Genomic DNA, 47,760 nt, shown 5'->3' with positions numbered 1-47,760 from the left:
GATTCTGAAACTTTGATTGAGTCAAGCTTTGAGCCTTTATTTTCTAACAGTAACTAAAATTTATAGCCAAAACTTAGAAATTAAAGCCTCGAAAGGCTTTCAGCGATTGGGTTCTCCCAAAGTGATAAAAGAGGGTTATATCAAGTTCGGCAAATAACTTACGATATGTCATTGCGAATGCAACGAAGTGAAATGAAGCAATCGCAAGGCTTTGGGATTGCAGCGCTTCTCCTAAGGGAGACGCTGCGCGAACGCTCGCAATGACATAAGTATTAAGTCGGACATGATATTAAATAAAAAAGATGATTTCGTTCCAATTTGTCAAAGCTAGTTTTGTTTGGAATTCAGGTAGCTATAGCACTAGCTTTCGAGCAAATAATACGAACAAATGCAACTTGGTATTAGGTCTATAGCAACATTAACTGACGATGTTATTGGCAAAAAATTGGAAAGATTTACAGACAGATGGAAATACAGTTTTTTTCAGGTAATAACCTGGATGGTACATGCAAAACTGCTAACGGCAAAACAATTGAAAAATATGCAATAACGTGTGTAGAAACACAACATTCAACAACCAAATACAAACTTTCGCTTCAGTAAATTACGAAAAAGATGGAAACTGTCAATACGGCACTTTGTTCTTATGGATTATCCGGTAAAGTCTTTCATGCACCATTTATAAATCTGCATCCCGGATTTCAATTAATAGGTTCTTGGGAAAGAAGCAAAAAGCTGATACAGGAAGATTATCCTGATGTCAAAAGCTATCTTTCTTTAGAAGCTTTATTGGCAGATGATAAAGTAGAATTAGTGGTGGTAAATACACCCACCGATACGCATTATGAATATACTAAACAGGCTTTGCTTGCCGACAAGCATATAGTAGTAGAAAAAGCATTTACTACAACAGTGGCAGAAGCAAAAGAACTGAATGAATTAGCTCAGAAAAAGGGAAAGAAATTATCTATTTATCAAAATCGCCGATGGGATAGTGATTTTCAAACAGTAAAAAAAATCATCCAAGAAGGCTTACTCGGAGATATTGTTGAAGCAGAACTTCATTTTGTCCGATATAAACCAACACTCAGCCATAGACAACACACAAAAGTTCCAGAGTCGGGGACAGGAATCATCAAAGATTTAGGGCCGCATATAATAGACCAAGCTTTGCATTTATTTGGAATGCCTGACGCTGTTTTTGCAGACATGCGAATTACAAGGCAAGCATCGCAGATAGATGATTATTTTGAGTCGATACTATACTACGACAAACTGCGCGTAAAATTAAAAGCGGGTTTCCTGGTGCGTGAGCCTGTGCCGTCATACATTATACATGGTACAAAAGGTTCTTTTCTCAAAAGTAGGGCCGACGCACAGGAAGACAAGTTACGGACTGGTATGAAGCCTAACACGTCTGACTGGTACACAGAGCCTGAAAATGAATATGGGTTGCTGCACACAGAAAAAGACGGAAAAGTAATCCGAGAAAAAGTAAAAAGTTCGCAGGGCAGTTATTTGGGTTACTACGATGCCATGTATAAATCAATTGTTGATAATCAACCAATTGCTGTTACTGCTGAAGACGGAATTAATGTGATGCGGATTATAGAAGCGGCTATTAAAAGCAGTAATGAGCAAAAAGTAATTGCACTTTAACTCGACTTTTCTAACATTAAAAATAGGATGTATTCATCTCTAAAAGTAGACTTTTTGAAATATTTTGCTTGTCATAAGTATTGAGTATCTTCGTAGGGTAGCGCCTATTGATAAAGATACAAACGAAGCCAATTCTTTTGACAGCAAATAAAGGACGAGGATTCAGTAGTAGTCCTGAGAAAACAGGTATTTAAATCTTTAATGCATAGATATAGCTAAAGATTTCTGACCTAAAATCCAGATTTTTCATGTATTTAATACGGAAATAAATCCGATGCTTAAAAATTTTTTATACAGTTTTTCACTTTTATTGTTGATATGTCCAACAGTCTTAGCAACACCTTTAGATGATAATTCTGGTGCAGCAGATGGCGATCGCACCTTGCAGGGACAAGTCACTCCAGTTTCTCAGTTTGAAAATAATTCTAGTGCAGCAGATGGCGATCGCGCCTTACAGGGACAAGTTACTTCAGTTTCCCAGTTTTCTGATGTGCAACCAACCGATTGGGCATTCGGTGCATTGCAATCGCTGGTCGAACGCTACGGCTGTATTGCAGGTTATCCGAATTCCACCTATCGCGGCAACCGCGCCTTAACCCGTTATGAATTTGCCGCAGGTTTAAATGCTTGCTTAGATCGGATTAATGAGTTAATTGCCACAGCTACTGGCGATCTAGTCAATAAAGAAGACCTAGCAGTGCTGCAAAAGTTGCAGGAAGACTTTGCCGCAGAACTAGCAACTCTGCGCGGGCGAGTGGATACCTTGGAGGCACGCACAGCAACATTGGAGACACAGCAGTTTTCCACCACTACTAGGTTATATGCTCAAATTATTACCGCCGTTAGCGACACCTTTGGCAATAGAGTAGGAGGCGATCGCGATGAATCTCAGACCTACTTTGCAGATCGGGGTCGTCTGAATTTGGAGAGCAGTTTCACAGGCAAAGATTTGTTGCGAGTTAGATTAGAGTTTGGGAACTTTACGAATCCCGATGGTTCAAGCAAAATTGCAGCAGCAACAGGCACAGGGATGACGCGCCTGAACTTCGATAATGACAACAACAATGCACTCCTTATTCCCCACATCCGTTACTACTTCCCCGTTAGTGATTCCCTTAACTTTGTCGTCGGCCCCGTAGGTATTGGCTATAACGACATTACAGACAACGTTACTCCTGCCACTATTGCCGATGATGGCAACGGGATTCCCTCACTATTTGGCAAGAACAGTCTTCTGTTCGAGCGAGGTGGAGGCGGTGCAGCCGCTAACTGGAGAATTAGCAAAGACTTGGTTCTAACCCTAGGCTATTTAGCAAACAGTCCCAATAGCCCAACGGTAAAAAATGGCTTATTTGATGGTGGCTACAACGCTCTAGCCCATCTAGTGTATTACGGCAAGCAAGGCGCTATTGGTGTCGCCTACTCTCATGGATATAACCCTGGTGGCTCTTCTGTTAGTGTTACAGCCGGCAGGGGCAGCGCCCTGTCAAACGCTCCCTTTGGGAACAGTATTGCTACTTCCAACAGCATTGTCGGTGTACAGGGCTACTATCGCTTTTCCCCAAATTTCCAGATCCATGCTTGGGGTGGATATATCTGGGCAACTGCTAAGAACTCTGGTTTCAGTAATATTTCCAATGGTAGGGGCGGAACGGATTCTCTATTCGTGAACAGTGGTGATAATGCTAATGCCTGGTTTGGTGCGATCGGCATGTCGTTTCCAGATGTGGGGGGTAAGGGCAACCTGCCGGGAATTCTCTTTGGTTTGCCGCCGCGTGTCTCTAATAGTGATGTCCGTGAAGAAGGGGACAACTCTTACCACCTCGAAGCATTCTACCGCTGGCGAATGAACGACCACATTTCAGTGACTCCTGGTTTTTGGATGATTATCAACCCGGAAAACAACAGCAACAACGATACGCAGTATGTAGGGGTACTTCGCACAACGTTTGATTTCTAAATCCACTTGAGCTACATAACCGCCAAATACTGGATGCACTTTGGCGAGCAGAAAGAAAAGGGGGAAAGAATAGACTTCTTGCAGAAGTCGGGAAAAGGGTAAAAGGATAGAATTTTCCTTTACCCCTTTCCCTTTAGTCGTTGCGAAGCCTCACAGAATATTCTCTACTGTAGAGGAAGTTTTGCGCGATCGCTTGGATGATTTAGGTATCCCTTTGGATATTAGCCAATAGATGAATCAGCTAGAAAACCAAGAATATTCAATTCAACTTTATTTACGGTAGCAACGAGCTGTTATCTTAATTTAAGTATTGGATAAACGTTTATTACTTTCTATGCAACAAAATCATCAAACCTCAACCGCTGATATCTTTTCGGGAATATATGCCAATAACATCTGGGGTGGAAATTTAGGAGACTTTTACTCTGGAAAAGGTTCAGACAATAATTTCTCTCGTTCTTATTGTGAATTTATTACTGAGTTTGCGGTGAAAAATAGTCTAGAAAATCTCAAAATTGTAGATTTAGGATGTGGTGATTTTCGAGTTGGTCAACAGCTTTTACAAAATTTAGTCAACTCTCAAATTCAATATCAATATACAGGTGTGGATATAGTACCAAAATTAATAGAATACCATAGCATAAGATATGCTAACAAAGATATAAAATTCGTATGTATTAATATTATTGAAGAAGATTTACCACAGGGAGATATATGCTTAATACGTCAAGTTTTGCAACATTTATCTAATCAAGATATCAAAAAAATTTTAGCAAAACTTTCACAATATAAATATGTATTTATTACGGAAAGCCATCCAGCTGATGAATTAAATTGTATACCAAATTTAGATATACCAACAGGTGCTGAAATTAGATTGTTACATAACTCAGGAGTTTTTTTAGATAAAAATCCTTTTAACTTAAGTGGTGTGGAACTAGTTTTAAATATTCCTTACAAAGAGGATATTTGTTTGTATGGTAAGCAGAGTAAACTTTGTACATTTAAAATTGAAAATACTAGAACTTATCAAAAAAGTTCAATCAGTTGAAGTCTACTCGACCTAACAATATATTGACTGCCTAAACCAAAATATTTGCAAGTTTATGTGCGCGACAGCTTAACTGACCCTCTCAAACTAGAGATTTGCTACGATTTATTACTATCAGTAAATCTGATAATTAACTATTTTGCATGAACTTTACCCTTTTCCAATTCCAAATTCAGAATTTTTATCGCAAGTTGATCGATTCTACTTGGCGGCTTTCACTTCTGGGATTTGTTCTCAGTATATGTCTAATATTCTTATCTGGTTGTGGAGGGACAGCCCAAAAAAAAGACAGCGTAATTCATCTAACACTATGGCAATCCATCAATCCTCCTGCTAATAGAGATGTGTTTGAAAAATTAGTAGATAAATTTAATCAAAATCATACTGATGTCCAAGTAGAATCTATCTTTATAGGTCAACCTCAATTGCCGAAAATCTTAACAGCAGTTGTAGGCAATGCACCTCCAGATATTCTGTTATACGACCCACAAACTACAGGCCAATTTGCAGAATTAGGGGCAATTCGACCTTTAGAAGATTGGCTGGACAAATTACCGTTGAAATCGGAAATCATTTCTAATCTATTTGAGGAATTACAGTTAAACGGTCATATTTGGTCAGTCCCCCTGTACACCGCCAATCTCGGTATTTTTTACCGACCGAAGCTTTTTCAAGCGGCGGGAATTACACAAACGCCTAAAACTTGGAAAGAATTAAGGCAAGCTGCCAAAAAGTTGACTATTGACCGCAATGGCGATAATCGACCCGAACAGTACGGAATATTACTGCCTTTAGGAAAGCAAGAATGGACTGTCTTTAGTTGGTTCCCTTTTTTATTAAGTGCTGGGGGTGAGGTGTTGACAGATAATACACCGAATTTGATGACTAAGGCGGCTATAAATGCTTTGCAGTTCTGGCAAGACCTAATAAGAGATGGTTCAGCCACCCTTTCTCCTCCAGAACGTGGTTATGAAGAGGACGCTTTTATTTCAGGTCGAGTTGCTATGCAAATCACAGGGCCTTGGACTTATATCATGAAGTCTAATGTTGATTATGGGGTGTTTCCTATACCTGTAAATATTGAGCCGACAACGGTAACTGCTACCGGAGTTGTGCATGTAATGAAAACCACGCCAGCAAGAGAGCAAGCCGCACTCAAGTTTTTAGAGTATGTTGTGAGTGTAGAATTCCAAAAAGAATGGAGTATGGAGACAGGTTTTTTACCAGTAAACATCAAAGCAGGTCAAAGTGAAGCTTTTGAGCAATTCATCAGCAAAAAACCTGTGTTAAAAATGTTTATGGAGCAAATGTCTGTAGCACGCACTCGACCGATTATTCCGGGATACAGTCGCCTTTCTGACAGTCTTGGTCGAGCCATTGAAGCTGCATTACTGGGTGAGTCTCCTCAAAAAGCTCTTAAGGCAGCACAAGAGCATTTAGAACTTATTTGGGATAACAAATAAAAGCAAATTCCAAGGCTGCGACTTCCTCACCGTGTCCCCACGTGATTATCTATAGCCGTCTTTTGCAGAACTATTATTAACGCGGCTTGTTCAAAGAATCTTTCAGATGAGTACCTGTATAGTTGGGTACCCACCCATCAGCGGTCGAGAAATAACGCACAGCTTTACAATGTAACGATGCTGTAGGACTACACCAATGCTCTACTCCTGCTGGGATATAGATATAGTCTTGGGGCTGAACTAAAAGTTGTACCTGACTACCATCGGGTCTGATGAAGCCAAAGATCATTTCTCCTGCCAATATGTAGAGGGGTTCAGCAGCAGTATGAGTATGGTAACGATTGTATCCAGCTATTAGCGTTTCAAGATTAAATGAACCTGGATGCAGATTCAGTAAATCACACCAGACATAGCCATTTTCCTGTTGCAGAAACTCGAAGACACCGTTATGTAGTTCTACAATAAAGCGTTTCTCGGAATCAGTTAAAACGTCTTGTTCTATCAGATTGGGGAATAGCAGCGATGTTCCTGGGTCATAGTGTTTTAGATAGATGCCTAGAGGGGAGAGTTCGCGAGATATCTCACCTAAATCGCTCTCAACTGTACCGTCGTCTAATAGTAGGATAGCCATGACAGGAAGACTAAATTAACTGTTAAGAAGAGTATACTCAAATTTGACGAAACAAGCCACTATATCCGATAGAGATACCGTGGATTTGTGACAAGGATAGCAGGGACGGGAGGACGCGAGGAAAAGGAAGACAAGGGGGACAATTTCACTTCTGTCTTCTGGCTTAAAAGTGGGTGTAGGGGTGTGGGGAAAAACCACTTTCATGCTTGGCTGTGTACGAAGTCCATCGGGACTGCCTCTAACACCTGACAATTAACTAATTGAAATTTGTCGGCAGAATGATGCTCCAGGTATCACTAGGGTCTAATCTAGTACAAGCGAACTATGATTGGTATAGAATGTCTGACTTAATTTTGTTTTGGCATCGCCGCGATTTACGTATTTCTGACAATACAGGACTGGCTGCTGCAAGACGACAAAGTTCAAAAGTGGTAGGTGTGTTTTGTCTCGATCGCAATATTCTGGAACGAGATGATGTTGCCCCTGTAAGAGTAACTTACATGATTGGCTGCTTACAGGCACTACAACAGCGATATGCTGAAGCAGGAAGCCAACTTTTAATACTCCATGGCAATCCCATGGAAGCAATACCAGCTTTGGCAGCGGCATTGAAAGCTAAAGCTGTATTTTGGAATTGGGATGTAGAACCTTATTCCCAAATACGCGATCGCACCATCATTGATGCCCTCAAAGAAAAAGGAATTGAGTTTCTTGCCCAAAATTGGGATCAAATCCTCAACTCACCAGAAGAAATACGCTCAGGTAGCGGTCAAGCTTACACAGTTTATACACCCTTCTGGAAAAATTGGAGTAGCAAACCGAAGGCTCAACCAGTAGAAACTCTGCAAAATATCGAAGGTTTAACAGCAACCGAACAGGAAATTGCCAAAAAAGCAGGAGCTATTCCACTACCCTCAGCCAAAGATTTAGGATTTATTTGGGATGGAGGATTAATTATTCCACCAGGAGAAACGGGGGCGCAAACAAGACTAGAGGAATTTACAGCTAAAGCAATTACTGAATACCAAGAACAACGCAATTTTCCCGCAGTGGACGGCACATCGCAACTGAGTGCGGCTTTGAAATTCGGTGTAATTGGCATTCGTAACGTTTGGCAAGCCACAATGGAGGCACTAGAAAATAGCCGCAGTGACGAAGCAGCAGCCGGAATCCGTACATGGCAACAGGAACTAGCTTGGCGGGAATTTTATCAACATGCAATGTATCACTTTCCGGAATTAGCAGAGGGTGCTTACCGCACAACCTTCAAAAATTTCCCTTGGGAAAGCAACGAAGAACATTTTCAGGCTTGGTGTGAGGGAAAAACTGGCTATCCCATCGTAGATGCAGCAATGCGGCAAATGAATGAAATTGGTTGGATGCACAACCGTTGTCGAATGATTGTCGCCAGTTTCCTAACCAAAGACTTGTTAATTAATCCCCAATTGGGCGAAAAATACTTTATGCAGAAGCTAATTGACGGTGATTTATCTGCTAACAATGGCGGTTGGCAATGGAGTGCTTCTAGTGGTATGGATCCCAAACCCGTGCGGATTTTTAACCCAGCTAGTCAAGCACAAAAATTCGATGCCGAAGGTGAGTATATTCGGCAATGGGTTCCCGAACTGCGTTCTGTGGATACAGAATATTTAGTTACTGGTAAAATTTCACCATTGGAGCGTCACGGTCTTGACTACCCTGAGCCAATTGTGGATCATAAACAACAACAACAGCAGTTTAAACAGCGTTATCAACAACAAAAAACTTTTACGAGTGCTGAATGAGGAGTTAGTTGTCAGTTGTCAGGAGTTATTCTCCGCGTCTCCCTCATCTCCCTATGCCCTTTCAAGTAGAGAATGCAAGCCATCAACGCTACTAAACCTATAGCATAGCCAGCTATGACATCAGTAGGCCAGTGTACGCCTAGATAAAGCCGAGTAAAACCGATTGCAACAATCAAAAGAATGGTCGAGATGAAAATCTGTTTTTGCCATTGAGGAAATTGCTTTGCCAAAATATAGCCAATGAAACCGTAAAGCACCATTGACACCATTGCATGACCACTGGGAAAGCTGTGGTGTCCCACATTAATAATACGGTTCCACAGTGCTGGACGTACTCTACCAAAAAGCACTTTCAGTAAATAATTTAAGCCTACTGCACTGACTGCTGCTATGCCCAAAGTATTTGCTTCCCGGCGACGGTTATCATGCAGTAGGTTAATTTCCAATCCCAAACAAATTAACAGTAAAACTAGTGGATCGCCAAGAAAAGTTATGCCAACCATAATACGATCCAAAAGTGGTGTGTGCAGCTTTTGAATTGCTAATAAAATGCCTGTGTCTAGATTGTATCTGTGCAGTAATCCAGTGGCTAAGACAAGGCTAAATACCGTTCCAGATACAAAAATCAGCTGATTGCTAACTTTGTTTAATTGTTTGTGTATGAGTGTTTGAGGAAAATTTTTGACTGGTTCTGTGCCTGTTACGATCTGAGCTTTTCCTACAGGTAGTTGTCTGACTTTTTGTTTGAAGTCTAAGACAACATCTTGCAGGAGTAAAGCGATCGCATTTGGACTGACATTTGAAGGGAAAATAACAAGAACATTTCCTGTGAGATCGTTAGCACGAACTTGCGTAATTATTTGCTTCTGTGACAATCGCAATTCTAGGTATCTTTTGAGAGATTCCGAATGATGAAGTCCATTTACCTTATATCTAGCTCTTCCTTTAACAGCAGTATGTATTGCCAAAATTAAAGGATTTTCTTGAGATATATTACTGTAAGGATTCATTGTTTTGAAGTATGTCTCAATTACAAATTACGAATTACGGGCGTTGCACAGTTGCGGGATGATTTAGCAACTTCTAAAATTCTCCCCCTGCTTCCCCTGCATCCCCTGCATCCCCTGCCTCCCCTGCTTACCCCAATTCATCCCACTGTTATGCAACGCCGAATTACGAATTACTATAGCTGTCCCAATTTAGCTACAATATCGCGGTTGACTTTGATGTAGCCTGAATCGACATGGGCAAAGTGTGAACTCAGCCGCTGATGCGCTTTAGGCAGTGCGTGGAACGGAATTGATGGGTACAAATGGTGTACTGCATGAAATGGCATATTCCACATAAGAAATCGTACAGGCCAGAGCGTCAATGTTACGCGCGTATTTGTCAGCAAATTAGCGTCAAGAGAGCAACCTGTATGTTCCCCAAAGAGAATAAAACGCAGAATCGGCTGACCTACAAATAACGGTAGCAACCAATAGAGTATAAACCAAGGTTGACCCACTGTAATTGAGAGAGCGATCGCAGCTGCATAAACAGTTAATTGCCAGCGAGTAGAGCGAGTAACTTCGGCTCTTGCGGCTTCTGGTATAAATGGACAATCATCAAGTTGCCCGAGGATAGCGCGAAAATGCCCGCGTATCTTGTCCACCCACCAAGGTAAACCACTAAGTACCAACAAGTATTCACTCAGGTTACTTGGTGTGAGGTCAGTTAGTTCCGGATCTTTGCCGGGAACGCGAGTGTAGAGATGATGCCACTTGTGATAGTGACGGTAGAACGTGCTGTTATAAAACGAGAGCAAGCCTGCACACCAAGCAACAATATCATTCAAGCGATTGTTTGCAAAAGGAGTTCTGTGAATACCTTCGTGCATAGGTGCAAACATGGTAGCTAAACTAAAGCCGTAAATCACCAGTGCCGGTATTGCCAGCGACCAATTGCTAAAGTTCGTTGCCCATAAGTAACCACTGCATCCAATGATAGTTAGATGTCCAGTTAAATGAACCAGCCCTTTACGGTTGCAGCGATCGTTCAAAACACTTAATTCTTGTATAGGAAGAATCTGGCGGGCCTTTTGCTGGTTATAAGTTTTGTTATTTAATAATTCAGGTTGAATAATTGCATCACTAAACATAATTAAAACTTAACATTACTTGGATCGTGTAATTAAAGGTACAACACTATAAATTTTTGTCAAGCGGTTGTGTGGTTAAAACGAGAAAGAGTCTTGCAAAAAGTGCCTTTAGTAACGTTATGACTTTCATTACTAATACAAATTTGAAAAATGATTACGCCAGATCGAACACCCAAAAGCTTATATGGTAGCTCTTTGACAATCTAAAATCCCAAATGGTGTGACATGACGCTGTTTTAGTTATGAGATACAAAATGTAGTTAAACTAACACAGTGGCTCCCCTCCTGTATTCCTAGTTCACCGTATCAGCCTTAACGATTAGTATTCACTTGAACTTGATATTATGCCTCTGCTGCATGGAGTAGACGTACATAAGTTCCGCCTTGCTGCCATAATTCTTCATGGGTGCCACGCTGCACGATTTTACCTTGCTCTAGCACAATAATTTCATGGCAATCGCGAATTGTACTGAGACGGTGGGCTACTACGATACACGAACAACCACGCCGTTGTAAGTTATGGTTAATAATCTGCTCGGTTTGTGCATCTAGGGCGCTGGTTGCTTCATCCAGTACTAATATTGTAGGATTTCTCACTAAAGCGCGGGCAATTTCTAAACGCTGACGTTGCCCACCACTAATATTCATACCGCCTTCAATCAACTCGGTGTCATATTTCTTAGGCATAGACACAATTGCTTCGTGAATAGCTGCATCTTGGCAAGCATGCACTAAATCAGCTTCTGACACAGTTGAATCCCAGAGAGTGAGGTTTTCCCGCACAGTCCCAGCAAATAAAAAGATATCTTGTTCAACCATGGTTAAACAGTTAGCTAGAACAGAGCGCTGAATTTGCGATCGCGGTATACCATCAAAATATATTTCTCCCTCCCAAGGCTGATAAAGACCGCAAATTAATTTAGCAATTGTAGATTTACCAGAACCACTTCCTCCTACAAGCGCTACCCTTTGACCCGGCCTGACACTCAAACTCAGGTTCTCAACTAAAGGCGATTCCACCCGGCTGTAGCCAAATGTGACATTTCGTAATTCAACGTGACCCTGTAAATTGAGCAGAGGAATAGAGGGGTATGAGGGAGACAAGGGAGACAAGGAAGAATTTACTTCCTCAGCCTCCCCTGCTTCCCCTCTCCTATCCACTTCCACATCAACCGGATTTTGCAAGACATCATCAAGGCGGTTTAAGTCAGCTTCTAAATCTTGGAGTGTACTGGCAAAATTGACGAGGCTATTGACTGGTTGTAAAAAGCTCTGGGTTAAACTTTGGTAGGCAACTAGCATCCCAATACTGAGATTTCCGCTCATTACTTGGAAACCACCAACCAGCAGGATAGAAGCTGTCGTTAGGGCTGTTAAAGTTGTGGGTAAAGTGGTGAGAATTTGAGTTTGTAAGTCTAATTCTTGTTGAGCGTTGATGGCTTTAGCATAATATCCAGCAAACCGAGCAAATAAATCTGACTCTAGTCCAGAAGCTTTGATGGTTTCTATGCTTTGGATACCACTAACCGTCACCCCACCAACCTTGCCATATTCTTGAGCCAGCCGCATATTGGCATCGACACGAGTTTGCGATAAAAATAGGAGGGCGAGAATATTAATTAGAGCAAAACCAACTGCGATCGCACTTAGTACTAAGTTGTATTGGATCATAATTAGCAAGTAAAAGACCATCATCACTGCGTCAATTACTGTGGTTGCCAAACGCCCTGAAAGTACTTCCGCTACTTTGTCATTGAGTTGCACTCGGCTACTAATTTCCCCAGCAAAGCGCTGGGCATAGAATCCTACTGGCAATCGCAGAATGTGCCAGAGAAACTGTCCTGACGTGCTGACTGACAACTTAACCATCAATCGCCGCAGGTAAGTAAGTCGCAATCTAGCAAGTAATGCTTGCAATACCGCAGTCATTATCATTCCTAACAGCAAAGGTCGCAACCAGTCTTGACGATCTTGGACTAAAATCTCATCGATAAACACCTGCGAAAAAGCTGGTATCGCTAACCGAGGTAGAGTCAGCAACAACCCTGCCAGCAGACAAAACACAATAGTACCCCATGAGTTTTGCAAGCGACTACTTAAGGCTGAGATGATGTGACTTTTTTTGCCTCCTTTGTGAAAGTTTGCTCCTGGTTCCATTCTCAGAACAACACCAGTGTAAGCGCGATCGAATTCTTCCCAGCTAACAGTTCTGCGACCACTGGCAGGATCGTTGAGGTAGACGCGCTTTTTCCCACATCCTTCTACCACAAGAAAATGGTTGAAATTCCAAAAGACAATGTACGGTGGGCGAAGGGTTGTCACCATTTCCAAAGGTAGTTTTAAACCTTTGGCATTGAGTCCATAGTTTTTGGCAGCTTTGAGAATATTAAAAGCTTTGCTGCCCTCCCGCGAAACACCACAGTCTTCCCGCAGTTTAGCTAGGGGAATAAACCGACCGTAATAGTTCAGAATAATTCCCAAAGCCGCCGCACCACATTCGACCGCCTCCATTTGTAAAAGTGTGGAAGTACGAACTCGATTTGGTTTCAATTGCGGAAATAAATGGGAAGCAAACATTTGATTGATGACTAGAGATTAAGGACAAGATGAGTTTGAAGTTCCATGAATGAAGCTTTAAACTTGATTAATGAGGCTTTGAGCTTAATATTTCAAGTTCTATCTTTCCCTTGCCCCCTGCCCCTCTGCCCCTCATCTCCCTCATCCCCAGTCTCCAATTTAATAAATTCCAGTCCAAGAACGGAGGATAGGAATAATATAAGAAATTGGTGCTTTTTCTCCAACTTTGACTTGAACTGAGGTAGTTGTACCAGAGGATAATTTAAGAGAGGATCCCTCAGAAGATGACCATTTGTAACCGCTGGCTGTGGTTGCGTCTTCTTGGAGTTGGACAAAAGCTTGCACCTGACCTTCACCTTTACCCGCAAGACTGGCGGCAATTTCTTTGTTACCGACGATCGCTGTAATATCTTGTGTAGTTACAGGAAAGGAAGAAATATTTGCGATCGCCCCGACAATACCACCTTCGCGTTCGCGCTTGGCAAAACTGGGAGTGACTTGTACAGCCATCCCTGACTTGATTTGCTTGCCATCTTTATTGGCAAAGTAAACAAGGCTAACAAGTTGGGAATTTGGTTTTTCAGCTTCGATTGACCCCAAGCGATTACCTGGATTGATGATTTGACCGGGAACAGCGCTGACTTCTAGAATGTGACCATTGTATTTGCTGATGATTCTACTTTCTTGAGATAGTTGCAATTCTAATTGGGCAAGCCGCTGCTTTACTTCTCGAATCTGATTTGCTTTGTCAATTGATTGCTTCAGGTCTTGTTCGCGTAATTTAGTATTTTGAGTATTCAGGTCTTTAATTTTTGTTTTGATTTCGTCAATCTTATTGAGATTTTCTAGGTATTCTCGTTGCGTGGTAGTTTCTTGGATTTCTAAATCCTTGAGTTGCACGTCAATATCCGATAGTTCGCTGTGAGTGTTAAAGTATTCTTGCTCGGCTTGCACCACCATATCTTGACTGATGACATGCTCTCCAAAGAGGCGACGACGGTTATCAACCCGTGCTTTGAGGGTTTGCAGTAAGTAGTTGATTTGTTGCTTGCGGGAATTGATGCTTTGACGTTTTTGCGCGATCGCACTCAGCGTTTGAGCGCGTAGCTTCGGCGCACTTTGCTCTCGACGTAGGTTATTTTCCAGATCCATTTTCTGCTGCCCAAGGGTGATGATTTGTTGGTCAATCAACAGCTTTTGCAGCCTATCTGTTTCTTGATTCTGGGTTTGCAATTGTTGCAATTTCACTTGCTCTTGCTGTAGCTGCTGCTTCAGTGCCGATTGGTCGATAATGCCCAGCACATCACCTTGTTTGACTATATCTCCTGGCTTGACATTCAAAGTTAGCAATGGGCCGGAACTGGGTGCTTGAAATTCTACAACATGGTGCGGTTTAATTAGAATGCCTTGTCCTGTGACTGTAAGAGGAATTCTGCCAAACACACTCCAGACACCAGCCACAGCAACCACAAAACTCAAGGCCGATAAAGTCAACCACCCTTGAGGTTTCACCACATGTATTGCTTGCTCAAGTTGTTCTGGTGAAGACAAGCGCTCAAGGGCTGTTTGACGGAAGATGCGGCTATGTTTGATTTGCATTGTTCTCCTCCTTATTTACAGCACCCAGAGCTTCTGTAAGAATGCTTCGATGACTTCTAGAAGATTAGGATGAAATCGGGGAGAACTAGGGGAGGGATCTAAATACCTTGTAATATTAAGTCCGGCTAATTAGTTATAATTCCCGAATCTATGCAGAAGAGCCACAAAACCCTGCCCGTCTGCGGTCTTAACGATCGGTCTTTAACTGGACACGATATATATGATGCTGCGGCTGATGCAATAAGGTGTTGCAGCAAAAAAATGGTAGGCGGTGAAGCCCACCACATGAAATCATGCTACTTAAACTGTCAACTATCTTCTACGCTGGGTATACTAATGGAACCCGTTGATATACTGAAAAAATCCAATTTTTCTTATGTAAAAATTCAGGCGATCGCCCAGTCAACAAAGTAGTAGAAATTTCCAGCTGAGGCTGAGGAATTGTTAAAAGCAAAGAGAAAAGGGCGGGACTAATGCCCACCTCAAATCAAGGAGCAAGCACTAAAGTATTAGTTTATCGGAATAGAACAACGTAGCTCATTGAATAAAACAATGGAAGCTATAGAAATACTATAAGAATTAAACTTGTGCTATGGCGGTTCTAAATCGAATGCAATATGGCTTTGATTAATATTGAATTTGTTGCAATCAAGCTTAAGCTGTGATGACTAACATTCAAGCTGCCGTTTTTTAGCTCGCAATTTTTAATACTGCGGACATTTCCGTAATTGCGATGACGAGCAGTGAATCCATTGAGTATTAATGGATCAAATACCACTCCTTTGTCAAGGAGACTTTATGTCATTGCAATCTGGATTAGATGCCTTTCAACAAGGACGTTATCAAGAAGCAGTTGAATTATTAGAACAATTCTGCCGCAATTGTAGCGACCGCAATTCCTCAGAATACCTTTCAGCACAGATGTGGCTGATGAAAGCCTATCAAGGTATAGGGGAAATCGAAAAAGCTATGAGTCTGTGGCAAAAGTTAATCGTTAGCGAAAACCCACAGGTTCGCAGTTGGGCAGAACAAGCCCGTCAATCCTTTCCTCAAGCGCCAACCACCCAATCTAGTGCTATCCAAAAAGCGGGACGTGCTGCGACTGCTGGTGTGAAATTAGCGATGGGAGGTGTGGGTGGCAGTTTGGTGCTAGCCTCTGGAGTCACCATGACCTTGCTATTTGGCATGGTATTGGTTTTAGGTTTGAGCTTAGTATTGATTTTGGGTAGCAACGATCCACTCCAGGGACTAGCGATCGCTATTGGTATTACATTAATTTTCAATATCGCTGCCTTTTTCCTCTCTCCGTTCCTGATGGACTTAACCCAAAGCTGGCTTTACCAAACTCGCTGGGTAGAGTTGGCAGAAGTTGAAAGCCTCAGTCCAGAGACAGCTAAAGTTATTCGTCAAGTCTGCCAGCAGAAAAATCTCAAAACACCTCGTCTAGGAATCATTAACGACCAAAACCCTACTGCTTTTACTTACGGTTCATTGCCTAACAGTGCCCGGTTAGTCGTCAGTCAAGGACTCTTCACTTACCTAGATGATGATGAAGTTGCTACCGTTTACGCCCACGAATTAGGGCACATTGTCCATTGGGACTTTGCAGTTATGACGATAGCATCTACCTTAGTGCAGATTTGCTATTTGATTTACAGTACAGCTAGAAGATTGGGTCGTGGCGGCGGCGATAACAAAATTAAAGATGCCATCCAAACAGCTGGTTTAATCGCCTATATCTTTTACATCATTGGTACTTACCTACTGCTGTACCTTTCTCGCACGCGGGAATACTTTGCTGACCACTTTGCCGCAGAAAGTACAGGCAACCCCAACGGACTATCCCGCGCTTTAGTGAAAATTGCTTACGGGATTCTCGAAGAAGGTTCCAGGTCGCAAGAACCCAGCCGTTTAATTGAAGGAACTCGCGCCTTGGGTATTTATGACCCGAAAGCTGCTGCTTCCACAGGAACTGCCTACCGTATTGCATCCGACCCCGAAAAAATTGGTCGCGTCTTTTTATGGGATATGTTTAACCCCTGGGGTTGGTGGATGGAGTTAAATTCGACTCACCCCCTAACTGGTAAGCGAGTCCGTGCCCTTAGCACCTATGCCGAACAGCTGGGTTTGCCAACTGAGTTTGACATGGGACGAGTTGTAGGAGAAGGCAAAAACCTCAACAAGAGTAAGCTTTACGGTAACTTCTTGTTAGATATTGTATTGTACGGTGCTGAAACTATTGGTTTCTTAGCTGGCTTGGTAATTGGCGTTATCCTGGGGTCAAGTTCTGCAAACCCAGGTTTAACACTAGGTATGCCACTCATCGGTTTAGGCATAGGAATTTTGATCAAAGCCCTTGTGATGTTTCCCAGCTACAAGCAAGCACCAGAAACTGACATTCTCACCCTCATGTCAGACCCTTACGCCAGTCCGTTGCGCGGACAACCAGCAAAACTGGAAGGTCAATTAATCGGTCGTGGTGACGCTGGCTATAAATTTGGTTCCGATTTAAAAATTCAAGACCGTAGCGGTATGCTTTATCTGCATTACGCCTCACGCTTTGGCCCCATTGGTAATTTCCTGTTTGGGATGAAGCGAGTACAAAGCTTGATTGGCGAACAAGTTGGGGCTGTAGGTTGGTTCCGTCGAGGCGTTGCACCTTGGATGGATTTGATCCAACTCCAAAGTGAAAATGGCACCATTGTCAACAGTTACCATCGCTTCTGGTCATTCATCCTCGGTGGCGGATCGATTATCCTAGGAGTGGTCTTGATTATGTTTTTGAACAGCAGGTAGTCGAATTTTTAACCTGTTGTCAGAGCATTTCTCAATACATCCAAGCTTTAATCTCTAAGGAGGCGGTTAGCAACTGCCTCCATTTCTTTAGTTATAGCTGTAGCCAGCATTCAGAAAGTGCTGAGTTTGGAATCATTAGTTTTATCTCCCCCTGCCTCCCTCTCATCCCATCGAGAACTTAACCTAATACCTACAGGGTCTCCTTCAAGGGAGGATGACATTCTTAGTTGCGACTGTACCAAGTAAACTACCAACCAAATAATTACTATGGCTCCCATCGCTGTCAAGACAACAGCGAATCCCTTGAATAATCTATTTATAGGCATCATTTTTCTGTTCTTGTAATTGATTAAATTTTGTTGACCCATCAATTGATATGTTAATTTTTGTTATAAAATTCCAAAGAATAAACAAAGAAAATCCCAAAATTTGCTGTATTTGAGAAAACATAATTAATAGATTTAAGCAAATTTTTTTAGAGCTTAAGGAGGCCTGATGGTTACAGCAACAGTACCAGGACAACAGGTCAAAATCGGTCCAACCCAACTGCTGATTAATAATGAGTGGGTAGAAAGCGTCAGCAGTCGCCGATTTGAAACGATTAATCCAGCTACAGGTGAGGTAATCTGTGAAGTAGCAGAAGCAGATGCCCCGGATGTAGATAAAGCAGTACAAGCAGCCCGCACTGCTTTCAATAGTGGAGAATGGCCGAAGATATCTGCCACCCGTCGCGGCGAATTACTTCACAAGCTAGCCGACTTAATCGAACAGAATATCGATGAGTTGGCGCGACTAGAAACTCTAGATAACGGCAAGCCGCTACACAACTCGTTAGGTGACTTGAAGCTAGTCATCGCCTGCTACCGCTACTATGCAGGCTGGGCTGATAAAGTACAAGGTAAAACTATCCCAATTAACGGGCCGTACTTCTGCTACACTCGCCATGAGCCTGTGGGCGTGGTAGGTCAGATTATCCCTTGGAATTTCCCACTGTTAATGCAGGCGTGGAAGCTGGCACCAGCTTTGGCAACTGGCAACACTGTAGTGATGAAAACAGCAGAACAAACACCTTTATCAGCACTACGAGTAGGTGAATTGATTGTTGAAGCTGGTTTCCCCCCTGGTGTAGTGAATATTTTATCAGGATACGGGCCAACCGCCGGAGCAGCGATTGCTCGCCACATGGATGTTGATAAAGTGGCATTCACTGGTTCCACTGAGGTAGGGCATCTGATTATGGAAGCCGCTGCTAAAAGCAACCTCAAGCGCGTCACTCTCGAACTTGGTGGCAAGAGTCCTAACATTGTCTTTGCGGATGCTGACATGGATGCAGCGATCGCTGGTTCCCACGATGCCCTATTCTTCAATCAAGGTCAATGCTGCTGCGCTGGTTCGCGGCTGTTCGTCGAAGAAAAATGCTATGACGAGTTCGTTGCTAAGAGTGTCGAACAAGCCAAACAGCGCATTGTCGGCAACCCCTTTGATGCCAACACAGCACAAGGACCCCAGGTAGATAAAGACCAATTCGACAAAGTGATGAGTTACATCGAGTCGGGAATGCGCGAAGGTGCCCAGATGCTATGTGGTGGAAATCAAGTAGGCGAAGAGGGTTTCTTCATTGCACCTACAGTCTTTGCCGATGTCCGTGACGATATGAAGATTGCCCAAGAGGAAATCTTCGGCCCAGTGATGAGTATTATTAAGTTCAAAGACATCGACGAAGTAATTCAACGGGCAAATAGCACAATGTACGGACTCGCCGCCGCCGTGTGGACAAAGGATATCACTAAAGCCCATGCGATCGCTAACAGCGTACGTGCTGGTACAGTTTGGGTAAATTGCTACGATGTATTCGATGCTGCTGCACCCTTCGGTGGATTCAAGCAATCTGGTATTGGCCGAGAATTAGGCGAATATGGCTTGCAGCAATATACCGAAGTTAAAACTGTCACCATCAAATTGTAAAGTAGATATATTACTGCTCTTTGGCCAATTGTGCTTTTGCCTGCTGCCAGAGAGTCTCCAACTCATCCAAACTGTAATCAGAAAGGGGGCGGTCAACAACTGCCTCCATTTTTTCTAATCGCTGCACGAATCGCTGATTTGTACCCTGTAACGCTTCACTAGGATCGAGATTATGCCAACGAGCTAGCTGAATAACTGCAAACAGTAAATCACCTAATTCTGCTTGTTGGCGTTCAGGTGTTTCCTCAGCCAAAGCTTGTTGAAACTCGGCTAATTCCTCATGAAACTTTTCCCAGACTCCATCAATATTTTCCCACTCAAACCCTACAGCAGCAGCCTTTTGGGAAATTTTCATTGCTGCCATCAGTGGGGGTAGAGTACGTCCATAGCGACTGAGTTTAGCGCTGAGTTTTTGATTGTCCGAAGATGTTTCGCCTTTTTCCGCAGCTTTGATTTGTTCCCAGTTTTGCCGTACTTCATCCACACTTTGCACCGATACGTCACCAAAGACATGGGGGTGGCGGCGAATTAACTTTTGAGAAATTCCCTGAGCAACTTCTTGCAGAGAAAATTGTCCGAATTCGCTAGCGATTTGGGCTTGAAGTACTACCTGTAAAAGTAAATCTCCTAACTCTTCTGCGATCGCTTCCTTTTCCCTACTTTTTATCGCATCTACCACTTCATAAGCTTCTTCGATTACATAGGGTATCAGCGTTTCGGGAGTTTGCGCCAAATCCCACGGACAGCCACCATCAGGCGATCGCAATTTTGCCACCACCTCAATTAATTCTTGCAACGCTGCCAAATGTGTTTTGTTATTTGTCATTTGTCATTTGTCCTTAGTCAATTGTTAGTTGTAATTTTTATTCTCCTACTCCCCCTGCTTCCCCTGCTTCCCCTGCCTCACTGCCCTACGACTACCGCGATTTGTCGGTTTACGCTTCTTACTTTTGCTACTTGAAAGTAAGGCGCGAATCCCCTGCTTCTGCACACGCTTATATGCCGAACCACTCCAATCACTTAGAGAATGGCTCATTGCTCCGAGTTCTAAACCCAAAAATAGGGCGAGAAATTCTGTACTGTAAATAGTGAGCGATCGCCCAATAGTTGCACCCAAATCTTGCCAAGTAAAAGTTAGATTCCACAGCTTTGTGGCGATAGGTAAAATGAAAATTGCCAAGATAGCTAGCAAACAGCCAAGATAGATTACCCGCAGTATTGTGCCAATAATTGGCCCATGAGATAAGAAAGACCGATGGCGGAGACTTTTTTGATAAGGTAGCCAAATCCAACGCAAGAAACCCCAGCGCTGGTATTGAACAGAATAAATATCCAAATCAGGGCCAAACATTAGCCCCCCAAACAGAAACCCGCCTGCAACCAACAAAGTCACATTACCACTGCGAGTCTGCCAGAAAGTGACACCCGCCACAAAAGGCAGAGCATATAAAGTAATGCGATCGTGCGTCCGACCAGAGGGCATCCTAAGTCCTGAGTATTGAGTATTGAGTGAGTATAATTCATAATCTCACCGTAAAAATAGGGAGTGGAGGACGCGGGGACACGGTGAGACAGTCGCAGTCCTGAATGCCACTTCCTCTACTTGGGGAGACCCCAAGACCGGAGTGGCTCCGTTTTCCGTCGGTTGCGTTAGCGCTAGCGATAGCGACGTTCGCGTAAGCGGACGCACCAGAAGGAGCGTCACCATCGAACCCGAAGGGGGACAAAAAGAATAACTCTTGTACAGACGCGATTAATCGCGTCTCTACTCCTGCCTTCTGCCTTCAAAAAATAAATCTTAAAAGTATCTAAATTAACCGTGTAACAATTTAGCCTGCTTAAAGGTAGCCTAGTATTGACCGAGAAAAGCTTGAGGCGTGAGTGTATGACAAGTGTCGTTCAATCCCCCTACAGTAGGGAACAAATTGCCGCTTGGTTACGTGGACTGCTCACTATTGCTTGGGCAGATGGTAACTTTGACGAACAAGAACAACAGTCAATTGCCAGTATCACCAAGGAAGAATTAGCTCCTAGCTTAAAATGGGAATCCCTAGAAGTAATTACACCAGAGGAATTAGCCGCAGTGTTGGGTAAAGGCACACCAGCAGCGGAAAATTTCTTACGTACAGGGGTGATGATTGCGATCGCAGATGGTACATATTCTCTTAGTGAAGACGAAATCCTGCACCAGTTTTGCCAATCTTTGGAACTGCAAGAGGATGTACTGAAAACCCTGCGACATACGTTTGAACAAAAAGAACAGCAGGTAGTCCCCGCCCCAGCCTTACCCAAAACATATCCATGCGATCCACTCGACCCCATGCGCGACTGGCTGGACGGACTAGACATCGAAGATCCCAGAGTTGCTCGTTTTTTGTGCAAAATGATTCCCTCCCAATGTCCCTTTGAACGAGATGTCACCTTGTTTGGACGCAAGATCGTTCATATCCCAGCGATGTGTAAAATCAACCCGCTGTACGAACAACTTGTAGGTTTACGTTTTCGCGCCCTCTCCTATCTGGCAGATGAATGTGGTGAAGATGTTTCACCATATATTTAGGTGAGTAGTCAGTCGTCAATTGTTAGTGGTAATTGACAACTGACAACTGACAACTGACAACTAACAACTGACTAACTATGCAATTTATCGATCAAGCAGAAATTGAAGTTGAAGCTGGTAAGGGTGGAGATGGCATTGTTGCCTTCCGTCGGGAAAAGTATGTACCAGCTGGCGGTCCCTCTGGTGGTAATGGCGGACGAGGCGGTTCGGTAATTTTTGTTGCCGAGGAAAACCTGCAAACCTTACTAGATTTCAGATACAACCATCTTTTTAAAGCAGACAATGGTGGCCGCGGCGGGCCAAATAACCGCACTGGGGCAAATGGCAAGGATTTGATTATCGAAGTTCCTTGCGGTACAGCTATTTATGATGCCGAAACAGGTGCTTTACTTGGCGATCTAATCAAAGCTGGAGAAAAATTGCGGATTGCCGAAGGTGGTAAAGGCGGACTGGGAAATCAGCATTTCTTAAGTAACCGCAACCGCGCCCCGGAATATGCCCTTCCTGGATTAGAGGGAGAAAGAAAGCAGCTACGCTTGGAGTTAAAACTTTTGGCGGAAGTGGGGATTATTGGCTTACCAAATGCGGGGAAATCCACTTTAATTTCATCTTTGTCAGCTGCACGTCCGAAAATCGCAGATTACCCCTTCACTACCCTCATCCCAAATTTGGGTGTAGTGCGGAAACCGACTGGTGATGGTACAGTTTTCGCCGATATTCCCGGATTGATTGAGGGTGCAGCTCAAGGTGCAGGGTTGGGACATGATTTTTTACGCCATATCGAACGCACGCGGGTACTGTTGCATCTGATTGATGCTACAAGTGAAGATGTTATCAGAGATTACAATACAATTCAGCAAGAATTGCAAGCATACGGACGGGGTTTAGCAAAGCGATCGCAAATTCTCGCACTCAACAAAATTGATGCAGTCGATCGCGAAACAGTGGATTTAGAGGCGCTGGCTACCCAACTCAATCACCTCTCTTACGCCCCTATTTTTATAATTTCCGCAGTGACTCGCACTGGGATAGAGCCAATGTTACAAGAAATTTGGCGCATTCTCGATGAACTTAATGCAAACGAACAAGTGGAGGTGTTGGGGTAACTAATGCAGTCATTGTGTTGACTACAGTAAAAAAATCAGTTAACTGGCTCAAAATGTCAAGCTTGGTTCTATACTAATTCAGCTATCTACCTTGAGAATTTAGTATTTCTATAATTTCTTGGTATTTAGCTAATTGAAATAGAATCAAAAGCCTAATAAACATCGCCGCTATTTTCACAGACTCTAAGTTACAAGCTATCTCAATTCACGCCCCAAGAATTTGGCAACTTAGGAGAAAATCTATCATTATCAAGCAAACCTAAAATAAGGTCAACAGTATGGCTGCAAAAGAACGATTAATTTGTTTTATCAATCTTTTTTAGATTTTATTAATGAGATTACACTCCAAATTTCGTTAGCAGAATGGGCAAAACTTCCAACTGATATGTCAAAAAATTTGAATCGCTATTTATATGGTTCGCCCAAAAGTGAAGAATGATTATGCAATTACAAGAACAACGCTGCTATTCACTCGAAGAATATCTAGAACTCGAACTTAATTCAGAAGAACGTCATGAATATATTGATGGTCAAATTATCCAAATGACAGGCGGAACACCGAATCACAACCAAATCGCTCTTAACTTAAGTGGTACGCTAAATTTTCTTCTCAAGCGTCAACCTTATCAAGTCTTTGTGACTGACCAACGTCTTTGGATTCCTAACAGGCGAATTCACACTTATCCTGATGTGATGGTAGTGAGAATTCCTTTAGAGTATCAAGAAGGAAGACAAGACACTCTGATTAATCCAATATTTATTGCTGAGGTGTTATCAAAATCTACTAAAAGTTATGACAGAGATGAAAAGTTTGCTGCTTATCGGTCGATTCTTAGTTTTCACGAATATATTCTCATTGACCAGTACAAAATGCATGTTGAGCAGTACTTTAAAACGGAGAATAATAAATGGATATTTTCGGAATATGAAGATGGGGAAGAAAGTTTAAACTTGGCTTCTGTTCCTTGCCAAGTTTTGTTGGCGGATATTTACGATAAGGTGGATTTTAATGTGGAAGAGTAGGGGTAATTAATTCACGCAAAGGCGCAGAGGTTAGACTTTGAGAAACCAGCGTTGACGATACATTAATATACCGACTGCTAACCACAATAAAACGGTGACTAGGGCAAATAAGAGTGAACCGTTTAGCGCACCCGCCCAAGATGCGAAGACATTCTGGTAAATCCAATTGTAGGTGCTAGGAGCGTTTTCACCAGAGCCAATAGTGGTTTTGACTAAGATTTTAATTAATAACACGGATGCAACGAAAAGGGCGATCGCATTTAAGCCCATAATTTCAAAAGGTCTACTCCAGCGACGTATCAGCCGCACTTCGATGAGTTCGTAGCAAGCCGCTAGCAACAGTAACGCCCAACCGCTAGTAAAGACAACATAAGAACTTGTCCACAGCTTTTTGTTGATGGGGAATGTCCACCCCCACGCCCAACCAATAATCAAGCAGCCGATGCCAAATAATGCTAAACCTACACTCGTGCGCGATTTTACTGGTTGGCTGCGTATCCATTGCCCTGTAAAGTAGCCAGCCAAGACACTAACAATCGCAGGGATAGTGCTGAATAGTCCCTCTGGATCTCCCAGGTTTTTGTAACCATCGCCTGCATACAGATGTGCTTGGGGTATAATCAATCGGTCAATATAAGCGCCGAAGTTGCCATCCCGTGTCAGTATTCCCGCGCCATAACCAGGAACTGATACATACATTAACGCTAGCCAGTAGCCGATGAGTAACACTGCTGCTAGTATCCATTGACCTTTACGTGGCAGGTTCAGAACTGCCAAGGAAGCCAGCAGATATGTAAGACTGATGCGCTGCAACACCCCCATAACTCGGATACTACTTAAGTCAAAAGTCCAAATACCCTTATTCCAAAATCCATTCAACAGTAACCCTATAGCAAAAAGAATGGCGGCGCGGCGTAAAATTCGCCAATAAACAGCCTTGGTGGGTTTGTTAGCTTCGGTGTACTTTGACAGCGAGAAAGTCATTGCTACACCAACAATGAACAGAAAGAAGGGAAATACTAAATCAGTTGGCGTGCAGCCATGCCAATCAGCATGAGCGAAGGGTGGATATACATCATCTGCGACTCCCATCATGTTGACGAGAATCATCCCAGCGATGGTAATGCCACGAAATACATCCAGTGAAGTCAGGCGCATAAGCGGAATTTTATCTTTGATGAGTATCTAAGCTACCCCGCCTGATGCAAGTAATCAAGCAAAATTTATATACTCTGATACAAGGTAAAATTTTATTAAGAAAGAATTCAGGAATCAGGAGCCAGAATTCAGAATTGAATTCTGGGATTTGCTGCAAAACAATTTGTGGGGATTTTGAATCTCCCACGAAAGCCATTCTGACTAGTGAATTCTTCTTCAATGTAAGTAGACAAAAAATTTCTGGAATAACGTATTGACGTTGACCAATTCAATTTCTATCAAATCTTGAATTTTATTAGTAGCCATGTCAATTAAAGTTGGAGATACTGCTCCTGATTTCACTTTACCTGCTCAAAACGGCTCAACAGTAAGCCTTAAGGATTTTCGAGGTAAACAAGCGGTTGTCCTGTACTTTTATCCCAAGGACGACACACCCGGATGTACGGCAGAATCCTGCGCTTTTCGCGACCAATACGAAGTTTTTAAAAGTGCTGGCGCTGAAGTGATTGGTGTCAGTGGTGACTCCAGCGAATCGCACCAAAAATTTGCTGCAAAGCACAATCTACCTTTTACTCTATTGAGTGACAAGGGCGACCAAGTACGAAAGCTATATGGTGCAACCGCAGCTTTTGGTTTATTTCCCGGTCGCGTTACCTACGTAATTGACCAACAGGGAGTTGTGCAATATGTGTTTGATTCAATGTTTAACTTTAAAGGTCACGTTGAAGAAGCGCTGAAAACGTTGCAACAGCTTGCAGTTAAGTAGGGGATTGGGGATTGGGCAGATCCTTTAGAGAATTAAAAATTAAAAATTTTTAATTTTACATTTTTAATTTTTAATTGATTTGTCCCCAGTCCCTAGTCACTATTTATTCGAGTGCAACTTTTCCGGGACAACATTAGTATGGGCTGACTTGCCATTCTTGCCGTTGGTATGACCGTTACCATTACGAGGTTGAATTACACCGTAACCGCCGTGGTTGCGTTCGTAAATTACGTTAATCTCTCCAGTTTCAGAATTGCGGAACATATAAAAGTCGTGTCCCACTAGTTGCAGTTGTTCTAAAGCTTCTGCAACAGTCATAGGAGGCATGGAAAAATATTTAGTGCGGACGACTTCGCTAGGCAGTTCGGGAGTGCGATCGCCTATTAAATCTACTGCTACTGGTTGCGGAACTAATACTTCGTTAGTTGGTTGGGCATGAGTTTTCTGATCTTGCCGCCTTTCTTTATATTTACGCAGTTGACGGGCTATTTTATCTGCTACTAAATCAATGCTGGCGTATAAGTTTTCGCTGCTTTCCTCGGCACGGATGACGCTACCATTAGCATAAATAGTTACTTCAGCCGCTTGCTTGGGATTAATTCGGGGATTGCGGGCTACGCTTAGATGCACATCCACTTCATTTGTGATGTTCTGAAAGTGACTAACTGCTTTTTCAATCTTTTGATGTACGTAATCCCTAATTGCTTCAGTAATTTCAATATTTTTGCCGTGGATAACAAGCTTCATGTAAACTCTCCCGCTCAATATTTGATGTGAATTTGTTTTGTATGAAAAGAAGTTCCGGTAAGGTCTATCACTACCGCCAAAACACATCGTGAACTGTTTTGATATACTGGTGCGCTTTCTCTAAGTTGGTTGCATCTAATTTGTAATGAGACATAGCGCTGATTGACTTTGCATTTATCTCTGCGCTGGTTTCCTACTGGTTGCAACACAGTGGCATACCTACACAGAACTCTCAAGTAAGGCAGTCTCAGCAATAGCTTATTTGACTGCTTTTTTCATTAAAGCCACGTTTACAAAAATGTTAGTGGTTACTCCTTCTGTATTCCTGGAGATTTGTTTGTTGTTAATAGATAACACAAGTCTTCTGAGAAGTTTTATCCTGTTTGAGACACAAACAATTTATTAGAATCATCAGCCAGTGCATTCGTTATTCTTGTCTTGGTCTGATGCTGATTGCAGAGAATTCCTCCCAACACCTATTAAGGTTATATATTCAAACTAGCATTTTGTATTTTCTAAAGTGGATTCCCTTGATGTTCCTTTAAAATCCTTTGCATAGCTTGACATTTGTTGATTCGGTTCTTGTAAGTTGAAATATATTTGGTCAATAACTCAGTTGATTTTTGGCATGATCCGTAGTAATAACCTATCTCATAACCGTTGTTTGTTATATAATGCAGGATTATTGCCATACTTGGATGCTCATCAATGGCAGCGATCGCTTCTGACTGAGCGCATCCATAACTCCAGTCTGGATGATGTGTTAATCTTGCTAGAGCATCCACCTGTCTACACTTTGGGACAAGGAAGCAATCCAGAATTTCTCAAATTTGCCCTTGACAACGGTCAATTTGAGGTACACAAAATCGAACGTGGCGGCGAAGTCACTTACCATTGTCCCGGACAACTGGTAGGGTATCCGATTTTAAATCTGCAACGTTACCGTAAAGACTTGCATTGGTACTTGCGGCAACTTGAAGAAGTATTAATTCGAGTACTGGCAGTTTACGGATTGCAAGGCGATCGCATTCCGTCTTTGACTGGTGTTTGGTTAGAAGGGCGTAAAGTTGCTGCTATTGGGATTAAAGTCAGCCGTTGGATTACTATGCACGGTTTTGCATTAAATGTTTGTCCCGATATGACAGGCTTTGAACGCATTGTCCCCTGCGGCATCGCTGATAAACCTGTAGGCAGTTTAGCCGAATGGATTCCGAGTATTACCTGTCAAGAGGTACGTTCTAGTGTTGCCAAGTGTTTTGCTGAGGTGTTTGGTGTCGATATAATTGAGTCTACACAGCCATAGCGATCGGGAGTATAAAGATATTTACCTGATAAATCCTGGTATAAGACTCCCATGTAAGACTAATATTTTGGGCGTTGCATAACAGTGAGATGAATTGGGGTAAGCAGGGGAGGCAGGGGATGCAGGGGAAGCAGGGGGAGAATTTTAGAAGTTGCTAAATCATCCCGCAACTATGCAACGCCATATTTTGTAGCAGTCAACCCAAGCCTAGCGTGTGAATTATCCAACAAATCTACAGGTGTACGCTCCATCGTTTACGTCCTTGGAAGAACGCGACTGGAAAGTTATGATAGAACTGTTTGACAGGGAAGACGGTGATGAAATTGAATCTGATATCAAGAGCAATTTGCTGTTGATAACACCTGAACCGTGTTTGGAACACGATCCCTTTGATTTCTTACGTGAATATCTTTAAATAGTGCTGAGTTGAATTTTAGTCAAAAATTTAGCAGTTTTAAGAGAAATATTAAATTCATAACTCTTAACTCTCTAGGGTTGAGGCGATTGAGGAAAATACGCAAGCGATCGCTTTGATGATTGGTCAGCATTTCGTAAGCAGGGCCTTGTTCTGTCACAATACCTTTATCTAAAAAAATCACTCGATGCGCTATGGCTGGATTTGTTGTTCGTTGGCTGCGCTGTTTTTTAGTCGTAGGGTTGAGTTGTTTTTTATTGGCTGGCTGTAATGTAAATTCTAGTGCGGGTAAGACTTTGCGGGTTGCAACGGAACCGGCTTTTCCACCTTTTGAGTTTCAAGGCAAAGGCGGTGAGTTGCAGGGTTTTTCTTACGATTTGATGAATGCGATCGCCACTGCTGCTAACTTTAAAGCAGATTTTCAAAGTATACCTTTTGATGGCATTATCCCGGCGGTGCAAGCCAAAACTGTAGATGCGGCGATTAGTTCGATTACGATTACGGCAGAACGCGCAAAAACAGTTTCTTTTTCGCGTCCTTATTTTAAGGCAGGGTTGGCGATCGCTATCCGTGCAGATAATCAAGAGATTACTGGCTTTGATAGTCTTAAAAATAAAAAAATTGCGGTACAAATTGGTACAACTGGTGCGGCAAAGGCTAAGAGTGTCCCAGGAGTGCAAATTCGCAGCTTTGATTCTGCACCTTTAGCCCTGCAAGAATTAGTCAATGGTAATGTGGATGCGGTAATCAATGATGCGCCTGTAACTTTATATGCAATTAATACAGGCAATCTCAAGGGCATTAAAGTTGTACAGCAGCTACTAACAGAGGAGTTTTATGGCATCGCTACAGCTAAAAACTCTCCCAATCTGGCATTAATCAATAATGGTTTGGATAAAGTGCTGAAAAATGGCACTTACTCCCAAATTTACCAAAAATGGTTTAAAACTAATCCACCACAATTACCAGATAAATCACCATTTGAGAACCAGACTGGCGCTGGTGTGTCAGGAATATTTACATCAATTGGTGTGATTTTGCAGTCTTTACCAACTCTCTTACAGGGTGCATTCGTAACGTTACAATTGACAATTCTTTCTGTAGTGCTGGGTTTGATTGGAGGTTCCTTAATTGGAATTGTCCGCCTTTCTCGGATTAGAGTTGTGCGTTGGGTGGCGAGGGCGTATGTGGATTTTTTTCGGGGAACACCTTTGCTAGTACAAATTTTTATGATTTACTTTGGATTACCTGCGATCGCTCAACAACTTGGTTTCAGTTTTAACTTAGATCGCTTAGTAGCTGCGGTAGTTGCTTTAAGTTTGAATAGCGCTGCATATATTGCCGAAGTCGTCCGCGCTGGAATTCAATCTATTGAAGTGGGACAAACGGAAGCTGCACAGTCACTAGGTTTAAGTTCCGTGCAAACTATGCGCTTCGTGATTTTTCCCCAAGCTATGCGGCGAATGATCCCGCCTTTAGGAAATGAGTTTATTAGTTTGTTGAAAGATACTAGCTTAGTTGCAGTGATTGGGTTTGAAGAATTGTTTCGCAAAGGACAGTTGATTGTCGCTGAAAATTATCGCGCTTTTGAAATTTATGCAGCTGTGGCGTTAGTTTATTTATGTTTGACGCTGCTTTCTTCACAGGCATTTAGCAAGTTAGAAATATGGATGAATCCAGTTAAACGACAGAAGTAACTTTGTGATTAAGGTAAGAAGAAGGAAGAAGAGCGATCGCTGGACTTTTAAGATAGTCGCGGAAAACTTCTTAACCCTGGTTAGAAATTATCAGCCTTTTTCCCCATCGCCGGAAAATCGACTAGCTAGTATTACCACAATTAAAAACCGCAATAATCTGATAACTGTTAACTGTTAAACCACTCACTCAGCTTTGTCACAACTCTCCGCGCCAGACCGTCTAAGAGTGATATGTTATTATCCTTGCTATCTTTCATGCGGGAGCGAAGAATTTCCAGATTTTCACGACAGGTAACTGTATGAGGATGATTGACACCTAATTTTTGCTCCAAAATTGCCAAAGCTTGCTGTAACAAGGGTTCGGCTGCGGTGTAATTTCCTTGGGAATAGTAGAGTAATGCCAAGTTGTTGAGGCTAATGGCAACGAAGGGATGTTCTTCTCCCAGCAGGCGTTTTCTCATTGCCAAAGCTTGCTGATACAAGGGTTCGGCTGCGGTGTAATTTCCTTGGGATTTGTAGAGATTAGCCAAGTTGTTGAGGCTGGTGGCGACATCAGGATGTTCTTCTCCCAGCAGGCGTTTTCTCATTGCCAAAGCTTGCTGAAACAAGGGTTCGGCTGCGGTGTAATTTCCTTGGGATTCGTAGAGTCCAGCCAAGTTGTTGAGGCTGGTGGCGACATTGGGATGTTCTTCTCCCAAACGGGCATTTACAGTTGATAAACACTGCACATACCAAGGTTCTGCTAACCTATACAAACCCTGTCCTTGATAAAATCTACCCAAGCCAACAAACACCCAAATTAAATCTTCATCTTTGACGACATCAATTAAATTTTGGGCTACTTCTTGGAGATGGGGAATAGTATCCTGCACAGACTCAATAATTTCACGGGTGGGAGTTTCAGGAATTTCTTTTGCCTTTACTACTATCGCCTCTGCAAAAGCTTGTTTAAACTCCACCCCTAACTCTTCACCACCAGCGAGGAAGGTAATTTGTCCAAATTTTCCTTGGAGAAATTGCCGAATTAATGGATGAATTTGATAGCAAGCGTTTTTATCTTCTAATCTTTGAATGAGATGGCGTTTGTAGAGTTGCTTTCTAGCTTCTGTTACATCTGCCTTTACCCAATTCAGCAACTCACTGGTAGATTCTACCAATTGCCAAGGTATGACATCAGGCGCAAATAAACTCAACAACTCACCCACAAGCTGGGTTTTTTCATCCAGTTCTCGCCAGCTTAATTCAAAGGCGGCTTTCACTCCTAGCTGTTTCCCTTCCAGTGCTTCATCCTCTAGCTGTTGTGCCTTCAGCCGTTCCAAAATTTCTGCTAAGGATAAATCTGGATCTTCTGCTAAATACTGTCCTACTAATTCCAACCCCAAGGGTAAATATCCCAGCCATTGACACAATTCTTTAGCCGTTGTTTCTTCTCGTTGTATTCGCTTTTCATCTACAAAAGCTGTCAGCAGTTCTAAAGCTTTGGTTTGTGGGAGGACATCTAAGGAAATTTCCTGGACAAAATTGGGGATGAGGTTGCGTAAGCGGGTGGTGATGAGTACACAGAAGCGGTTCCCTGGCGGCTGTACCTTTTGCAGATTCTCTAAATTAGTGACATCATCTAATACTACCAACACCAAACCCTCAGACGGTTGCCAATGCTGCCAACACCAGCGTACTTGTTCTTGGAGGTTCAGCAGTTTTCCGCCTAATTCTTTTGGTATTTCTTGACCGATGTACAACCGATAAAATTGCACAATGCTGGCTGCTAAATCCGATTCTCTCGCATTCAGCCAGCATATACCGCCAGGATAATCAGCTTCATGTCTTAAGGCATACTGGTTTGCTAGTTCTGTTTTACCGACACCACCCATCCCAGCCACCGCAGAAATTGCGACTCTACCCGACTGCTGCAATTTGTGATGTATGTTGGTAAGTTCATTGTCTCGCCCAACAAACTTGACCGCACCTTTGTAAATTAAATTGTTGGGGATATTTCGTGGAGAAGTTTGTTGTGATGACCCAAAATTGATAATTGGGTTGTTGATGTTAGTCTCACCACCCTTAATATTTATCCCTTCCCATTTCTCATTGCTCATTTGCTGCCAAAGTTTAAGGTGGGATTACTGATAGTATTCTCGCCACCCTTGATATTTATACCTTGCCAGTTCTCTACTGTTGTGGGACTTTGCGCTTTAATAGCTGCGGTTAACTCTGCAATAGCCTTTGCTAGTTCAGGGTTAGCTTGTACAGCTGTGCTGGCTTGATTTCCTAATGCTTCTACAGCTTCCTTAATTTCCGGGTCTGCCTCTGCTGCTTTTTTTACCTGTTCTACTAATACAGCTTCACCAATATCTTCTCGTTCTCCCGGTGATAAGGCTGCTTGTGCGGCTGCGGTTTCTAAAGCTGCTGCTGTTTTGGGTGATTTCTCTTTAATAACTTGCTTGGCTTTGTCTAAACCAGCATCCAAAGCCTTTTCTGTTGACCAATCGACAACCTTATTGCCGATTAAAGTTAAAAGAGCGATCGCACCAACAGTAATTGGTTCCATATAACTGAGTACGATATTAGACCATTACAAACGATTATAGTTAATTTTCTCAGTAAATTTAGGGAGAGAACGTTAAAAACTTAGTAGCACAACAATTTTCTGTCTGCGATCGCGATATTTCTTCTTCTCAGCCGGAGTCTGGGAATAGTTGTTTAACAACATGTTATGCGGTTGAGTCTTTGAACTCTGTTAATGAAGCTTTGATACTCGCGGACGAGTCTTTGATACTCGCGGACGAGTCTGTGATACTCGCGGACGAGTCTGTGATACTCGTGAATGAGTCTTTGATACTCGCGGACGAGTCTGTGATACTCGCGGACGAGTCTGTGATCCTCGTGAATGAGTCTTTGATACTCGCGGACGAGTCTTTAATACTCGTGAATGAGTGTTTGAACTCCTTTAATGAGTGTTTGAGCTTCTTGAATGAGTATTTTAACTCCATTAATGAGTCTTTTGTACTGGCGAATGAGTACAAAACCGTACTGCTTCAGGAACGCCGCTGGTAGTACTGGGTACTGGGTACTGGGTACTGGGAAACACCCCAAAATTTAGGAGGGGTCAAAGCCTGAACCATAATTTTTCGTTTTATAACCCAATCCCCAATCCCCAATCCCCAATCCCCAGTCCCTTTTACGATTTCCGTAACTTGGTATAAATCAAGCAGGGTGATGTCTTTAGCTTATATTGTTTGAACCATAATCCTGGCTCGCTTTTTCCTATACTTTAACTATAAGTTTTTTTTATTAAAACTGCGGTACTCCCAGGGGTTAGTAAACTTAGCATCACCCCAAACTCCCAGCCGTTGTTGCTTTGCCTCAGCTTCTGCTTGTTCTACTAAATCTCTACTGGGACACTTATTTAAATAAGGGCGATATACCTTTGCTAAACCTTCCCGCAACAACACCTGTTGTATAAAAGTGCCATTTTTTAAGCGGATCTCTGCAATTTTGCGCCCATAACGATCGCTATCTGTAATATTCAATGTCACGCGATCGCCTCCTTGTTGCACCAGTTGCTGCACTCTTTCTTGCGCCTTCACTCCCCAGCTAAATTGATTGCGATCGCTAGCACGCCTACTGTTTCTTTCTTTATTGGAATGGGCTATTTCTGGTGCATCCATACAAGCAAAGCGCACAGTGAATTTGTTACCTTGAGTATCTTTGACTGCCAAAGTATCGCCATCGCTAACTCGCTCAACTAAATCTCCAGAAACACCGAAGAAGCGATTGCAGCCCATCAAACTCAAAAGGATGATGGCTGCACCTAGCCAAATAACTATATATTTAATTAATTTCTCCATCCAACCTTACCAAATTACCTCTGAGGGATGATATTAACAAATGGTTGCGGGAATGGAGAATAAGAATAAATAGACAATAGGAATAATCAATACCCCATTTTCAATATTCACATGAACTTCTTGACCTACCTCATGCATCTAGCGGGTTCGGGTGTCAATGCTTATTACTTTGCCACTCAGATCCGCGACTCTAAAACCCGTCCTAACGTTCTCGCAGGGTTTCAATTGGCAGAGTCTGGTTCTGTTCCGTTTTTATCTGCACTTAGCGATCGCGCAGCGGCTGAGGGTGATACATGGCTAGCCCAAAAACTAGCAAAACATGCTTCGGATGAAACTAGGCACGGTCAAATTTTTGCCCACGCTTTGAAGCAGCTGAATAAACAAGTAATAGATTTTAAGAGTCAACCCCAAACCAAATCTGCAAGTAAATCGCAACAGCAGCGCAGTCCCTTCTTTGCAGCCTACTTTGAGGGTTACGCCCAAGAACAGCTAAAACCTGCGGCTATCGACTGGGATGTGTTTATGGCTAGTACTTATATTCTGGAGTTAGATGCTAGCAAAGACTTTACCCGGATGGCAAATGTATTACCCAATGATGAGCCAACATCTCGCAACTTAAAGTTAGGAATGTTGAGCATTGCCCAAGATGAAACTAGTCATGCTGCTTATCTCTACGAAGCAATGTTGCGGCGGATGTCTGCTACCCAAGTCCAAGTATTAGTGGATGAGTGGCGTACCCGCAAGGTAAACGCTACATTTGCCATGATTGGTGGTATTCTGCAACGCAACGGCGAAACCCGTTCTCTAGTCCAGGATGGCGCACCGTCAGAAAAAGATTCTGAGTTGATAGTTGCTTAATGATGTTTTTTGCAAATAATCGGAGTTAAATGCTCTGCAATACCTTGAAGTTTAATCTCTGCACAGCCAAACTTGTAAGCTTTCTCTATCGAACGATTGGCACTCAGCGCTTTGTAAAAACCGACAACAAAGGCGATCGCCGCTTGATCGCCAATTGTTTGGTTCATACCAATCACAAATGGAATATGTTTAGCGATCGCTTCGGCCTGAGTTTCTGAATAACAAGCATTTAAGATTACACAATTGACTTGTTCTTCTACAAGTGCAAACAAGTCAGCTAGAGCATCAGGCTTGACAGGCTGAACTGTTCCTGATTCATTTTCAAAGCAAAGCTCGCCAGTGTTCATACCATGACCAGAAAAATGTACAATATAAGGCTCAACATCCAGTATTGACTGACTGATATCACCCACACGTACACTCCATCGATACTCTAGCAAAAACTTCTCTGGCTGTTTGGCTAGTTGCAGTCTTAGTTGGATATCTCGCAACTCCTGTCCTAAGCGTAACCGAGAACCATCACTGGGATCAGATGCTAAAAACAAAATTTTAATAGTATTGGGTTCTTTCGTCTGTACTGCTTTTTGCAGAAGTTCCTGGACTTTGGTGATGAACTGGTTGCTATCAAAATCACGTTTACTAAAAAAATCGGATATTCCGTATTTTAATATCAGGTCACGGACGTTTTGATGAGTCAGTAAAGGTGTTCCACTGACTGCAATGGCTGGTATTTTTAGATCATGGGCACGTTTAACTAGAAATGTTCCTAGTTTTTGTGCTGATACGGAGGAATCACCCAGACCAATGTCAGTGATTAGCAAATGCCAACGGCTTTCCTCAAGAGCTTGATAAGCTTGATCAAAAGTCTTAACAACCTTGATTATGTCTTCTGGATGTCCAATACTTTTCAAGGCACTATGAGTCTCATCTGCAAGAATTTTTTGCCAAAAAGGATGATCCTCAACCAGGAGAACTTTGAAAACTGTCATTGGTTACTCCTTACCACCACTTGTGCTACCTGAAACCTAGTTCATGGTTAAGCTTTTGGCTTGTGTACAGGCAGTAGCACAATGAATTGCGACCCCTCACCAGGTAAGCTTTCCACCGCCAGATATCCGCCTAAACGTTCAACATAAGTTTTTGTCCACCACAAGCCAAAACCCATACCTCTTTTTTCATCTTTCGTAGTGTAGCCAGGTAGGAAAATCTTTTCCATATTCTCTGCTACAATACCTATTCCGGTGTCACAAACTCGTACTTCAATCCAAAACCTTGCCATTCGCTGTACACTTCTGCCAATTATGGACAATTCTCCTCTTTGTGGCATCACATCTACAGCATTTTGGATGAGGTTATCAAAAACATCTATTAATTGCTGTTCGCCTCCTAACACTTTGGGCAAGTTGTCCGTTATATCAATACTTAGGGTAATTTCCGGAGGTATGGATATTCGAGCTTTTGCTTCAAGTACTATCTGGTAGATATTGATTGGCTGAGTATTGTTCTCTTTTATCCAGCTTGCCATCCGATCTGTTCCTTGGAGAACTTGCTCCACCAAAGAGAGAATCATCGAAGCTTTTTCTTTGCTGTAATCATTACCTTGAGCGTAAATATTCTTTGCCAATACGCGAATTGCGCCAATATCATTATGCATGTGATGCACTAACGGCCCAGCCAAGTCGCCCAGAGTAGCGATGGTTTCCATATTGACAAGTTGTTTTTTGTTTTCTAAGTTCTGGATGCCAATAACTGCCTGGTTTGCTAAGGCTTCCAGCATCCGCTGGTGTATCTGGTTAAATGCTGAAATCCGGCGGCTTTCCACATTTAACACACCAAATACGTTACTATCCTTGTCTAAGAGTGGCACGCATAGCTCAGAATGTATGTCCGCAAAATAGGCTTGATAGCGATTGTCAGTTTGGACATTATTCACCAGTGCCGATTGGCGATATTTTGCCACCCAACCTGTGATCCCTTCATCTATACTGATACTGTCACGTCTATCAGATGAATCAAGTTTTATATTCTTTACAAGATACTTAGCTTTTGCGGCTAGCTTTTGCTCACCGGGATCGAATAGAGAAATAACTCCGACATCAGCGCCTGTGATTTTTACCGCTTGCTGCACAATTAGGTTAAGTAGTTTTTCGTGATCTAGAGTAGTTATAATCTGGCGGTTTATTTCACTCCTAGCTGTTAGCCACCTTTGATTATGGATTGCGATCGCAGCTGAAGAAGCAAGAGTTTCGATAACCTTTTTCTCATCTTCCGAGAAATTGTGAGGCCGACGGTAATTGATAAACATTACCCCGACAATATCTTTATCTACCTTTAGTAGTACACCAGCAGCGGACTTGATTCTTTCTCGGTGACCAAAGGAAGAATGCTGAAATATAGGTACTTCTTCTTGCCTCATAGCATAAAAGTTTTCTCCACGCTCGATTAGCAAGAATGGTACATTATTTTCCCCAATCTCTTGATCCATCTTCTGCTCTTCCCTAATCCGCCCTGCTATCTTAGGGGGAGTCATAAATTGCCTTTCGGTCTGGATATATTCATAGATAGTAACGACATCTGCCCCTAGGACATTCAAAGTATTCCAAGCAATACGACGCAAGAGATTACTATCTTCAGGTATACGGCTAAGGGACTGAGTAACTGAGTGAAGCGCATCTCTTTGCCGCGCTTCATCACGCATTTGTTGGAATCTCGTAGTGTGCAAAATAGCATCAACAGCCCACTGCCTTACAAAGAGTTCCACCAAACGCAGTTTATGTGCAGAGAATAAATAGTTACGCCGGAAAATAACGTACAGAACTCCTTCTTTGCCGTCAACCAGTAATGGAAAAGCTGCCATAGCTTTAACCCCTGCGGCAAAAGCTTTCGGGTTTAACTTTGCCATTTCTAGCCTGTCATGACCTTGAGATAAATTAGGGATAAACTTGTACTTTTTCTCACTAATTGCTTGTCGCCCTAATCCATAATTACGAGGTGGACAAGCCTTGAGGTATTGCTTGCCGATTCCACGAGAAAAAACATCGTAAATGTAGCGACCTTGTTCTTGTTCTTGATCTGATTCGTATAAAAAATGGAGGGTAGCGGCATCAGCATTGAGCAGTTTCTTGGCTCTTTCTGCGATAGTTTCTAAAACACGAGGCAGCTGTGCTTGCCAAATATCCAAAGACCGACGAGCAATATATAAAAGGAGTTCAACTAATTGTTGGTAATCAATTCGTCTTTCAATAGAGCAGTAGCCAGCTTCCACAGTGCCTATTACTACAACATCTGTGTTACCCTTTTCCGGTTGCAAATCTTCTGGCAGACGCATTTGAAAAATTTCATGCTGTCCTTCTCTATTTTCTTCGGCTTGAGGAACAATTTTTTCCCATTCACAGCGCTCAAACCAATTTTTAATAACCCTACCATTGTCATCTTGAACTAATACGATAGGTGTAAAGACACGAACGAAGTTTTCATGTTGGTACTCACGATAAAGCCAGCGGTCAAATCGTTTATCCCATCCAGAGATGATCTCAGTTTGAAGAGTTTGGACTATGTCTGCTTGAATATCTCTTAATGCTTGGTCTTTCTCAAGGTAATGTTTTGCCAATGTAGTCCATTTCATGGCAACACCACTGGCGTGTACTCCCTCTATAGTGTTTTGTTCGGGAGAAATTAAGGATATATTAGCGAAATCAAAACCCTGCACCCGAATGTTTCGGCAAACTTCGTCAAGAATATTGTCTAGCTGAAACAGTTTTGAGGTAGCTCGTTCTACCTGGTGTAAAGCCTCTGAAATTCTTTGTTCAAAGGCTTTTTCCATTGATTTTCTCTGCTTGGCAACCATAGCACCCCTAATTTCTGAGCCAAATTGAGTAGAATGCCAGACAAAAATTTGATTAATTACGAAATTTATTGTGTTCTATGCCCTAGCTTAGAACCTGAAAACTATTTAGTTGTTTGCTCTGGAATCTTGCTCAAACAGAGTGCATCCCATTTTGGCAAGTTCCCACATTGGGCTTTGCTAAATTGCCACTGGCACTCCTGCCCTCACTAAGATTAATAGATCAGAAACCTGAAAAATACGCTACAACGGGTTAACCTCCTGCAACGCGCTACCTCGAGCACTCTCCAAAGTTCGCTCGGAGTATTTCACTCCACAGGAGATTAGTATCCGGCTTTGCCGACTTGTACTCCTTCGCATAACCCGTATGGTAGTAACTGGCATGAGATTTCCCATCACCAGGTATTTTTTCCAAAGTGGGATGCTCCCTATAAACCAAGGTTGAAGCGTGGTGATTATTTCACACAAGCCAAACAAAATTCCTATAGAAAGTAGGTTCAGTAATTATACTTAGATTTAATTGAAATTGTCAACCCAACCCGTTATAGAGGTTTTATTTCTAAGAAAATAACAATAATAAACTTGATTTTTTGTAGCGCAAATTAATATAATATTATCCTACTTTATGAAGTATATTACTATACGTAAGTAGATGAGCAAAAATAAATATTTTAATTAATAAAATAATGTATAGTTTAATTCCATAAAAACTCTCTATAAAATAACTTAAAAAACTTTAAATAATTTTTGATTTTTACCTACTATCCTTTTTTAGTCTACTTTTTAAACTACTGTTCTCTCTGTTGAGGCTGCTGTTTTTCAGTTGGTTGTAATTTCTCAAATAAGGCTGGTGGCGTAGCTTGGCGAAAGGCTCCACAATAGTGCATAGTCATCACCGCTTTGAAAGCCCAATGGTCTGGTGATACATCGCTATAGGGATTTGGTAAAGTTTCTGCTCGATTTTGAACACAGGCCTTTAGAACTTGATTTGATTTTGTCGGCTCACTGTTAGTTTCTTGAGCTTGAACAGGGGCAACTACGCTAGTTGTGCCTAGCACTATGACCAGTGTTGCCAGAATTTTACAGTTCATAAATTGTAAAGATTGATTTGTCTTAATTTTAATTCCTGGGTAGCAAGCCCAGGAACCAAAAGCACCTGAATTAGATTAAGCGTTAGAAAACATTGCAAGCATGGCTAACAATACAACTAATCCACTAACCCAAAGGGCTAACGACCCCCAAACTACTGAATCTTGTTGGACTCTCTGCCATAAATTGGTAACTAAGTTATTCCGAATTGCCATTTTATAATCTCCAATTTTCAGTGAACCTTTACAGGCAGAATAAATCAAAGCTGGATGATATTAAATCAAGCGCTTGATTTGCTAATTTCTAGGTATTGGAATGAATCAATGCCACCGATAAATGCGTTGATTTCAACACATTTACCAGCCAAAAAAACAAAAATTTACAAAAAGACATTTTTTGATGCTTACGTTTAATTTTCTCATAAATAAGTGTTTCTAGTTTTCATCTCTGTCATTTTTGACAAAATTCTTAACGTTGAGTTAACTTTGTCTAAAACTTCTATCATTGCAATCACAAACTATGTCAATATTGAGACTCTTACACTGTCAACCGTGATTATCTAAAGCTATATAGCAGTCTTATTTGATTAGTGAGAATTGAAAGCTATAAATCCTCAAATTTACCAAAAATTTGGGAATCTTGTTTCTCGCTAAGAATTTAGGATTGCTATGGATATATTGGAAATAGACAGCTATTATCAGTTAGGTTGGTAAGTAGTAATGGTGCAGCAAATAAGACACAATGAACCACAATATATCTGCATTATTCCAATCGATCGAATTACAGGCAACCCAGATGAAGAAATTATGACCTTTGGTGTATCTGCTAGCGAGGCGAAAAATCAAGGCGAACAATTGTTGGCATCTACCTATAGTTGCCATCAATCGCAAGTTTTGGAATTGATGCAGCAGGCAAGAATTGAACCGATAGCTCAATGGTGTGCCCCCGCAGAGCATTAAATAGTAATGCTGAAGTGGAAAAAATTAAGATAGAGAGAGTTTACCCACTAAAACAGCATCACACTAACGAATAATCCATGCAATCGTTCAAAACTCTACTACGCGTTCGGCACTATGAAATGGATGCCCTTGGACATGTCAATAACGCAGTTTACCAAAACTACTTAGAACAGGCAGCCATTGAACACTCCGAACATCTGGGTGTCAATTTCGATTTCTATCGAGAATTGGGTGGTGTATTTGTGATGCGGCGGGTAGAAATTGAATACTTACGTCCGTCTATAGCAGGCGACACGCTGGAAGTTACCACTTGGCTGAAGCAAATGCGTGGCACTCGTTCCTCCCGATGCTACGAAATTCGCAAACAAAACCAAGATGATTTGTTGGTAACAGCGGAGGCGCTATGGGTATGGGTAGATAGAAAGACAATGCGTCCACGACCAATTCCTAGTGTGATACTAGACAAATTTTTGTGCATCCAGAACTCAGGTGGTGGCGGGTGAAAGGGAAGTTGAAGGGCAGGGGAGCAGAGGGGCAAGGGAGATAACTCACTCAGCACTTCTGACTCCTGGTCAATTTTGCTGTCAAGCCTTTTAATGTGTAAAGTTGATAGAGCATATAGTCACAAATATGATGTTATATATGCAAAATTTCCATTTGTAGGAACTGCAAGCAAGATTACGCAAGTAAATCAGGATTTTCGAGTCAATATTATGGAGCAAAGTCAGCAACCACAGCGCCGTGCCGCTGATGAGGAGTTTCAGGAATCTCTCGACCAATTGGAGGATATCCTACAAGAAAGTTCAACTGAAAATGAACAGACACCAAAATTACACACTGGTAGTAGTGAAGTCGAAGTTGGTGAAGATTTGTCAGGTATTGATTTGGAAGCTTTTGAGGACGCAGTTGCTGATATTGAACAATATCTAGAAGACAGAACGAAATAAAAATGCTGAGAGACGCGATTATACTCTTACGAGAAGCCGCTCTTAGGAGCGTCTACGCGTCTGTACAAGGGAGTGCTGAGTTAGGAGTTAGAAGTTATTCTCTCTCTGCTCCCCTGACTCTTTTGCCGCTGTGCTTCGTACAACATTAAAGCAGCGGCGATCGCCACATTTAAAGACTCTACTCCTGGACTGAGAGGAATTTTCACTTGCTTGTCTGCCATCGTTGCTAAATCTGCTGATAAACCAGCACCTTCATTCCCCAGTAAAATCAAACTGGGTTTTCGCCAGTCTACTTCCCAGTAAGTTAAAGTTGCACTGGGCAAGGTTGCCACTACCTGCATTCCCGATCGTTGACACAGTTGCACTGTCGCTTTTAAATCTTCACTAATTGCCGTTGTCAGGCGGAACCACTGGCCTGCCGAAGCACGCAAAACTTTCGGATTATCTAAATCCACACTATCACTGCTTAGCCACAATCCAGATGCACCAGCAGCAGTTGCAGTACGAATTATTGTACCGAGGTTCCCTGGATCTTGTACAGTTTCTAAAGCCAGCACTATACCGTTAATCGGCACTTGAGAGGAGTAATCGCTGCGTTTTGCTGTGGCAACTACACCATCTGGTTGTACTGTAGTAGCGATCGCACTTAATACCTCCCCACTGACAATTTCTGTCCGTTCGCTGCGGCTACAAGCTTGTTCCCATAATGAAGCATGAGTGGCTTGCCATTGGGAAGTACAACACACTGTGACTAGCGGGTAATTCACCGCACAGGCTTCCTCCAATAAATGCGTCCCTTCCAGTAAAAACAGCTGCTGCTTGTGCCGCTCCTTGGTAGAGTGCAGCTTGCGGATTTGCTTGATTAGGGGATTCTGTAAACTAGTCAACATCAAAAAGTTAGGAGTTAGGAGTTAGGAGTTATGAGTTAATTGAGTTTTCGTTCAACTCCTAACTCTTCACTTATCGCTCCTAACTTGAGAATGCGGAACCCGGGACTTGAACCCGGAAGCCTTGCGGCACTAGAACCTGAATCTAGCGCGTCTGCCAATTCCGCCAGTTCCGCTGGCATCCATTATCGACAATTTACCATTATTGCTTAATTATTGATATTTGTCAAGTGCGATCGCTAAGAGGATTGTATAGATATTATGAAGGGAAAATTGGGAATTATTAATAGTGGTTGAGTTTCCCCTGAACCCAATTCCCAATACTGAAAGAAGATAATCGTACTTTCACTGAGTATTTAGTGTTGCCAAAGGGGTATACTCAAAAGTTCCTCATTGGAATTTTTAAATGTCTATAATCCTTGCTCCAGCTTGTTTTAGGTCTTAAATTTCCACCAAAAAAAATTTTATTGCCGCAAGATGTAACGTCAAAATTGTAGACAAATCGATTCTTTACTGTAGAATCAAAACCAACTTTAACCTATAGAATATGTATTTTTTTGGAGGTAGACTTATTAATCCTTCTAGCAGTTCACCAGATGCCAAACTTGCTCCGGAAGCAGACTCCTCAGTCTTGCAAATATGGGGTGGGCATCCTCTGCGAGGTCATGTAAGAATTAGCGGGGCAAAAAATTCAGCATTGGTGATTATGGCTGGAGCCTTGCTGTGTTCGGGAGATTGTCGCATTCGCAATGTTCCCTTATTAGCGGATGTGGAACGAATGGCTCAGGTTTTGTCAGCTTTGGGTCTTCGCCTAACACGACAGGGCGACATTCTAGATATTAATGCCAGCGAAATTACAACTTCAAAAGCTCCCTACGAACTAGTTACCCAACTGCGGGCAAGTTTTTTTGCCATTGGCTCAATTTTGGCACGGTTAGGGGTAGCACAAATGCCTTTACCAGGTGGTTGTGCGATTGGAGCTAGACCAGTCGATCTGCATGTCCGAGGACTGCAAGCGATGGGAGCTGAAGTGCAGATAGAACACGGGATTTGTAATGCCTATGTTCCAGGTAGCAATAAAAGATTAAAAGGAGCCAAAATCTACCTAGATACTCCCAGTGTAGGAGCGACAGAAACATTGATGATGGCCGCTACCCTAGCTGATGGCGAAACAATCATCGAAAACGCTGCACGGGAACCGGAAGTAGTCGATTTGGCTAACTTCTGTAATGCAATGGGAGCCAAGATTCAAGGTGCAGGCTCTAGTACAATTACAATCGTTGGCGTTCCCAAGTTGCATTCTGTTGACTACAGCATTATTCCCGATCGCATTGAGACAGGAACATTTTTGGTTGCTGGAGCCATCACTCGTTCAGAACTTACCTTGTCACCGGTACAACCAGACCATTTGATCCCAGTGATTGCCAAGCTGCGGGAAATTGGAGTGACCATCATTGAGGAAGCGCCTGACTGCTTACGTGTCTTGCCAGCAGACACTCTCAGGGCAACAGATATTGAAACTTTGCCACATCCAGGCTTTCCCACAGATATGCAAGCGCCGTTCATGGCTTTGCTGACATTGGCTGAAGGTGACAGCCTGATTAATGAATCTGTGTTTGAAAATCGCTTGCGTCATGCCTCTGAGTTGAATCGCTTGGGAGCCGATATTCGCGTCAAAGGCAACGCTGCTTTCGTCCGAGGAGTATCGATGTTATCTGGCGCACCAGTATTAGGTACAGATTTGCGAGCATCGGCAGCCCTAGTCCTAGCAGGACTAGCAGCCGAAGGACAAACTACAATTCAGGGATTGCACCATCTCGATCGGGGTTACGATCGCCTTGATATGAAGTTGCAGCAATTAGGAGCTAGAATCCTGCGTGTGGGAGAAGTCCCAGCAAATGCAGAAGTTACTTCCAGTGCCAGTACTTCCCCATCGCCGATTTCGACTTAGTAGTTATCATCAACTACATACGGTAGCAGGCAGGAGTTAGGAGTCAGTTGTCAATTGTTTTATCTTCCACTGCTCCCCCTGCCCCCAACTATGCACACCCTACTTATCGTTATACTAGCTGTGGGAGGCTGTTGATATTTCGTTTTTCCAGCTTACTTTCTACACCATGTCTTTCTTCAAAACTCCGCTAGTTGGTTTAAAAGCTGACTCATTTCGTCATCCGTTAGACCTAGAAGCAACTAAATCTCTCAAACAGATACCAGGTTTAGACTTGATGGTGCGGAATTGGCTCGGTCCAATGGCAGAGCAGGTTTTCTATGTGGAAAATATTGCCTCCAGTGTTTTGGTGGGTGAAAACCAACTGCCCGATTTACACAAGCTGTTGTTAGAAGCCTGCAAAACTCTGGATATAGAGCCTCCCCAGTTGTATGTCAGGCAACATCCTGCTCCGAACGCCTACACTTTTGCGATGCGGGGTAAGCAACCTTTTATTGTGTTGCACACCTCTTTGATTGATATCCTCACACTAGAGGAAATACAAGCAGTGGTTGCCCATGAGTTAGGGCATCTTAAGTGCGACCACAGCGTTTATTTAACACCTGTAAATTTATTAGTCTTAGCGGCGGCAATTGTCCCCAATGTCGGAGCTTTTATTGCCCAAGCTATACAAGCACAACTTTTAGAATGGGTACGCTGTGCTGAGTTTACTTGCGATCGCGCCGCATTACTAGCAACCCAAAACCCCAAAGTTGTGATGTCAGTATTGATGAAGCTGGCTGGTGGTTCCCCAACTTTAGCACCGCAACTTAACCTTGATGCCTTTGTTGCTCAAGCTCGTGCTTACGATGATATCAGCAAGACTGAACTCGGTGAAATGGTGAAAGCAGCCCGTACAGCACAATTAACTCACCCAGTACCAGTACTGCGGGCACGAGAAATTGACCGTTGGGCAAGCAGTACAGAATATCAAACCCTGTTGCACAGTCACGGGCTGAAGCATAATAGTGAAGCTGCATCCAAAGGCGGGTGGCGAAATTGGTAAATCCACTAGAATGATAACCTGCATGAATGCTGCACCCCACCCATCCTACGAATATCAGGTTGGTGGCAGTTTGCCAATTGATGCTCAAACTTATGTAGAACGGCAAGCAGACTCAGACTTGCATGAAGCGTTGCAGACAGGAGGGTTTTGTTATGCGCTGAATGGGCAAATAGGCAAATCAATGCAGGTACGAACCATGAAACGACAGTAGGCGATGGCATTGCTTGTGTCGATATCGCAATAGTGCAGATTAAATAAATAAAATTCTTGTCAGCTCGACACTTAGGAACGCGATCGCATTTACCCATATTCTTCAGATTGGGTATGGGCGATCGCACTTTCTGATTTTCGTCTATAGATATGGTAAATTTTAGGCGATCGCATCACTCCAAAGGGATTTATTATAACTCTGGTCGAATGAAATTACACCTCTTTGGTTAAGCCACAACCGCCACCATGACAGATGTATCAAATAACAATCACTTCCAACCGATTAACTTATTTGAATACGAACAGCTAGCAAAACGTTATCTATCGCAGATGGCTTTTGATTACTATAGCAGTGGTGCTTGGGATGAAATCACACTGCGAGATAATCGTGCTGCCTTTGAGCGAATTAAGCTACGACCTCGGATGCTAGTGGATGTAAGCGATCGCAACTTGAGTACTTCTATTTTAGGACAACCTCTGCAACTACCCCTACTCATTGCACCGATGGCTTTCCAATGTTTGGCTCATCCAGATGGTGAAGTTGCTACAGCACTAGCTGCGGCATCAGCAGGTGTAGGCATGGTGCTGAGTACATTAGCCACTAAGAGTATAGAAGAAGTAGCAGCTGCAGGACACAAAAAAAATGCCTTGCAATGGTTTCAGCTTTACATCCATAAAGACCGGGGTTTGACTCGTGCTTTAGTAGAAAGGGCTTACGCCGCAGGCTACAAAGCGCTTTGTCTAACAGTAGATGCTCCTATACTAGGACAGCGGGAACAAGATCGGCGTAATGAGTTTGCTTTGCCACCAGGAATGCATCCGGCTAATCTTGCAACTATCTCAGGACTAGATATTTACCATCAACAAGGAGAATCTGGGTTATTTACCTATTTTGCCCAACAACTCAACCCAGGAGTAACTTGGCGTGACTTGGAATGGTTGCAGTCTATCTGCCCATTACCTTTGGTACTTAAAGGAATTTTACGGGAAGATGATGCTGTGCGTGCTGTAGAGTATGGAGCCAAAGCAATTGTTGTTTCCAATCATGGTGGCAGACAACTTGATGGTGCGATCGCGTCCTTAGATGCTCTAGCTGAGATAGTAACAGCAGTAGATGGTAGAGCAGAAGTGCTTTTAGATGGAGGTATCCGGCGGGGTACAGATATACTTAAAGCTTTAGCAATAGGAGCAAAAGCAGTACTCATTGGGCGACCTGTTTTGTGGGGACTGGCGGTAGGAGGACAAGCAGGTGTATCTCAAATCGTAACCCTGCTACAAGATGAGTTAGATGTGACAATGGCTCTCAGCGGCTGTTCTAAGCTACAAGATATCGATCGTAGTTTAGTTAAATCAGTCAATCCCCAAAAGCGTATAGACAACTAGCTTGAGAGTGAAGCAAGTGTGAGACTTCAACTGCCATGATAAAATCATACAAGTGCAAATTTATTCAAATATCGCTTTTCTACTAATACAAATAGTATTTTCTATGAAATATATTTAAATAGATAATTAGGAATCTTTAATATGATAACAGCGCCTAGATTCAACTATATAATTACAATTCACAACAAGGAATTTTTAATTGAAAAAGTTTTAACATCTATCTTAATGTGCTGTCGCAATAATAGCCATATTTATCCAGTTTTAGATGGTTGCACTGATAATACAGAAGCAATTGTAGATTCGCTGATCGAGAAATTCGCTAATGTACCAATAACAAAAGTA

At 42.5% G+C, this 47,760-nt stretch carries 42 protein-coding genes and 1 tRNA gene (1 of these 43 cut by a window edge); 24 read left to right on the top strand and 19 right to left on the bottom strand.

The annotated features are described in order from the left end of the window. Positions 1-615 precede the first annotated feature (615 nt). The 4 genes from RMY31_RS29500 to RMY31_RS29485 all read left to right on the top strand — a co-directional run bounded on the left by RMY31_RS29500 (position 616) and on the right by RMY31_RS29485 (position 6,133). Entirely contained in the window at positions 616-1,659 is a 1,044-nt protein-coding gene (locus RMY31_RS29500; protein ID WP_322656542.1) for a Gfo/Idh/MocA family oxidoreductase, read from the top strand. A 274-nt stretch (positions 1,660-1,933) separates the two neighbouring features. Next, entirely contained in the window at positions 1,934-3,619 is a 1,686-nt protein-coding gene (locus RMY31_RS29495; RefSeq protein ID WP_322656540.1) for an iron uptake porin, read from the top strand. 310 nt (positions 3,620-3,929) lie between these two features. Then, positions 3,930-4,670 (top strand): class I SAM-dependent methyltransferase, encoded by a 741-nt coding sequence (locus tag RMY31_RS29490; protein WP_322656539.1) that lies wholly within the window; start codon positions 3,930-3,932, stop codon positions 4,668-4,670. Positions 4,671-4,813: 143 nt separating this feature from the next. Further along, entirely contained in the window at positions 4,814-6,133 is a 1,320-nt protein-coding gene (locus RMY31_RS29485; RefSeq protein ID WP_322656538.1) for an ABC transporter substrate-binding protein, read from the top strand. A 76-nt stretch (positions 6,134-6,209) separates the two neighbouring features. On the opposite strand, the gene RMY31_RS29480 is transcribed toward RMY31_RS29485, so the two are convergent. Next, positions 6,210-6,764, bottom strand: a complete 555-nt coding sequence (locus tag RMY31_RS29480) for a 1,2-dihydroxy-3-keto-5-methylthiopentene dioxygenase (RefSeq protein ID WP_322656537.1) — start codon at positions 6,762-6,764, stop codon at positions 6,210-6,212. Between the two features lie 338 nt (positions 6,765-7,102). Here RMY31_RS29480 and RMY31_RS29475 point away from each other — a divergent pair, with 338 nt between their 5' ends. After that, positions 7,103-8,548: a deoxyribodipyrimidine photo-lyase, 8-HDF type gene (locus tag RMY31_RS29475; RefSeq protein WP_322656536.1), complete on the top strand. Its 1,446-nt coding sequence runs from the start codon at positions 7,103-7,105 to the stop codon at positions 8,546-8,548. Positions 8,549-8,559: 11 nt separating this feature from the next. Here the strand turns inward: RMY31_RS29475 and RMY31_RS29470 are convergent, their stop codons facing one another. The 4 genes from RMY31_RS29470 to RMY31_RS29455 all read right to left on the bottom strand — a co-directional run bounded on the left by RMY31_RS29470 (position 8,560) and on the right by RMY31_RS29455 (position 14,864). Further along, entirely contained in the window at positions 8,560-9,558 is a 999-nt protein-coding gene (locus RMY31_RS29470; protein ID WP_322656535.1) for a phosphatase PAP2 family protein, read from the bottom strand. A 173-nt stretch (positions 9,559-9,731) separates the two neighbouring features. After that, the gene (locus RMY31_RS29465; RefSeq protein WP_322656533.1) at positions 9,732-10,688 is read right to left on the bottom strand and encodes a fatty acid desaturase family protein; all 957 of its coding nucleotides are present in this window, start codon (positions 10,686-10,688) and stop codon (positions 9,732-9,734) included. A gap of 342 nt (positions 10,689-11,030) precedes the next feature. After that, positions 11,031-13,265: an NHLP family bacteriocin export ABC transporter peptidase/permease/ATPase subunit gene (locus RMY31_RS29460; RefSeq protein WP_322656532.1), complete on the bottom strand. Its 2,235-nt coding sequence runs from the start codon at positions 13,263-13,265 to the stop codon at positions 11,031-11,033. 159 nt (positions 13,266-13,424) lie between these two features. Then, complete coding sequence (locus RMY31_RS29455; protein WP_322656531.1) at positions 13,425-14,864, bottom strand: NHLP bacteriocin system secretion protein; 1,440 nt, start codon at positions 14,862-14,864, stop codon at positions 13,425-13,427. 150 nt (positions 14,865-15,014) lie between these two features. Between RMY31_RS29455 and RMY31_RS29450 the strand changes: the two genes are divergently transcribed. From RMY31_RS29450 to RMY31_RS29440, 3 genes are all read left to right on the top strand, one after another. Further along, on the top strand, positions 15,015-15,278 hold the full coding sequence (locus RMY31_RS29450) for a hypothetical protein (protein ID WP_322656530.1): 264 nt from the start codon (positions 15,015-15,017) through the stop codon (positions 15,276-15,278). Between the two features lie 384 nt (positions 15,279-15,662). Beyond that, positions 15,663-17,660, top strand: coding sequence for a zinc metalloprotease HtpX (locus tag RMY31_RS29445; protein ID WP_322656529.1), 1,998 nt, complete (start codon positions 15,663-15,665; stop codon positions 17,658-17,660). Positions 17,661-18,155: 495 nt separating this feature from the next. Further along, positions 18,156-19,625 carry an aldehyde dehydrogenase family protein gene (locus tag RMY31_RS29440; RefSeq protein WP_322656528.1) on the top strand — a complete coding sequence of 490 codons (1,470 nt, stop codon included), beginning with the start codon at positions 18,156-18,158 and terminating at the stop codon, positions 19,623-19,625. A gap of 10 nt (positions 19,626-19,635) precedes the next feature. Here RMY31_RS29440 and mazG read toward each other — a convergent pair whose 3' ends face one another. Together mazG and RMY31_RS29430 are read right to left on the bottom strand one after the other, a co-directional pair. Further along, the gene (mazG, locus tag RMY31_RS29435) at positions 19,636-20,451 is read right to left on the bottom strand and encodes a nucleoside triphosphate pyrophosphohydrolase (RefSeq protein WP_322656527.1); all 816 of its coding nucleotides are present in this window, start codon (positions 20,449-20,451) and stop codon (positions 19,636-19,638) included. Positions 20,452-20,496: 45 nt separating this feature from the next. Beyond that, positions 20,497-21,108, bottom strand: coding sequence for a metal-binding protein (locus tag RMY31_RS29430; RefSeq protein ID WP_322656526.1), 612 nt, complete (start codon positions 21,106-21,108; stop codon positions 20,497-20,499). Between the two features lie 402 nt (positions 21,109-21,510). On the opposite strand from RMY31_RS29430, the gene RMY31_RS29425 reads away from it, so the two are divergent. From RMY31_RS29425 to RMY31_RS29415, 3 genes are all read left to right on the top strand, one after another. Beyond that, the gene (locus RMY31_RS29425; protein WP_322656525.1) at positions 21,511-22,185 is read left to right on the top strand and encodes a Mo-dependent nitrogenase C-terminal domain-containing protein; all 675 of its coding nucleotides are present in this window, start codon (positions 21,511-21,513) and stop codon (positions 22,183-22,185) included. Between the two features lie 77 nt (positions 22,186-22,262). Continuing rightward, the gene (obgE, locus tag RMY31_RS29420) at positions 22,263-23,291 is read left to right on the top strand and encodes a GTPase ObgE (RefSeq protein WP_322656524.1); all 1,029 of its coding nucleotides are present in this window, start codon (positions 22,263-22,265) and stop codon (positions 23,289-23,291) included. A 441-nt stretch (positions 23,292-23,732) separates the two neighbouring features. Further along, positions 23,733-24,314, top strand: a complete 582-nt coding sequence (locus tag RMY31_RS29415) for a Uma2 family endonuclease (RefSeq protein ID WP_409878791.1) — start codon at positions 23,733-23,735, stop codon at positions 24,312-24,314. A gap of 30 nt (positions 24,315-24,344) precedes the next feature. Here the strand turns inward: RMY31_RS29415 and RMY31_RS29410 are convergent, their stop codons facing one another. After that, the gene (locus tag RMY31_RS29410; RefSeq protein WP_322656523.1) at positions 24,345-25,472 is read right to left on the bottom strand and encodes an acyltransferase family protein; all 1,128 of its coding nucleotides are present in this window, start codon (positions 25,470-25,472) and stop codon (positions 24,345-24,347) included. A gap of 304 nt (positions 25,473-25,776) precedes the next feature. On the opposite strand from RMY31_RS29410, the gene RMY31_RS29405 reads away from it, so the two are divergent. Then, on the top strand, positions 25,777-26,238 hold the full coding sequence (locus tag RMY31_RS29405) for a peroxiredoxin (protein WP_322656521.1): 462 nt from the start codon (positions 25,777-25,779) through the stop codon (positions 26,236-26,238). A 99-nt stretch (positions 26,239-26,337) separates the two neighbouring features. Here RMY31_RS29405 and hpf read toward each other — a convergent pair whose 3' ends face one another. Further along, positions 26,338-26,985 carry a ribosome hibernation-promoting factor, HPF/YfiA family gene (gene hpf / locus RMY31_RS29400; protein ID WP_322656520.1) on the bottom strand — a complete coding sequence of 216 codons (648 nt, stop codon included), beginning with the start codon at positions 26,983-26,985 and terminating at the stop codon, positions 26,338-26,340. A gap of 628 nt (positions 26,986-27,613) precedes the next feature. Here hpf and lipB point away from each other — a divergent pair. Beyond that, on the top strand, positions 27,614-28,288 hold the full coding sequence (lipB, locus tag RMY31_RS29395; RefSeq protein ID WP_322656519.1) for a lipoyl(octanoyl) transferase LipB: 675 nt from the start codon (positions 27,614-27,616) through the stop codon (positions 28,286-28,288). 214 nt (positions 28,289-28,502) lie between these two features. Continuing rightward, the gene (locus RMY31_RS29390) at positions 28,503-28,703 is read left to right on the top strand and encodes a hypothetical protein (protein ID WP_409878788.1); all 201 of its coding nucleotides are present in this window, start codon (positions 28,503-28,505) and stop codon (positions 28,701-28,703) included. A 22-nt stretch (positions 28,704-28,725) separates the two neighbouring features. Here RMY31_RS29390 and RMY31_RS29385 read toward each other — a convergent pair whose 3' ends face one another. Further along, entirely contained in the window at positions 28,726-28,887 is a 162-nt protein-coding gene (locus tag RMY31_RS29385) for a hypothetical protein (protein WP_322656517.1), read from the bottom strand. Positions 28,888-28,897: 10 nt separating this feature from the next. Here RMY31_RS29385 and RMY31_RS29380 point away from each other — a divergent pair, with 10 nt between their 5' ends. Further along, positions 28,898-30,400 carry an ABC transporter permease subunit gene (locus RMY31_RS29380; protein ID WP_322656516.1) on the top strand — a complete coding sequence of 501 codons (1,503 nt, stop codon included), beginning with the start codon at positions 28,898-28,900 and terminating at the stop codon, positions 30,398-30,400. 167 nt (positions 30,401-30,567) lie between these two features. On the opposite strand, the gene RMY31_RS29375 is transcribed toward RMY31_RS29380, so the two are convergent. The 3 genes from RMY31_RS29375 to RMY31_RS29365 all read right to left on the bottom strand — a co-directional run bounded on the left by RMY31_RS29375 (position 30,568) and on the right by RMY31_RS29365 (position 34,248). Continuing rightward, entirely contained in the window at positions 30,568-32,496 is a 1,929-nt protein-coding gene (locus tag RMY31_RS29375) for a tetratricopeptide repeat protein (protein WP_409878786.1), read from the bottom strand. Then, positions 32,493-32,948 (bottom strand): hypothetical protein, encoded by a 456-nt coding sequence (locus RMY31_RS29370; RefSeq protein ID WP_322656513.1) that lies wholly within the window; start codon positions 32,946-32,948, stop codon positions 32,493-32,495. Before RMY31_RS29370 ends, RMY31_RS29375 begins: the two co-directional genes overlap by 4 nt. 727 nt (positions 32,949-33,675) lie before the next feature. After that, on the bottom strand, positions 33,676-34,248 hold the full coding sequence (locus RMY31_RS29365) for a thermonuclease family protein (protein WP_322656511.1): 573 nt from the start codon (positions 34,246-34,248) through the stop codon (positions 33,676-33,678). Positions 34,249-34,359: 111 nt separating this feature from the next. On the opposite strand from RMY31_RS29365, the gene RMY31_RS29360 reads away from it, so the two are divergent. Beyond that, positions 34,360-35,106: a ferritin-like domain-containing protein gene (locus RMY31_RS29360; protein ID WP_322656510.1), complete on the top strand. Its 747-nt coding sequence runs from the start codon at positions 34,360-34,362 to the stop codon at positions 35,104-35,106. On the opposite strand, the gene RMY31_RS29355 is transcribed toward RMY31_RS29360, so the two are convergent. The 4 genes from RMY31_RS29355 to RMY31_RS29340 all read right to left on the bottom strand — a co-directional run bounded on the left by RMY31_RS29355 (position 35,103) and on the right by RMY31_RS29340 (position 40,254). Continuing rightward, positions 35,103-36,095, bottom strand: coding sequence for a CHAT domain-containing protein (locus RMY31_RS29355; RefSeq protein WP_322656509.1), 993 nt, complete (start codon positions 36,093-36,095; stop codon positions 35,103-35,105). The two genes, RMY31_RS29360 and RMY31_RS29355, sit on opposite strands and share 4 nt — an antisense overlap. 47 nt (positions 36,096-36,142) lie before the next feature. After that, on the bottom strand, positions 36,143-38,929 hold the full coding sequence (locus tag RMY31_RS29350) for a GAF domain-containing protein (protein WP_322656508.1): 2,787 nt from the start codon (positions 38,927-38,929) through the stop codon (positions 36,143-36,145). Positions 38,930-39,738: 809 nt separating this feature from the next. Further along, a complete protein-coding gene (locus tag RMY31_RS29345; RefSeq protein ID WP_322656506.1) occupies positions 39,739-40,041 on the bottom strand; it encodes an S-layer protein in 303 nt (100 codons plus the stop codon). A gap of 75 nt (positions 40,042-40,116) precedes the next feature. Continuing rightward, a complete protein-coding gene (locus RMY31_RS29340; RefSeq protein WP_322656505.1) occupies positions 40,117-40,254 on the bottom strand; it encodes a hypothetical protein in 138 nt (45 codons plus the stop codon). 504 nt (positions 40,255-40,758) lie between these two features. On the opposite strand from RMY31_RS29340, the gene RMY31_RS29335 reads away from it, so the two are divergent. The 3 genes from RMY31_RS29335 to RMY31_RS29325 all read left to right on the top strand — a co-directional run bounded on the left by RMY31_RS29335 (position 40,759) and on the right by RMY31_RS29325 (position 41,945). Continuing rightward, entirely contained in the window at positions 40,759-40,998 is a 240-nt protein-coding gene (locus RMY31_RS29335) for a hypothetical protein (protein ID WP_322656504.1), read from the top strand. A 77-nt stretch (positions 40,999-41,075) separates the two neighbouring features. Beyond that, entirely contained in the window at positions 41,076-41,501 is a 426-nt protein-coding gene (locus RMY31_RS29330) for an acyl-CoA thioesterase (RefSeq protein WP_322656503.1), read from the top strand. Between the two features lie 210 nt (positions 41,502-41,711). After that, positions 41,712-41,945 carry a hypothetical protein gene (locus tag RMY31_RS29325; protein WP_322656502.1) on the top strand — a complete coding sequence of 78 codons (234 nt, stop codon included), beginning with the start codon at positions 41,712-41,714 and terminating at the stop codon, positions 41,943-41,945. An 80-nt stretch (positions 41,946-42,025) separates the two neighbouring features. Here RMY31_RS29325 and RMY31_RS29320 read toward each other — a convergent pair whose 3' ends face one another. Continuing rightward, positions 42,026-42,835: an RNA methyltransferase gene (locus RMY31_RS29320; RefSeq protein ID WP_322656501.1), complete on the bottom strand. Its 810-nt coding sequence runs from the start codon at positions 42,833-42,835 to the stop codon at positions 42,026-42,028. Between the two features lie 91 nt (positions 42,836-42,926). Then, a tRNA-Leu gene (locus tag RMY31_RS29315) sits at positions 42,927-43,008 on the bottom strand. Between the two features lie 371 nt (positions 43,009-43,379). Between RMY31_RS29315 and murA the strand changes: the two genes are divergently transcribed. The 5 genes from murA to RMY31_RS29290 all read left to right on the top strand — a co-directional run. Beyond that, positions 43,380-44,783, top strand: coding sequence for a UDP-N-acetylglucosamine 1-carboxyvinyltransferase (gene murA / locus RMY31_RS29310; protein WP_322656500.1), 1,404 nt, complete (start codon positions 43,380-43,382; stop codon positions 44,781-44,783). A gap of 166 nt (positions 44,784-44,949) precedes the next feature. Beyond that, positions 44,950-45,825, top strand: coding sequence for a M48 family metallopeptidase (locus RMY31_RS29305; RefSeq protein WP_322656499.1), 876 nt, complete (start codon positions 44,950-44,952; stop codon positions 45,823-45,825). Positions 45,826-45,835: 10 nt separating this feature from the next. Then, positions 45,836-46,036: a hypothetical protein gene (locus RMY31_RS29300; RefSeq protein WP_409878778.1), complete on the top strand. Its 201-nt coding sequence runs from the start codon at positions 45,836-45,838 to the stop codon at positions 46,034-46,036. A gap of 245 nt (positions 46,037-46,281) precedes the next feature. Next, positions 46,282-47,418: an alpha-hydroxy acid oxidase gene (locus RMY31_RS29295; protein ID WP_322656497.1), complete on the top strand. Its 1,137-nt coding sequence runs from the start codon at positions 46,282-46,284 to the stop codon at positions 47,416-47,418. A 141-nt stretch (positions 47,419-47,559) separates the two neighbouring features. Beyond that, positions 47,560-47,760: the start of a glycosyltransferase family A protein gene (locus tag RMY31_RS29290; protein WP_322656496.1), read on the top strand. Its footprint extends 756 nt past the window's final position; the window shows 201 of its 957 coding nt (coding positions 1-201); its start codon is at positions 47,560-47,562; the stop codon falls past the right edge of the window.

It is taken from the genome of Dendronalium sp. ChiSLP03b (assembly GCF_034531165.2).
GTDB lineage: Bacteria > Cyanobacteriota > Cyanobacteriia > Cyanobacteriales > Nostocaceae > Dendronalium > Dendronalium minutum.
The sequence above is the reverse complement of the archived record's forward strand: the minus strand, read 5'-3'. Positions and strand labels throughout refer to the sequence as shown.

Coding starts and splice junctions, on each gene's coding strand:
- RMY31_RS29360 (WP_322656510.1), top strand. CDS start 34,360: ATGAACTTCTTGACCTACCTCATGCATCTAGCGGGTTCGGGTGTCAAT.
- RMY31_RS29335 (WP_322656504.1), top strand. CDS start 40,759: ATGGTGCAGCAAATAAGACACAATGAACCACAATATATCTGCATTATT.
- RMY31_RS29300 (WP_409878778.1), top strand. CDS start 45,836: ATGATAACCTGCATGAATGCTGCACCCCACCCATCCTACGAATATCAG.
- RMY31_RS29405 (WP_322656521.1), top strand. CDS start 25,777: ATGTCAATTAAAGTTGGAGATACTGCTCCTGATTTCACTTTACCTGCT.
- RMY31_RS29375 (WP_409878786.1), bottom strand. CDS start 32,496: ATGAGCAATGAGAAATGGGAAGGGATAAATATTAAGGGTGGTGAGACT.
- RMY31_RS29485 (WP_322656538.1), top strand. CDS start 4,814: ATGAACTTTACCCTTTTCCAATTCCAAATTCAGAATTTTTATCGCAAG.
- RMY31_RS29325 (WP_322656502.1), top strand. CDS start 41,712: ATGGAGCAAAGTCAGCAACCACAGCGCCGTGCCGCTGATGAGGAGTTT.
- mazG (WP_322656527.1), bottom strand. CDS start 20,451: ATGACAAATAACAAAACACATTTGGCAGCGTTGCAAGAATTAATTGAG.
- RMY31_RS29495 (WP_322656540.1), top strand. CDS start 1,934: ATGCTTAAAAATTTTTTATACAGTTTTTCACTTTTATTGTTGATATGT.
- RMY31_RS29460 (WP_322656532.1), bottom strand. CDS start 13,265: ATGTTTGCTTCCCATTTATTTCCGCAATTGAAACCAAATCGAGTTCGT.
- RMY31_RS29370 (WP_322656513.1), bottom strand. CDS start 32,948: ATGGAACCAATTACTGTTGGTGCGATCGCTCTTTTAACTTTAATCGGC.
- RMY31_RS29480 (WP_322656537.1), bottom strand. CDS start 6,764: ATGGCTATCCTACTATTAGACGACGGTACAGTTGAGAGCGATTTAGGT.
- RMY31_RS29465 (WP_322656533.1), bottom strand. CDS start 10,688: ATGTTTAGTGATGCAATTATTCAACCTGAATTATTAAATAACAAAACT.
- RMY31_RS29455 (WP_322656531.1), bottom strand. CDS start 14,864: ATGCAAATCAAACATAGCCGCATCTTCCGTCAAACAGCCCTTGAGCGC.
- murA (WP_322656500.1), top strand. CDS start 43,380: ATGTATTTTTTTGGAGGTAGACTTATTAATCCTTCTAGCAGTTCACCA.
- obgE (WP_322656524.1), top strand. CDS start 22,263: ATGCAATTTATCGATCAAGCAGAAATTGAAGTTGAAGCTGGTAAGGGT.
- RMY31_RS29450 (WP_322656530.1), top strand. CDS start 15,015: ATGCAGAAGAGCCACAAAACCCTGCCCGTCTGCGGTCTTAACGATCGG.
- lipB (WP_322656519.1), top strand. CDS start 27,614: ATGATCCGTAGTAATAACCTATCTCATAACCGTTGTTTGTTATATAAT.
- RMY31_RS29475 (WP_322656536.1), top strand. CDS start 7,103: ATGTCTGACTTAATTTTGTTTTGGCATCGCCGCGATTTACGTATTTCT.
- RMY31_RS29340 (WP_322656505.1), bottom strand. CDS start 40,254: ATGGCAATTCGGAATAACTTAGTTACCAATTTATGGCAGAGAGTCCAA.
- RMY31_RS29445 (WP_322656529.1), top strand. CDS start 15,663: ATGTCATTGCAATCTGGATTAGATGCCTTTCAACAAGGACGTTATCAA.
- RMY31_RS29440 (WP_322656528.1), top strand. CDS start 18,156: ATGGTTACAGCAACAGTACCAGGACAACAGGTCAAAATCGGTCCAACC.
- RMY31_RS29330 (WP_322656503.1), top strand. CDS start 41,076: ATGCAATCGTTCAAAACTCTACTACGCGTTCGGCACTATGAAATGGAT.
- RMY31_RS29355 (WP_322656509.1), bottom strand. CDS start 36,095: ATGACAGTTTTCAAAGTTCTCCTGGTTGAGGATCATCCTTTTTGGCAA.
- RMY31_RS29380 (WP_322656516.1), top strand. CDS start 28,898: ATGGCTGGATTTGTTGTTCGTTGGCTGCGCTGTTTTTTAGTCGTAGGG.
- RMY31_RS29350 (WP_322656508.1), bottom strand. CDS start 38,929: ATGGAAAAAGCCTTTGAACAAAGAATTTCAGAGGCTTTACACCAGGTA.
- RMY31_RS29425 (WP_322656525.1), top strand. CDS start 21,511: ATGACAAGTGTCGTTCAATCCCCCTACAGTAGGGAACAAATTGCCGCT.
- RMY31_RS29415 (WP_409878791.1), top strand. CDS start 23,733: ATGCAATTACAAGAACAACGCTGCTATTCACTCGAAGAATATCTAGAA.
- RMY31_RS29345 (WP_322656506.1), bottom strand. CDS start 40,041: ATGAACTGTAAAATTCTGGCAACACTGGTCATAGTGCTAGGCACAACT.
- RMY31_RS29305 (WP_322656499.1), top strand. CDS start 44,950: ATGTCTTTCTTCAAAACTCCGCTAGTTGGTTTAAAAGCTGACTCATTT.
- RMY31_RS29470 (WP_322656535.1), bottom strand. CDS start 9,558: ATGAATCCTTACAGTAATATATCTCAAGAAAATCCTTTAATTTTGGCA.
- RMY31_RS29295 (WP_322656497.1), top strand. CDS start 46,282: ATGACAGATGTATCAAATAACAATCACTTCCAACCGATTAACTTATTT.
- RMY31_RS29430 (WP_322656526.1), bottom strand. CDS start 21,108: ATGCCCTCTGGTCGGACGCACGATCGCATTACTTTATATGCTCTGCCT.
- RMY31_RS29365 (WP_322656511.1), bottom strand. CDS start 34,248: ATGGAGAAATTAATTAAATATATAGTTATTTGGCTAGGTGCAGCCATC.
- RMY31_RS29500 (WP_322656542.1), top strand. CDS start 616: ATGGAAACTGTCAATACGGCACTTTGTTCTTATGGATTATCCGGTAAA.
- RMY31_RS29320 (WP_322656501.1), bottom strand. CDS start 42,835: ATGTTGACTAGTTTACAGAATCCCCTAATCAAGCAAATCCGCAAGCTG.
- RMY31_RS29410 (WP_322656523.1), bottom strand. CDS start 25,472: ATGCGCCTGACTTCACTGGATGTATTTCGTGGCATTACCATCGCTGGG.
- hpf (WP_322656520.1), bottom strand. CDS start 26,985: ATGAAGCTTGTTATCCACGGCAAAAATATTGAAATTACTGAAGCAATT.